Source organism: Micromonospora sp. NPDC050695 (genome assembly GCF_040654415.1).
Taxonomy (GTDB): domain Bacteria; phylum Actinomycetota; class Actinomycetes; order Mycobacteriales; family Micromonosporaceae; genus Micromonospora.
On the sequence record NZ_JBFAHZ010000028.1, the window covers coordinates 1 to 56,888 of the forward strand.

Sequence of the window (56,888 nt, forward strand, 5' to 3'; positions counted from 1 at the left end):
TGATCCGGATCGAACCGCCGAAACGTCTTCGCACTACCCACGACTGGTCAACGACCGACCACCCCGAACGAAGCGTTACTGACCCACGCTCCTAGTGGTGGGCAACACCGGTTTCGAGGTGGATCAGCCGACGTGCCGGGGCTGGTCGAGCCGTTCCGGCGTGGCGGACGGGAACGAACCGGGACGCGCCGGCGGTGACCGGTCCGGTGCCCACGGCCGGCTGAAGGGGGTTGCGCGCGGCGCACGGCCGGTGACAAGATCGCTGGCGTCAGCTCGAGATGAAAGGGGGTGCGTCGATGTCCAGCAACCATAACTCCGCACCCCGGGTCCTCGTCGGCTGAAGTCCCGGAGGCGGAGCGTCCCCATCCAAACCTGGAGGGAACACCCGTGTATCCACGGATCCGCAACATTAGCTTTGACTGTCATGACACGTACGCCCTGGCGGGCTTCTGGGCCGAGGTGCTCGGGTACGCCCGGCACTCCGAGGACTTCCCGGGCGACCCGGAGGCTGCCCTGCTGCCGCCGGACGACGCCACCGCGAACCTGTTCTTCCAAGAGGTGCCGGAAGACAAGGTGACCAAGAATCGGCTGCACATCTGCCTGGAGCCGGTCGACCGGACCAGGGACGAGGAGGTCGAGCGGGTGCTCGGTCTCGGTGCCAGCATGGTCGTCGACCGACGCCGCTCCGACGGGACCGGTTGGGCGGTGCTCGCCGACCCGGAGGGCAACGAGTTCTGTGTGGTCCGCAGCGCCGGGGAGCGTGTCCCCACCACTGTGGAGGAACATCTGTGAGTTCAATCGTCCACAACATCAGCATCGACTGTGCCGACACGTACGCGCTCGCCGGCTTCTGGTCGCAGGTCTTCGACTGCCCGATGCAGCCCGACGACCTTCCCGGTGACCCGGAGGCGATGCTCCTGCCGCCGGGCGGCCCGGAGGTGCTGTTTCTCGCCGTGCCCGAGGGCAAGACGGTGAAGAACCGGCTGCACCTGGACCTGCAACCCGCCGATCGGAGCCGGGCCGAGGAGGTCGAGCGGCTGCTCGGCATCGGCGCGACGCTCGTCGCCGATCACGTCAGCCCGACCGGCGGAGGTTTGGGTGGTGCTCGCCGACCCGGAGGGCAACGAGTTCTGCGTGCTCGGTAACGCGGCCGAACGGGCGGCGGCGGCAGCGGCTCGGGCCGTAGCGGTGGTCGCCGAACCGGCCTGACCGTCGACGTACGGCACGGGGCCCCGGCCACCCGAAGGTGGCCGGGGCCCCGGTTACCCGCCGATCAGGAGCGCTGTTCGATCTCGCCCCGGATCGTGGTGAACTCGGCCTTCGCCTGCTCGGCGGACTTGAAGTACAGGATCACGAGGCCCTGGCTGCCCCGGTCGGTCCACACGCAGACGCCGAGCGGCACGCCCTCGGCCTTGCCGTCGCCGCAGCGCGCCTCACCGCCGAGCGGGCCGGCCTCGATCGTCGCCATGTTGGTCAGGCTCAGCTCACCGGTCAGCTCGGTGACCGAGGTATCCATCTCCTTCTTCGGGTCCTGGACCAGCCCCGACGCGGCAGCGATCATGATGAGGTCCTGCTTGGCGGGGTCGCCGTAGAAGGCGCCCACGGCGCTGGTCTCGCCCTGCACCGTCGACTTCATCTCGGTGACCATGCCGTCGGCGGCGCGCTGCAACTGCGGGTCGGTGTTCTTCGCCCGGCCGGCGAGGGTGGCCGGCGCGACCACCCGGGTCTTGGTGGCGTCGACGACGTCGCCCACCTCGTCCTTGACCGCGAACCAGGTGATCGCCGCACCGCCGAGGCAGAGCACCAGCACCACGGCCAGCACGATCAGGATGATCTTGCCGACCTTGGACTTCTTCGCCGGCGGCGGGCCGACGGGAGCGCTCGGGTCGCCGTACGGCTGACCCGGCTGCGGGGCCGGGAAGCCCTGCTGCTGCGGGAAGCCCGACTGCTGCGGCGGGTGAGGGGAATCGTGCGGCGGGCCGTAGGGGGTGGCCGGCGGCTGGGACATCAGTCAGCTCCAAATTCGGGTGGACAAGCGGGTGATCTTAACCCGGTGGTAGGACATCCCGTCGCCCCGATCGCAGGTCCCGACCGTCGCAGGTGCCGAAACGTGATCGCGGTGGCCGGTCCGTCCAGGAGGGACGGTCCGGCCACCGCGACGGTGAAGCAGTGAGCGGTCAGGCGGGCAGGCTCGCCGCCCCGCGCGGCAGGATCCGCCGGCCGGTGACCCGCTCGCTGGTGCCGGTCCGGTCCAGGTACGGCGTGACGCCGCCCAGGTGGAACGGCCAACCAGCACCGAGGATCATGCACAGGTCGATGTCCTGCGCCTCGGCGACCACACCCTCGTCCAACATCAGCCGGATCTCCTGCGCCAGCGCGTCCAGCGCGTTCTGTCGTACCTGCTCGGCGGTCAACGGCTGGTCACCCACCACGAGCAGCTTCGCGACCTCGTCGTTGACCTGGTCGTCGACCACGATCGGCTGACCCGAGTCGGCGATCCGCTTGAGATTTTCGCTGACCCCGAACCGGTCCGGGTAGGCGGCGTGCAGCGTGCCGCCCACGTGGTAGGCGACGGCCGGCCCGACCAGCTGGAGCAGGGCGAGCGGGCGCATCGGCAGGCCCAGCGGGTCCAGTGCGCTGTTCGCCACGTCCAGCGGGGTGCCGGCGTCGACGGCCGCGAAGACGGTGCCCAGGAAGCGGGTGAGCAGCCGGTTCACCACGAACGCCGGAGCGTCCTTGACCAACACGCTCGACTTCTTGAGCTGCTTGCCCACCGCGAACGCGGTCGCGAGGGTGGCGTCGTCGGTGCGCTCACCCCGGACGATCTCCAGCAGCGGCAGCACGGCCACCGGGTTGAAGAAGTGGAAGCCGACCACCCGCTCCGGGTGCTCCAGCTCGGCGGCCATCTCGGTGATGGACAGGCTGGAGGTGTTGGTGGCGAGTACCGCCTCCGGGGAGACGATCTTCTCCAGCTCGGCCCAGACCTGCTTCTTGACGCCCAGGTCCTCGAAGACCGCCTCGATGACGAAGTCGGCGTCCGCGAAGGCGCTCTTGTCGACCGTGCCGCTGACCAGGCCGTACAGCTTGGCGGCGGTGCCCTTGTCCATCCGGCCCTTGGTGACGGCCTTCTCGATCTGGGTGTGCACGTAGCCGACGCCCTTGTCCACCCGGGACTGGTCCAGGTCGGTCATCACCACCGGCACCTGGAGGCGGCGGGCGAACAGCAGCGCCAACTGGCTGGCCATCAGGCCCGCGCCGACGATGCCGACCTTGGTGATCGTGCGGGCCAGGCCCTTGTCCGGTGCGCCGGCCGGCCGCTTGGCGCGCCGCTGCACCAGGTCGAACGCGTACAGGCCGCTACGCAGCTCCTCGGAGAAGACCAGGTCCGCGAGGGCCTCGTCCTCGGCGGCGGTGCCGGTCGCGAAATCCGCGTCCTTCGCCGTCTCCAGCAGGTCGAGCGCCTTGTACGCGGCCGGCACCGCGCCGTGCAGCCGCTGGTTCAGCGTCTCCCGCGCGAAGTAGAGCACGCCGGCCCACATGTCCTTGTCGACCTCGGGCCGGGTGACGGTGACCTGGCCGCGCACCACCCCGGCGGCCCACTCCAGGGACCGCTCCAGGAAGTCCGCCGGCTCCAGCAGCACGTCCGCGATGCCCAGCTCGGCGGCCTGCTTCGGCTTGAGCATCTTGTTCTGCGTCAGCGGGTTCTGGATGATCACCTGGGTGGCGGCGGGGATGCCGATCAGGTTCGGCAGCAGCTGGGTGCCGCCCCAGCCGGGCACCAGACCCAGCGACACCTCGGGCAGGGCGAGCGCCGCCGCGCCACCGGACAGCGTCCGGTAGTGGCAGTGCAGCGCCAGCTCCAGGCCGCCGCCCATCGCCGCGCCGTTGACGAACGCGAACGTGGGCACGGTGCTGTCCTTGAGCCGGGCGAAGACCCGGTGGCCGAGCCGGCCGATCTCCAGCGCCTGCGCGCGGTCGGCGAGCTGCGGCAGGCCGACGATGTCCGCGCCCACGCAGAAGATGTACGGCTTGCCGGTGACCGCGATGAACGCCGGGTCGGCGGCGAACGCGGCGGTGATCGCCTCGTCCAGGCTGGCCAGCCCACCCGGGCCGAAGGTGTTCGGCTTGGTGTGGTCGAAGCCGTTGTCCAGCGTGATCAGGGCGGCCGGGCGGTCCAGCCCGGGTACGTTCACCTGACGCAGCAGCGCCTTGGTGACGACCTCGTTCGGTGCGGCCAGTGCGCTCACTTGTCGCCCTCCGTCCAGTGCGGGTTCTCCCAGATGACCGTGCCGCCCATGCCGATACCGATGCACATCGCGGTGACGCCGTAGCGGACCTCGGGGTGCTCGGCGAACTGGCGTGCCAGCTGGGTCATCAGCCGCACGCCGGACGACGCGAGGGGGTGACCGATGGCGATCGCACCGCCCCACGGGTTGACCCGCGGGTCGTCGTCGGCGATGCCGAAGTGGTCGAGGAAGGCGAGCACCTGCACGGCGAACGCCTCGTTCAGCTCGAACAGGCCGATGTCGTCGATGCTGAGCCCGGCGAGGCGCAGCGCCTTCTCCGTCGACGGGATCGGGCCGACACCCATCACCTCCGGTTCCACCCCGACGAAACCGAACGACACCAGCCGCATGGCGACCGGCAGGCCCAGCTCGCGGGCGGTGGCCTCGTCGGCGAGCAGGCTGGCCGTGGCGCCGTCGTTCAGCCCGGCCGCGTTGCCCGCGGTGACCTTGCCGTGCGGGCGGAACGGGGTCTTCAGGGTGGCGAGCTTCTCCAGCGAGGTGTCCCGGGGGGCCTCGTCCACCGTGGCCAGACCCCAGCCGCCCTCCGCGTCGCGGATGGACATCGGCACCAGGTCGTCCTGGAGCTTGCCGTTGGCGTACGCCTTCGCGGTCTTCTGCTGCGAGGCGAGCGCGAACGCGTCGGTGCGCTCCTTGGTGATGTGCGGGACCAGGTCGTGCAGGTTCTCCGCGGTGGCGCCCATGACCAGTGCGGACGGGTCGACCAGCTTCTCCGCGATGATGCGCGGGTTGGGGTCGACGCCCTCACCCATCGGGTGGCGGCCCATGTGCTCGACACCGCCGGCGATGGCGACGTCGTACGCGCCCATGGCGATGCCGCTGGCGACGGTGGTCACGGCGGTCATCGCGCCGGCGCACATCCGGTCGATGGCGAAACCGGGAACGGTCTTGGGCAGACCGGACAGCAGCGCGGCGGTGCGGCCGATGGTGAGGCCCTGGTCGCCGATCTGGGTGGTGGCCGCGATGGCGACCTCCTCGACCCGCTCCGGCGGCAGCTGCGGGTTGCGGCGCAGCAGTTCACGGATGCAGCGGATCACCAGGTCGTCGGCGCGGGTGTTGGCGTACATGCCACCCGCCTTGCCGAACGGGGTGCGGACGCCGTCGACGAAGACGACATCCCGGACTTCACGGGGCACTGGAGCCTCCTAATCGACCACGGCAGGTTCTCCCCGGATGCTACTCGCCAGTAACCAGCCCCGTCCCGACCCTCCGCTGTGGCCCACCCCACACCGGCCGGGGGCCTACCCCTGGGCTGGCTGGGTCGGCGAGAGGGCCTCGGCCAGGTCGGGGGCGAGGAGGGCGATCTGCCATTCGCGGGCGTTGAACCCGCGCAGGGTCTCCGCCACCGTGTCCTCGGTGACGTCCTCCGGCGGAGTCCACGCCAGCCGCCGGACCGAATCCGGGGTGATCAGGTTCTCCGGAGGCAGATTGTGCTCGCCGGCGATGCGGACCACCACCTCCCGGGAACGGGCGAGCCGACCGGCCGCCACCGGATCCCGTTCGGCCCACCGGTGCGGCGGAGGTGGACCCTCCACCGTCGGCGTCACCGGCAGCTGGTCGTCCGGCAACTGCCGGGCGTCGTCGAGTGCGGCCAGCCAGGTGCGAGCCAACCGGCGTACCGATCGACCGCCGAAACCGGGCAGCGTCAGCAGCGTCTTCTCGTCCTTCGGATCCAGCTCGGCGGCGGCGATGATCGCCGAGTCGGGCAGCACCCGACCGGGCGCCGAGTCCCGCCGGGCCGCGATCTGGTCCCGGGCGTACCACATCGAGCGCACCCGGGCCTGAGCCCGCGCCCCGCGTACCCGGTGGATGCCCGAGGTGCGTCGCCAGGGCTCCGCGCGGACCCGGGGCGGGCGTGCGCCGGTACGGACCAGCGCGGCGAACTCCTCCGCGGCCCACGCCGACTTGCCCTGGCGGGCCAACTCGGCGGCGAGCGCGTCGCGCAGGTCGGTCAGCAGTTCCACGTCGAGCGCCGCGTAGGTCAGCCACGACTCGGGCAGTGGCCGGCTCGACCAGTCGGCCGCCGAATGGTGCTTCTCCAGGGTGAATCCGAGCAACTGCTCGGTCAGCGCGGCCAGGCCGACCCGCTCGAATCCGGCCAGCCGAGCGGCCAGTTCCGTGTCGAACAGACGGCGCGGACGCAACCCCACCTCGGCGAGGCAGGGCAGATCCTGACTGGCCGCGTGGAGCACCCACTCGGCCTCGCCGATCACTGCGTCCAGTGCGCTCAGGTCAGGCAGCGGCAGTGGGTCGATCAACGCCGTGCCGGAGCCGGCCCGACGGAGCTGGACCAGGTACGCCCGTTGGCTGTAGCGGTAGCCCGAGGCCCGCTCGGCGTCCAGGGCGACCGGGCCGCTGCCGGCCGCGAAACGGGCCACGACCTCGGCAAGCTCGGCCGGCGCGGCCACCGGATCGGGGGTGCCGTCACGCGGGGCGATCAGCGGAACGGGCCCACCGTCGGTCGGGTCGGCTCCCTCGCCCGCCGGCTGCGGCTGGGCCGACGGCGGGTGGTGGGGGGCGGTGCCCGGAAGGTCTTCGGCGGGCCGACGGCGCAGGGGTGGTTCGTCGGTCACCTGTCAACCCTAGTGCGCGCGGTGATCCGGTGGGTGCAGCCGGTCCGGTGCGTGTCGGTCAGGTGTCCAGAAGGTGTCCTTTCGGATGCCGGACATCGGGGGAGACAAAGCCCTTTCGCGCAGGTACGGTCCATCGAGCCGCCGGCCCGGGTACGCGTGACACGCGGGTCGCTGGCGGCACGGGGAGACCACGGGAAGGCAAGACGATCATGACGGCTGGCTTCGGTTCGGGGGACGGACGACCGGCGGGCGCCGAGCCTGACGGCGTGGGCGGGCCGACCGGCGAGCGGCCGGGGCCACTGCCACCGCGCATCGAGCCGCACCCCGGTGCCGCGCCGACCTGGTCCGCTGCCCCGACCGGCGACGCCGATCCGTCCCGGGTCGTTCCGACCCCGCGTACCGGCTGGTCCGGCCCACCCAACACCGGCCAGTGGGGTGGCCCGCAGCCGTCCCCCGTCGCCGCCCCGGCGCCGTACGCAGCCCCCGGCAACCCCGCAGCGCACGGTGCCGGCGCTCCGACGGTGCCGCCGAGCGCTGGCGGCCACCCGTCACCCGCGCCGAGCTTCCCGGGCGGTTACCCGCAGCAGCCCGGCGGCCCGGCCAGTGCCCCGCCGCTCGCGACCGCAGGCCACCCGGGCGGTCCCGCGCAGCCCGGCTGGCCGGGTGCCGCACCGCCGCCGCTCGCCGGGGCGCCGCGTCGCCGCTGGCCGGTCGTGCTCGCCACGCTGCTCGTGGTGGTTCTGGCGGCGGTGGCCGGCGTGCAGGCGTACCAGCTCGACCGCCTCGGCGACCGGCTCGCCGACACCGACCGGCGGCTGGCGCAGGCCCAGGACGGCGACGGCACCCGCTTCGACGCTCTGGAGAAGCGGGCGGAGGCGCTGGAGAAGCAGGCCGGCGCCGCGTTCAACCCGGAGGCGGTGGCCAGCGCGGTGCTGCCCAGCGTGTTCCGGGTCCGGGCCGGCCAGTTCACCGGGACCGCGTTCGCGGTCGGCAAGCCGGCGGCCGGCGGCGGGACGAACCTGTTCACCAACTTCCACGTGGTCGAGGCGGTGTGGGACGGCGGTGGCCGCGAGGTGTTCCTGGAGCGCACCGACCAGCGCTTCCCGGCGACCATCGTGAAGGTCGACAAGACCAACGACGTGGCTCAGCTGCGGACCAGCGGAAAGTTCACCGGCCTGGTGACCGCCCCCGCCGCCGTGAAGTCCGGCCAGCAGATCGTCGTCGTCGGCGCTCCGCTCGGTCTGGAGGACAGCGTCACCACCGGTGTGGTCAGTGCGCTGCGCTCCGCGTCGGGCGGCTCCGGGCCGTCCATCCAGTTCGACGCTCCGATCAACCCGGGCAACTCCGGCGGGCCGGTGATCAACGGCAGCAAGCAGGTGGTCGGCATCGCCACCGCCAAGGCGCGCGACGCCGAGGGCATCGGGCTGGCCGTACCGATCAAGGTCGCCTGCGACGGCTTCAAGATCTGCTGACCCCGATCTGCTGACCCACGGTCCGGCGTCGGTGCCGGTTCCGCTCCACCACCCACGGCCGGCACCGGCCGTTCCCGTTCCCGCCCGGGTCCACGGACCCGGACGATCTCGCCGCTGTACCCGGACCGTCGCGCCCACCGGCGGGTGGTCCGCTCACCTGGAGGAATAGAGATGTCCCAGCCATCGAACGGACCGGACGGGCTTCCGTCGGCCACCCCGACGCCGCCGACCGGCGACCCGACCGTCCAGTACTCGGCGGGCGCCGAGCCGACCGTCCAGTACCCGGCGGGCCAGCCGGTGCCGCCGCAGTACGCGCCCGGTCAGTCCGCACCGCCGTACGGCGCGGCCCAGCCCGCGCCGTACGGCGCCCCGCAGGCCGCGCCCAACTACCCGGCCAGCGCCCCGCCGTACGCCGGGCAGGTCTCCGGACCACCGGTTTCCGCCCCCGGCTACGCCCCGCCGATGTCCGCGCCGCCGGTCTCCGGCCCGGCCTACGGGCAGCCGATGTCGGCCCCGCCGGGGATGCCGCCGTACGGGGCGCCGCCGGCCGGCCGGAGTCGCACGGTGCTGGTGTTGGCGGTGGTGGCGGCGCTGCTCTTCGTCGTCAGTGGCGTGATGACCGGGCTGTTCGTGACCAAGAACAGCGAGCTGAACCGGACGGAGAAGCGCCTCACCGGTCAGGTCAGCCAGCGTGACGGCACGATCAGGGCCAACACCACCGAGATCGCCAAGCTGAGGACCGACCTGCAGGCGATGCAGGACAAGCTCGACAACACCGAGCAGGACCTGACCGGCACCCGCAACGACCGTGACGAGCAGGCCCGGCAGAAGAAGGTCATCGCGAGCTGCCTGGACAAGCTGACCACGGCGCTCGGCGCGGCGGCGGCCGGCAACAAGGGCGCGTACGACAGCGCGATGAAGGGCCTCGACAAGGTCTGCGACGAGGCCGAGAACTACCTGTAAGAGGGCATCCCGCCCCGCCCGCCCGCCACCCGGTCGATCATGAAGTTGTGGTGCCCCACGAATGCCCCGCCGAGGGACATTCCGCCCACCACAACTCCATGATCGACTCGTGAGGGGCGGGGGCGGGGGCGGGGCGGGGCGGGGCGGGGCGGGATAACGGGGTGGGGGTTAGGCGGTGGTGGCGGGGCGGCGGTCGGCGAGGGCGGTCACCCCGGGTGGGGGGAGGCCGGCCGTCGAGGCGAGCAGGGCGCACCAGCCGAGCAGGTGGGGGGCCAGGTCGTCGTCGACCGGCGTCCACGAGGCGCGGATCTCGATGTCACCGGCGGTCGGTGGGCCGGCCAGGTCGCCGAACCGGGTCGACATGGTCTGGGTGACCGTCCCGCCGATCGCCCGGTGACCGGCGTCGTGGGCGTCCAGCGCGTCGGTGAGCCACGTCCAGCCGACACCGGGCAGCAGCGGGTCGGCGGCCAGGTCGACCTCCAACTCGGCGGTCACGTAGGTGACCAGCCGCAGGGTGCCCTGCCACGCCTCGTGCCCGACCGGATCGTGCAGCAGGATCAACCGCCCGGTGGCCACCTCGTCGCCGTCGCGCAGCACGGCCGCGGAGAGCGCGAACGCGTACGGAGCCAGCCGTTGGGGTGCGCCGACCTCCTCGAGGGTGATCTCCGGCCGGGGCGCCGCGGACCGCAGCCCGGCGACCGCGCGGGCAAAGGTCTCCGGGAGCGCGATCGGGGGGGCCATGTTGGCAGCCTATGCCGCCGTCGGCCCACCCGCTTCGACGGCGCGCCGACGCTCCCGTTGGGCGCCGGAGTGTGTAACGGTGCCCTTCCTCTCACCCCCACCCGGTCGGAGGTGGGGGGCGTGGCACGATTGCGGCGATGACCACGGAAGCCACGGGCACTGCCGCCCGAGACGGAGACCCACGCCCCGGCGGACCGGCCGACTCGCCCTTCATCCGGGCCTGCCGGCGCCGTCCCGGCCCGCACACCCCGGTCTGGTTCATGCGCCAGGCCGGCCGCTCACTGCCGGAGTACCGGGAGATCCGGGCGAGCGTGCCGATGCTGGAGTCCTGCCGTCGTCCGGAGTTGGTCACCGAGATCACCCTCCAGCCGGTGCGCCGGCACGGCGTGGACGCGGCCATCCTGTTCAGCGACATCGTGGTGCCGGTCGCGGCGGCCGGCATCGACCTGGACATCGTGCCGGGCACCGGCCCGGTGGTCGCCGAGCCGATCCGCACCGCCGCCGACGTCGCGCGGATCCGCCCGATCACCCGCGACGACGTCCCGTACGTGGACGAGGCCGTCCGGCAGTTGGTGGTCGAGCTGGGCGACACCCCGCTGATCGGGTTCGCGGGCGCGCCGTTCACCCTCGCGAGCTACCTGGTCGAGGGCGGGCCGTCGCGGACCCACGCGAAGACCAAGGCCCTGATGTACGGCGATCCCGAGCTGTGGCACGCGCTCTGCGCCCGGCTGGCCGAGGTGACGCTTGCCTTCCTGCGGGTGCAGATCGAGGCCGGCGTGTCCGCGGTGCAGTTGTTCGACTCGTGGGCCGGCGCGCTCTCCGAGGCGGACTACCGCCAGTACGTGCTGCCGCACTCGACGGCCGTGCTGGGCGGCCTGGCTGACGCCGGGGTGCCGCGCATCCACTTCGGGGTGGGCACCGCCGAGCTGCTCGGTGCGATGGGTGAGGCCGGCGCGGACGTCGTCGGCGTCGACTGGCGTACCCCGCTGGACGTGGCCACCGGCCGGATCGGCCCGGACCGGGCGGTGCAGGGCAACCTGGACCCGACCGTGCTGCTCGCGCCGTGGCCGGTGGTGGAGGCCGAGGTACGACGCATCCTGGAGCAGGGCCGGGCGGCCCCCGGGCACGTGTTCAACCTCGGCCACGGCGTGCTGCCGGAGACCGACCCGGACGTGTTGACCCGGGTGGTCGCGCTGGTGCACGAGGTTTCCAACCGCCGGGCCGACCAGGGCTGAGCAGCGATGCGGCAGCCCTGGCGGGTGGCGGTGGTCGGCGGCGGGATCGCCGGGCTGGCCGCCGCGGTCCGCCTGCGCGACCGCGCGCCGGCGGGCACCGAGATCACGGTGTACGAGCAGTCCGGCGCGCTGGGCGGCAAGCTGCGCACCGGTGAGGTGGCCGGTGAGCCGGTGGAGTTCGGCGCCGAGTCGTTCCTGATGCGCGACCCGACCGGTGCCGAGAGCGCGGCGGTGGTGTTGGCCCGCCGGCTCGGGTTGGCCGAGCGGATCGTGCACCCCACGGTGGGGCAGGCCGCGCTGGTCGTCGACGGGGGGCTGCGCCCCATCCCGGGCGGCACGCTGGTGGGCGTACCCGGGGATCTGGACCGGGTGGCCACGGTCGCCCGCCCGGCCGCGGACGCCGACACCGACGGTGGCCGGCCGCTGGTCGGGCCGGACGCGGACGTCTCGGTGGGCGCGCTGGTGCGGGCCCGCTTCGGCGACGAGGTGGTCGACCGGCTGGTCGACCCGATGCTGGGCGGTGTGTACGCGGGCCGCGCCGACGATCTGTCGCTGGTCACGACGATGCCGGCGCTGGCCCGTGCGGCCCGGGTGGAGCACACCCTCGTCGGCGCGGTCCGGGCGGCGCAGGCCGCCGCTCCGCGCGCTCCCGGCACCCCGGTCTTCGGCACCCTGGCCGGTGGGTTGAGCACGCTGGTCGAGGCGGCGGTGACGGCCAGCGGGGCGACGGTGCGATCCGATGCCGCCGTCCGCGAACTCACGCCGACCGGCACGGGGTGGCGGCTGACCGTCGGCCCGACCCGTGACCCGGAGTTCGTCGACGTGGACGCCGTGGTGCTGGCGGTGCCGGCCCGACCGGCGGCCCGGCTGCTCGCCGGCCCAGCGCCGGCGGTGGCGGCGGGCGTCGGTGAGCTGGACTACGCGAGCGTCGCGCTGGTCACCCTGGCGTTGCCGCAGCCGCGACTGCCCGAGCTGTCCGGCTTCCTGGTGCCGAGCACCGAGGGCCTGCTGATCAAGGCGGCGACGTTCTTCACCACCAAGTGGGGGCACCTGCGCCGGGCCGACGGGCTGGCGCTGGTGCGCGCCTCGGTGGGCCGTTACCGCGAGGAGGCGCAGCTCCAGCGCCCGGACGCGGACCTCGCGGCGACCGTGCACCGGGAGCTGTCGGCGGTGCTCGGCACCCCGCTGCCCGCTCCGGTCGACGGGCACGTGCAACGGTGGGGTGGTGCGCTGCCGCAGTACGCGCCGGGGCACGCCGACCGGGTCGCCGCCGCGCGGACGGCGTTGCGGGCGGCGCACCCCACCCTGGTCCTCGCCGGCGCCGGCTACGACGGCGTCGGCATCCCGGTCTGCGTCCGCTCCGGCGAGACGGCGGCCGACGAGATCATCACAGCACTGGGAGGATCGGCGAGATGACCGAGCAGACCAACGCGGCCCGCCTGCGGGAGCTGAACGACAGCATCCGCTACACGATGTGGTCGGTGTTCCGGGCCAGCGCTCCGCTGCCCTCGCTGCGGGACAACGTCACCGGTGAGGTGGTGGCCCTCTTCGACGAGTTGGCCGGCAAGGATGTGGTGGTCCGCGGCGTGTACGACGTCTCCGGGCTGCGCGCCGACGCGGACGTGATGATCTGGTGGCACTCCGCCTCCAGCGACGCGCTGCAGGACGCGTACCTGCGGTTCCGGCGTACGACGCTGGGCCGGGCCCTGACCCCGGTGTGGTCGCAGATGGCGCTGCACCGGCCGGCGGAGTTCAACAAGAGCCACATCCCGGCGTTCCTCGCTGGTGAGGAGGCTCGCCCCTACCTGTGCGTGTACCCGTTCGTCCGCTCCTACGAGTGGTACCTGCTGCCCGACGCCGAGCGGCGCGAGATGCTGGCCGAGCACGGGAAGATGGCCCGCGGCTACCCGGACGTGCGGGCGAACACGGTCGCCTCGTTCGCGTTGGGCGACTACGAGTGGATGCTCGCCTTCGAGGCCGACGAGCTGCACCGGATCGTCGACCTGATGCGGGACCTGCGCGCCTCGGGCGCCCGCCGGCACGTCCGCGAGGAGGTCCCGTTCTACACGGGCCGCCGCCGCTCGGTGGCCGAGATCGTCAACTGCCTGGTCTGAGCCCCGCCGGCCGGCGCCGCACCCCCGCCCGGGTGCGGCGCCGGACGGGGATCAACTGGTCGTGGTGCAGGAGACCAGCGGAGCGGGGTTGCTGCCGTTCCACGAGCCGAGCAGACCGAAGGTGGTGCTGGCTCCGGCGGCGAGCGCGCCGTTGTAGTTGACGTTGCGCGCGGTGACCAGTGTGCCGTTGCTGGTGACGGTGGCGTTCCACGCCGAGCCGACCTGCTGGCCGTTGGCGTAGTTCCAGCTCACCGACCAGCCCCGGGTGGGCGAGCCGCCCGCGGTGACCTTCACCTCCGCCTGGAAGCCACCGGCCCACTGGCCGGTGATCTGGTACGTCGCCGTGCAGGCCCCGGCCGGCGGGGGAGTCGTGGGCGGCGGCGTGGTGGGCGGGGGCGTGGTGGGCGGCGGGGTCGTCGGCGGCGGCGTGGTGGGCGGCGGGGTGCTCGTCCCGCCGAACTCGACGTCACTGCACAGGTAGTACGACTGGTCCAGGTGGCTGGCCTGCCAGACGGTGTAGACGATGTGCCGTCCGGTGCGTCCGGGCGCGCTGACCGGGATCTGGATGGAGACGCCACCGGTGTCCGGGTTCCACTGCGAGGCCGGGGTGTTGCCGATCTGGCCGGCCAGCTCCAGGTCGTCCCAGCCGAGCGGCTCGGTGAGGGCGTTGAAGCCCTGCTTGGTCACGTACACCCGGATGTAGTCGGCGCCGTGACTGGCCTGGTCGAAGAAGCGGAGCCGGAAGTTGTTCGACACCGAGGTGGTCTTCCACGCGCCGATGGTGTCCAGCGCGTTGTAGCGGGGGCTCTGGGTGCGCCCGCCGCTGCACAGCTGGCCGTTGGGGACGGCGCCCTGGTGGTTGCCGGCCACTCCCTCGCGGAACAGGCCGTTCCAGTTCCACATGGCGGCCGGGTCGGCCTGCCAGGCCTGCCAGCACATCGGGTCCTCGGTGGCCATCCGCGGATTCTGGAAGTCGCTGCCCCAGCGTTGCCAGCAGCTGTAGTTGCGCGAGGCCGGGTCGACGACCGAGCCGTGCGCCGAGGCGGGCTGGACCAGCGCGACGGTCAGCGCGGTGGTCAGCAGGAGCGTGGCGGCCGCCGCGACGGCGAGCGGCCGGAGCACGCGTGGTGATCGGGCGAGAGTGGACATGGAGCCCCCGGGGGGATGAGGTCGGACGACGACGCCCGGACTGCCGGGAGATGCCCGCTCCCGTGCCTACTCGCTGGCTCCCGCGATGGCTCTACCCGGCACGATGCCAGGCAGATCGTCAGACGTCAATGGCTGACGTCGTCGGCGCGGGGCGACTCATCGGGGTGTGCGGGATGCCGTCCTCGACGTAGTCCGGGCCGCTGACGGCGAAGCCGTGCCGGCGGTAGAACGGGACCAGGTGCGACTGGGCCTCCAGCACGCAGGGCCGGTTGCCCACCACCTCCAGCGCGGCCGTCATGAGCCGGCCGGCGTGCCCGCCGCCGCGCGCGGTCGGGGCCACCACCACCCGACCGATCCGGGCGCCGTCCGGGTCGGCGAGAATCCGCAGGTACGCCAGCGGCGCGCCGCCGTCGGTCAGCCAGAGGTGCCGGGTGCCCGGCTCGACGTCACGCCCGTCGAGTTCCGGGTACGGGCAGTTCTGCTCCACCACGAACACGTCGATGCGCAGCTTGAGCAGGTCGTGGAAGGTGCGGGCGTTCAGGTCGGCGAAGGAGGCCGTACGGATCTCGGTGGTCTGTTGGGGCATGCACCGATGGTAGGCCGGGCGGGTTCACCCGGCGTCCGTGCTCTGCCGGACCGGGTGGTCGGTCGCGCGAGCAGGTGCGAGGTAGGTGGCGGCCACGGCGGTGAGCAGCAGCGCGCCGCCGACGACGACCGGCGGGGGCAGCGGCTCGTGCAGCAGCGCCACCGCCAGCGCCGCGGCGGTGAGCGGTTCGAGCAGGGTCAGGACGGCGGCGACGCTGCCCGGCGTGGTGCGCAGGCCGGCGTAGAACAGCGCATACGCCACCGCGGTGGTGACCACGCCGAGGTGCAGCAGCAGCGCCACGGTGTCGGGGCGGACCGGGACGGCGACGCCGGCGGTCAGGGCCAACGGCGCCAGGGTCAGCGCGCCGACCACGGTGGAGATGGTGGTCAGTGTCATCGGCGCGGTGCGCTGCGACACCTGGCGGCTGATCAGGGTCGTCACCGCGTACCCCAGACCCGACCCGGCGGCCGCGAGCAGGCCGAGCAGCGGCGCGGGCGCCGTGGCGGTGGGGTCCGCCGTCGCCCCGGTGATCAGGGCGAGGCCGGTCACGGCGGTGACCAGGGTGCCGAGGCGCAGCGGACCGGGGATCCGGCGGGCGCGCAGCGACTCCCAGGTCGCGGCGAGCACCGGCGCCAGGCCCAGGCTGACGACGGTCGCCACGCTGACTCCGGCGAGCGCCACGGCGGCGAAGTAGAGCGCCTGGTAGAGGCCGAGCCCGACGCCGGTGAGCAGCAGCGGTACGGGTGCCGCGCGCAGGGCGGCCACGATGGTGCCGAGCCGGCCCGCGGTGCACGCCAGCAGGACGAGCGCGGCGATCGCCAGGCGGTGGAAGCCGATGCTCACCGGGCTGAGCCCGGTGCTCTCGCGCAGCAGTTGCACCGCGACGCCGGTGGTGCCCCACAGCACTCCGGTGACGGTGATCTGGATCAGGCCGGTGCGGGCCTGGCTGACGGCCGGGGCCGGGGCGGCCGGCGGCGCGGTTCGGGAGGTGGACACGGATGCGCTCCGAAGGGTGAGCCGTTGACGGGGACGACGTCGACGGAGCGCGTACGGCGAACTGGCCGGGCCGGGTCGGTCACCCGGTCGGCGGGAGGCGCGGCGCTCCGCTCAGGAGCGCGGCGGGGGCAGGACGCCCAGGTACGGCCGCATGGCCACGACCGTACCGTAGGGCTGCGCTCAGGCGGGACGCGCGCCGACGGCGTCGCGGATTTCGGCGCCCTCGGCGCCCTCGACCGAGCGGGCGCAGTGCCCGCAGCAGAAGAAGCGGCCGTTGACCTCGACGCCGTGCCCGACGATCTTGATCTGGCAGTGCTCGCAGATCGGTGCCATCCGGTGGATCGCGCACTCGAACGAGTCGAAGGTGTGCACGTCGCCGCTGACGGTGTGCACCTCGAACGCCATCCAGTAGTCGTTGCCGCAGACCTCGCAGGTTGCCACGGTAAATCCCCCGTATCAGGACATGTAGGTACAGAATCCCGCAGTTTGGTCTTGCTCGTGGCGGAATGTCGCCGCACGGGCGTTCGGCGGCGTGTCGGCGTTGGCGTGTCGTCCGTTATGCCGGATGAACCGCCGCAACCCCCGGAGGATCACCGTGATCAAGCGCAACAGACTCTTCGGCAGTCAGACCCGGGTCACCTTCTGCCTGCCCGGGGACACCCCACCCGGGCCGGTGAGCGTGGTGGGCTGCTTCAACGAGTGGGAGCCCGGCCGGCACGAGCTGGTGGCCCGCCGCGACGGCACCCGGACGGTGACGGTGAAGCTCCCGCCGGGGGGGTACCGCTTCCGGTACCTCGCCAGCGGCGGCGTCTGGCTGGACGACGAGTCGGCCGACGAGGTCGACGATCGCGGCAGCCTGCTGCGACTCTGACGAAAAACTCGTCACCATCGATGTATTTATCGACCAGGCTCTTTACTGTTAACAAAGTTTAAATTACGTTGAGGGCACCTCACCGCACCTGCAAAGGAGCTGCCCGATGCGTCGAACAATCACCGTCCCGCTGGTGGCGGCGGGCGCCGTCGCCGCCACTCTCACCGTCTCCGCCCCCGCGCAGGCGCACGGCTACGTCTCCGCCCCGCCGAGCCGGCAGGCGCTCTGCGCGCAGGGCCGGGTGCCCGACTGCGGACAGATCAAGTACGAGCCGCAGAGCGTCGAAGGCCCCAAGGGTCTGCGCAGCTGCAACGCCGGCATCGCCCAGTTCGCCGTCCTCGACGACGACAGCCGCGGCTGGCCGGCCACCTCCGTCGGCTCCTCGCTGACCTTCACCTGGGTCAACACCGCCCGGCACGCCACCAGCAACTGGGAGTACTGGATCGGCAACACCCGCGTCGGCGTGGTCAACGGCAACGGCCAACAGCCGGGCGCGACCGTCTCGCACACGGTCAACCTGGGCGGCTTCTCCGGGCGGCAGAAGATCCTCGCGGTGTGGAACATCTCCGACACCGCGAACGCCTTCTACTCCTGCATCGACGTGCAGATCGGCGGCGGAGGCGGGCCGACCCCCACCCCCACCCCGACCACCTCGCCCACCCCACGACCCACCCCGACCGCCACGCCGACGACCCCGCCCGCGCCGGGTGGCAGTTGGACGACGGGCCGGGCGTACCAGGTCGGCGACCAGGTCACCTACGGCGGACTGACGTACCGCTGCCGGCAGGCGCACACCGCCATCCCCGGCTGGGAGCCGCCGAACGTACCGGCGCTCTGGCTTCAGGTCTGACCGCGCGGGGGCGGTCGACGGCCGCACCCGTGCCGCCACCTCGCGAGATCGGAGCACCCGGCATGCGGTGTACCCCTCTGGTGTCCCTGCTCGCCGCCCTGCTGCTCACCGGCGCCTGCGCCGGGCCACCCACCCCGGCCGGGCCGCGGCCCGCGCCAGCGCCCCCGGCCGGGTCGGCGCTGGCCGGACCGGCCGCCGGTGAGGTGATGAGCGGCATCGACGTGGTGTTCCTGGGCACCATGGTCGGGCACAGCGAACGCACCCTGCAGATCGTCCGACTGGCCCGCGACCGGCTGCGCGACGACGCGCTCCGCACCCTCGCCGCCGCCATCGAGGCGACCGAGGCCGACGAGCTGACCGCCATGCGGGGCTGGCTGCCCACCGAAGGGCCGGGCGCCAGCGTGACCGCCCACCACCACGACGGGCACGGCGACGACGCCGCGCTCGACCGGCTGCGGGCCGCACCGGACGCGGACGTCGACCGGGTGCTGCGCGAGGTGCTCGCCGACCACCAGCGGGCCGCCGCCGACCTGGCCCGCGCCCAGGTCGACGTCGGCCGCAGCGACCAGGTCCGCGACCTTGCCCGGCGCATCGAGCGGTCCCGGACCGCCGAGGTCGAGATGCTCAGGGGTACGCCCTGAGCGCGTCGACCGCTCCCGGGCCGCTGTCGGACCGCTCCCGGACCGCTCAGGTCAGCGGGGTTCCAGCCGGACCGAGATCGAGTTGACGCAGTGCCGGGTGTCCTTCGGAGTGAAGCCCTCGCCGTGGAACACGTGCCCGAGGTGGCTGTCGCAGCGGGCGCAGCGGATCTCCGTACGCGCCATGCCGAGGCTGCGGTCCTCGATTTCCTTGACCCGCCCCGGGATGGCGTCGTCGAAGCTCGGCCACCCGCAGTGCGAGTCGAACTTCGTGTCGCTGGAGAAGAGTTCCAACCCGCAGGCGCGGCAGTGGTAGACCCCTTGGGTCTTGGTGTCCACGTACTCGCCGGTCCACGGACGTTCGGTGCCGGCCTCCCGCAGGACGTGGAACTCCTCGGGGGTCAACCGGACCCGCCACTCGTCCTCGGTGCGGGGCAGCTCGTTGTCGTCAAGACTCACCCGTCAACGGTACGTCGAACGTCGGGGCTGTGGCATATGGTCGCGAGATGGCTGGGACCAAGGCGGCGGTCACCGAGGTCGAGGTGGCCGGGCACAGCGTGCGGCTGAGCAGTCCGGACCGGGTGATCTTCCCGCAGCGGGGCTTCACCAAGGCGGACGTCTTCCACTACTACCTCGCGGTCGGCGACGGGATCATGCGCGCCCTGCGGGACCGGCCCACCACGCTGCAACGTTTCCCCGAGGGCGTCGAGGGTGAGGCGTTCTTCCAGAAACGGGTGCCCACCCGGGGCGTGCCGCCCTGGGTGACGACCGCCCAGATCACCTTCCCGAGTGGTCGCGGCGCGGCGGAACTCTGCCCGGTCGACCTCGCGCACGTGGCCTGGGCGGCGCAGATGGGCACCATCGTGTTCCACCCGTGGCCGGTGCGCGCCGCCGACGTGGACCGCCCCGACGAGCTGCGCATCGACCTCGACCCGCAGCCCGGCACCGACTTCGCCGACGCGGCGCGCGCCGCCGGTCAGGTCCGAGCGGTCCTCGACGAGCTGGGCGTGCCCGGCTGGCCGAAGACCTCCGGCGGTCGCGGCGTGCACGTCTACCTGCGCATCCAGCCCCGCTGGACGTTCACCGAGGTGCGCCGGGCCACCATCGCGCTCGCCCGGGAGGTGGAACGCCGCGACCCCGACCTGGTGACCACCGCCTGGTGGAAGGAGGAGCGCGGCAGCCGGGTCTTCGTCGACTACAACCAGATGGCCCGGGACCGGACGATCGCCTGCGCGTACTCGCTGCGCGCCAACGCGCGGGCCACCGTCTCCACCCCGGTCACCTGGGTCGAACTGCCCGACGTCGACCCCGACGACTTCGACCTGCGCACCGTCCCGACCCGACTGGCCGAGCGGGGCGATCCGCACGCCGGCATCGACGACGCCCCGTGGGACATCACCCCTCTGCTGGAGTGGGCCGACCGCGACGCCGCCGCCGGCCAGGGCGACCTGCCGTACCCGCCCGACCACCCGAAGATGCCGGGCGAGCCCAAGCGCGTGCAGCCCAGCCGCGCCAAGCGCACCCCCTAGCTCCGTTCTCCCGAGGGCGGCCGGGCCGTCCACGCCACGAACCTGTCGAACAGCTCCCGAGGGTCGGGTACCCCGTCCGGGTTCAGCTTCAGCAGGTCTGCCGTCGCCTCGAACAACTGGCTCGCCAGGTCGACCGACAACCCCACCCGATCCCGCCGGTACTGCCTGGTCAGCAGCAGTCGGGCCGGCGGGCACGGCCAGGCGGCCGCACAGACGAGATACAGCCACCGCGGGCGCATCGGAGGGGCGGATCGCCCAGGCGCGTGCAGGCCATCCACTCCTCCGTCGGCCCTTAACGAGCGAAAATCAATGCATGTTTGTTGAACGTCGAGCGGTGTCCGCTCTCCGAGCATTTCTCGTGGTGCTGTTCGGGATCCTTGTCCTTTTCAGACCCTCTCGCTGCCGGGGCAGTTCGCGCACATGGCGCAGGAGTCGCCACAGGACGCGTACCTCCGGTGGCCGGCGACGATCGTGACGGTCTTCTGGGTGCTCTGCGTTCAGGTGGTGATCGTCGCGACGTGGCAGCTGCTCAGCCTGGTCAAGAACGACCGCATCTTCACCGAGGCGTCGCTGAAGTGGGTGGACGCCATCGTCTGGGCCATCGCCGCCGCGTGGCTGGTGCTGGTGGGCGTCTTCCTCTACGTGGGGTTCAATGCGGATGATCCCGGGCTGCCGCTCCTGCTGTTCCTGCTGACGGTGGGCGTCACCGTGCTGGGGCTCCTCATGGTGGTCATGCGCGCCCTGCTGCGGCAGGCCACCACGCTGCGGACCGACCTGGAAGCGGTGATCTGATGCCCATCGTCGTCCGGATCGATGTCGAGCTGGCCAAACGCAAGATGAGCGTCGGCGAGTTCGCGGAGCGCGTCGGGCTCACCCCGGCAAACGTGGCGGTGCTGAAGAACGGCCGTGCCAAGGCCGTCCGTTTCAGCACCCTCGAAGCGATGTGCCGGGTGCTCGAATGCCAGCCCGGGGACCTGCTCGAATGGATCGAGGAGGAGACCCCATGAGGCACGTCGTCGCCATCGCGGCCGTCGTCCTCGGCGTCGCCGCCGTCGTGTACGGAGGAGTCGACGACTCGCCGGGCCTCCAGCTCATCGGCGCACTGCTCGTCGTGAGCGCGATCGCCTTCGCCGTACGGGCCGCCCGACGCGGTACGTGACCCCCTCGACTGTCCTGGCAATAACGATCATGTAACGGGCACGAACCTTTTCCCGTAGGTGACCTGTCTTGAAGGTCGTCGGCCCGCCAGGGCCAGGGGAGGCGTCGGATGAAGCTGGTGTGGAGGCGGGCCCGCGAGGCGCGGGGTCTGCTGGTTGCCGCGGTGCTCGCCGCCCTGGTCGCCGTAGCGTTGGTCACCGGTCTGTCGGACTACAACCGCCGTGCGGTGGACGCCGGGCAGCGCGCGTTGGTCGCGGCGTCACCGGTCGAGGAACGCGGCCTGTTGATCACCGGGTCCGGTGGTCGCGACGCCGCCGAGTTCGCCACGCGCGACGGCGCGGCGCGAGCACAGCTCGCCGACGGGCTCGCCGGCGTCCCGGTCGCCGTCTACGCCGCGCGGTACGGCACCGGCCGGGAACTGACCGGCGATCTCGGCTCGGTGCCGCGCAAGGGCGGCGAGCCGATCTTCGCCAACCTGGCCACCCTCGACGACCTGACCGCACACGCCGAGCTGACCGGCGGCGCGTGGCCCCGCCCCGGCGCGACGCCGGCCCAGGTGAGCCTGCCGGAGCGGGTCGCCACGACACTCGGCCTGACCGTCGGCGACCGGATTCCGCTGCGGGACCGCTCCGCCGAGAAGGCCAGCGAGGTGGTGCTCGCCGGCACCTGGCGACCCCGCGACCCGGCCGAGGCGTACTGGCTGCTGGCCCCCGGGGTGGGGACGGGCAGCGCGGGATCGGCCACCTCCTACGGGCCGTTCGCGCTCGACCCGACCGACTTCGCGACCCTCTTCCCGGGCTCGGTGACGGCGTCCTGGCTGGCCGAACCGGACCTCGGCGGCGTCGACACCGCTGACCTGCCCGCCGTACGGGCCGCCGTGAGCGCGGCCGCGGTCGCGGTGCCCGAGGCCGCCGAACTGGGCAGCTCGGGGCAGGTCGCGACGAAGATCGACCGGCTGCTGGACCGGATCGCCCGGGCCGATTTGGTGGGTCGCTCCGCGCTGGCCACTCCGCTGCTGCTCATCCTTGTGCTTGGCGGCTACGCGCTGGTGCTGGTCGCCGCCCTCCTGCACGAGGACCGTCGCCCGCAGACCGCGCTGCTGCGCGCCCGCGGCGCAGCCCGCCGCCAACTGGCCGGCCTCGCCGCCCGGGAGGCGACCCTGGTGGTGGCCCCGGCCGCGCTGCTCGGACCGGTGATCGCCGGCGAGGCGCTGCGATTCGTCCGGCCCGGGGGCGCTGCGGAACTCTCCACCGCCGGCGGTAACACCACCCTGATCTGGGCGGCGGCCGCGGCGACGGCGGCGGGCTGCCTGGTGGCCATGGTCGCGCCGACGCTGCGGGGTTCCGGCACGTACGTCGCCGACATGGCCGCCCGATCCCGGCCGAACCGGTCGGCGAGCATCCAGCGCGCGAGCGTCGATCTGGTGCTCGTCGCCCTCGCCATGCTCGCCTGGGTGCAGCTGCGCCGGTACGCCTCACCGCTCGCCGGCTCGAACGGCCGGCTCGGCCTAGACCCCCTGCTGGTCGCCGCACCCACCCTCGGCGTGCTCGCCGGGGCCGTGCTGGCACTGCGGGTGCTCCCACCGCTCACCCGGTTCGCCGAACGGTTCGTCGACCGGCGGCCGTGGACGGCCACCATGCTGGGCATGTGGCAGGCCGGTCGGCGTCCCCACGCCGGACCCGTGCTGCTGCTCGCCCTCGCCGTCGGCGGCAGCACGCTCGCCTGGTCCCTGGTCAGCACCGGGCAACGGTCCCAGGTCGAGCAGGCCGGCCACACGGTCGGCGCCGACCTGCGGGTGACCGAGCGCGGCGGCGCCGCCCCGGTGAACCGGGCCGGTGAACTCGCCGCGCTGCCGGGCGTACGCCGGGCGCTGCCGGTGTGGCGCGACGAGGTGCGGGTCGGTCGCGGAGATCTGCCCGTCACCGTGATCGGCTTCGACTCGGCTGGTGCGGAGGGCGTCGTCCGGCTCGCCGACCGGCTGAGCGACGATCCGCCGGCGACGCAGTACCAGCGCATGACCGCAGCGCGGGGTGCTCCTACCGGCGTCGAACTGCCCGCCGGCACCCGGGCGATCACCGGTACGGCGCGCACCCCCGTGGACTGGGCCCCTCGCCTGCTGAACGTCGGCGTGACACTGCTGGTCACCAGCAGCGACGGGACGGCCTTCCGGCTGCCGGCGGTCAACGCCACCAGCGACGGACGACCCGCGCCGTTCACCGTGCAGCTACCGGACGTGGGGGGTGCGCGACTGCGGCTCGCCGGCTTCGAGGCCGCCGGCGGAGCGGACGCCGGGACCTCGTACCGGCTTCAGGTGGACGGGCTGACGCTGGTCGGCGCGGACGGCGTCAAACAGCCCGCCGCGCTGACCGGGGCCTGGGGCGCCATGGCCGGCGGTAGCCCGCCCGCCCGGGCGCGGTCCAGCGCGCAGGGCGTCGTCGCCGACTACCCCGTGGACATGATTCCCGGTGGGCGGACCGCCTTCCATCCGCCCACCCGGTTCGCCATCGTGCCCGCCGGAGCGATCACGCCCGTTCCGGTCCTGATGACGCCCGGTGTGCCCGACGCGATGAGCCTGCACACCGGCGACACCTTCACCCTGGTCCTCGCCGGCGCGTCCGTGCCGGCCCGGCTGATCGGTGAGCTGGACTCCGTGCCGACGACTTCGGGCCAGGGTGTACTCCTCGACCTGCCCACGGCCGTCGATGCGCTGATTCGCAGTGGTGGAATCGTCCGGAACACACCCGAGTGGTGGGTCGGTGCCGACGACCCGTCGGCCGCCACCCGCGCCGTCGAGCAACTGGCCGGCGTCACCGTCCTCGACCGGCGGGCCGAGATCGAGGCCGCCGCCGTCGACCCGTACTGGCGGGGTTCCCGCACCGGGATGCTCGCCGCCGCGCTCGGCACGGTGCTGCTCGCCCTGGTCGGCCTCATGGTCGACGTGTGGGCCACCGCCCGGCGTCGGCTGAGTGAGTTCGCCGTGTTGACTACCCTCGGCGCGACCCCCCGGCTGCTGGCCCGGGCGCTGCTGGCCGAGCAGACCTTCCTGGCCGGCATCGGTGTTGGCGTCGGACTGCTGCTCGGCGCCGTGGTCGGGGCCACCATGGCCCCACTGGTCATCCTCACCCCGGCCGCCGACCGACCGATCCCACCGCCGGCATTCTCGCTGCCCTGGGCGCCCATCGGCCTGACCGCGGTCGGCCTGCTGCTGGCGGCGCTCGCCTTCAGCGCGTTCATCGCCACCGGCATCCGTCAGCGGGTGGCGGCGGTGCAACTCCGAATCGGTGGAGATCGGTGATCGTCGGTGCCGCTGTCCGGCGGGTCCGGGCGTACGGGGGGCAGTTTCTGCTGTTGGCGGCGCTGACTCTGGTGATGGTGTTGTTGATCAGTGGGGTGCCCCGGCTGGTCAACCGGCTCACCGACCAGGGCCTGCGGACACAGCTCAGCAGCGAACTGCCCGCCCGCCGGGACGTGAGCTACACGAGCAGCCTGATGAACCTGCCAGCGGGTACGATCGCGTCGTCGAGTCAGGCTCGGCTGCCCGTGCTGGAGGCCCAGTTGCCCGCGCAGGTGCGGGAGCTGGTCGACGAGCGGTGGTACAGCGCGGAAATCCAGCCCGGCCGGGTGACCGGCCCCGATCTGGCGGCTCACTACCTTAAGGTCGATCTTGGTTTTCGCGCCGTGCCCGGCGTGCGGGATGCCGCCACCATCGTCGAAGGTGAATGGCCCAACGAGACCTACGTCCCCGGCCGACCGACCGAGGTGGCGCTCGACGTCGATGTGGCCCGCAAGCTGAAGCTGCGCCGGGGCAGCGCGGTGCGGCTGCAACGAAGCGACGACCCTGTGATGCGCCCTCTGCAACCTGCTGGTAAGGCGTCCGATCTGGTGGTGGTCGGCCTCTTTCGTGCCAACGACCGTACGGACGGGATGTGGGACGGTCTACCGCAACTGCTTGAGGTCACCGATCCGGAAGGCGAGGGGTACCCGTTCATCGCCCTCGGCGTGACCGGCCCGGCGGCTCTGGACAACCTGGTCCGCAAGGGTTGGCCGGTCCGGTTCGGTTGGCGGTACCGGTTGACTGCTGATCAGATCGATGTGCGTTATCTCGGTCATCTGGTTGAGGGCCTGGATGATGCGCAGCGTGCTGTTCCGTCGGGGTTGACGTTGACGGTGGGTGTGGACGGCGCGTTGCGGGCGTTCGCCGCTCAGGTTGATGCGGCGCGCACATTGCTGGCCGTGATCGCGTCGGGCGTGTTGGCGACGTTGGCCGGGTTGATCGTGTTGGCGGCGATGCTGGCGGTGCGGCGACGTCGCTCGGAGTTCGCGCTGATCCGGGCTCGTGGTGGGACGTTCGCCGCCGGCGCACGCCGCAGTCTGGCTGAGTCGTCGCTGGTGGTGCCGGTTGCTGCGGCGTTGGGTTGGTGGCTGGGCACGCTGGTTCCTGGCGCCCCGGATCCGGTTGCCTGGTATGGCGTTGTGGTGACGGTGTTGGTGACGTTGGCGTTGCCGTTGGCGGCGTTGGGTGTGCCGGTGGGCGGCGCGGCCCGTCGTGACCTGGTGCGGGTGCCTCCGTCGGCGCGTCGGCTGACTGTCGAGGTGTCGTTGCTGCTGTTGGCCCTTCTCGGTGTGGTGTTGTTGCGTCGGCGGGGTCTCACCCTCGGCGAGGTCGATCCGCCCGACCGGTTCGTCATCTTGCCGTGGCAGGCGTTGCCGAAGCGGATTACGACGCCGGTGCCGACGGGTCTGCTGGTGGCCGGGGACCGGCTCGATGTGGAGGTGTTGCGCAGGGTCGGGAACGAAGGGCAGAGCCGGTTCCAACGCAGCGGTGCGGTGACGGGGCCGGGTCGGCCGCTCGGGGTGACCGTCGATACCCGGGTGGGTGTCCGGCACCAGTTCGCCGACGGCGGCGCGAACGGTGTCCTGGTGTTCGGTTTCGTGGGTGGTGCTGCGGGTGGGGTGGTGCTCGGTCTGTTGGCCATCGCGTTCAGTGTGTTGGCTGGTGCGCGGGCTCGGGGTCAGGTGCTGTCCCGGTTGCGCACTCTTGGGCTGTCTCGTCGGCAGTGGCGGGGGTTGCTGGTGGTTGAGCTGACCCCGCTGGTCGGGGTGTCGGTGCTGACCGGAGCACTGGTCGGCGCGGTGTTGCCGCTGGTGCTCAATCCGGTGCTCGGTCTGACCGCGTTCACCGGTGGCGTGCCGGTCCGGGTGGAGTTCGAGCCTGGCTTGGTTGTCGCGGTGGTCGCGCTGGGGGCGGTTGCTCTTGGCTTCGCGGTCGCCGTCGAGGCGTTGAACAGCCGCCGGTTGCGCCTCGGTGAGGTGCTCCGGCTCGGAGAGGAGAGCTGAGATGAGCGTCGGCGCGGCCGTCCGGCGGGTCCGGGCGTACGGCGGGCAGTTTCTGCTCCTGGCGGTGTTGACCCTGGTGGTCACGCTGCTGGTCAGTGGGGTGCCCCGACTGGTCAACCGGTTTGCCGAAGAGGGTTTGCGGGTGCAGCTCAACGGCGAGCCGCCCTTCCGCCGGGATCTCAACTACTCCACCGGGGAGGTAGACACCGCTGCTGGGCCGGTCATGCCCGGCGCGCGGGAACAGTTCGACAGCCTGATCGAGGAGATGCCACCGCGGGTCCGCTCCGCCGCCACCGGACGGTGGTTCACCGTGGACACCACGCCCACCCGGCTGGTCGGCCCCGACCTGAAGGTCCGCAGCCTGCTTGTCGACCTCGGTCTGCGCGCCATGCCCGGCATTCAGCAGGAGAGCACCCTCGTCGAGGGCGCCTGGCCGAACGAGACCTTTGTCGTCGGCCGACCCATCGAGCTGGCTCTCGACGCGGACGTGGCGCGCAGGCTGAACCTGCACGTCGGGAGCCAGCTGAGCATCGGTGAGCCCGCTGCCGGCGGCGTCCTCGTCGATCCGGCACCCATGGTGGTGGTCGGGTTGTTCCGGCCCCTTGACCGCGCGAGCGGCGCCTGGGGCGGGCTGCCGCAGATCCTCCAGATCATCGAACCGGAGGGCGACGGCGAGCCCTACACCGCCGTTGGCGTGGTCGCCCCGGTGATCGTCGACAAGCGGGCCGCCGAAGGTTGGCCGGTACGTATGCAGTGGCGCTACCGGCTCGGCGTGGACCGGATCGACGCGCGCCAGCTCGACCAGACGATCGAGAGCCTGCAGCAGTTGCAGCGCCACGTTCCGCCCGGTCTCACGCTGACCCAGGCCGTCGACATCCCACTGCGCGCGTTCGCCGCCCAGGTGAACTCCGCACGAACCCTGCTCGCGGTGGTCGGGGCAGGCGTCCTGGCCACCCTGGCCGGGCTGATCGTCCTCGCGGCGACCCTGTTCACTCGCCGACGCCGCTCGGAGTTCGCGCTGATCCGGGCCCGTGGCGGCGCGGCCACCGCCGGCGCGCGCCGCAGCCTCGCCGAATCACTGCTGGTGGTGCCGGTCGCGGCGGCGCTGGGCTGGTGGCTGGGCACCCTGTTCCCCGGTGCGCCCGACCCCACCGCGCCGTACGCCGCCGCGGCGACCGTGCTGGTCACCCTCGCGCTGCCGCTGGCGACGCTGGCGGTACAGAGCGTCGGCGCGGCCCGTCGCGACCTGATCCGGGTACGTCCGTCGACACGCCGGCTGACCGTCGAGGTCTTCCTGCTGCTGCTGGCCGGGCTCGGCGCCGTGCTGCTGCGCCAGCGCGGACTCGCCCTCGGCGAGGTCGACCCGCTGCTCGTCTCGGTGCCGGTGCTGCTCGCGGTGGCCGCGGCGGTACTCGCGCTGCGCGCGTACCCCTGGCCGTTGTTGCTCGTCAGTCGGCTCGCCGTGCGGACCCGCGGCAGTGTTGCCTTTCTCGGTATGGCGCGGGCTGGTCGTTCGGCGGTCGCGGCGCCGTTGGTGGTGGTGGTGTTGGCGATCGGGACGGCGGCGTTCAGCGCGGTCGTCGCCGCCGGCGTCGACGCGAGCCGAGGTCGGGCCGCCGAACAGGTCGTCCCCGCCGACGCGCTGATCCGAGGGGAACGCTTCGCCCCGGACACGGTCGACGCGCTGAACGGTCTACCCGGCGTCCAGGCCGCCACGCCGGTGCTGATCGAGCCGGATCAGCGGCTGGCGGCCGACGAGGTCGGCACCGACGCGCAGATCGGCCAGACCACCGTGCTGCTGGTCGATGGTCCCGGTCTGGTCCGGGTGACCGGCGCGTCCGGCGTGGATGTGACGGTGCCGGACGCCGTGCGCACCGCCCGCGCCCAACCCGGCGCGCTGCCCGCGATCGTGTCATCGGCCGTCGCCGCCGACCTGGCGAGGGCGGGCCTGCGGGACTCGGCGTTCGTCGCGGTGCAGGGGCAGCGGTACGAGTTCCGGGTGGCCGGCGCGCAGGACGGTTTCCCGCTGCTGCCGGCGGATACCGACCGGTTCGTCATCCTGCCCTGGCAGGCGCTGCCGCCGCGGGCCACCCAACCGGCGCCGACCAGCCTGCTCGTCGCCGGCGACCAGCTCGACGCGGAGGCGCTGCGGCAGGCCGGTGACCAGGGTCAGCTGCGCTTCCAGCAGCAGGGGGCGGTCACCGGTCAGGCACGGCCACTCGGGGTCACCGTCGACACCCGAGCGGGCGTACGGCACCAGCTCGCCGACGGCGGCGCGAACGGTGTCCTCGTGTTCGGGTTCGTGGGCGGTGCGGCCGGCGGCACGGTCCTTGGTCTGCTGGCCATCGCGTTCACTGTGTTGGCTGGTGCGCGGGCTCGGGGTCAGGTGCTGTCCCGGTTGCGCACTCTTGGGTTGTCCCGTCGGCAGTGGCGGGGGTTGCTGGTGGTTGAGCTGACTCCGCTGGTCGGGGTGTCGGTGCTGACCGGGGCGCTGGTCGGCGCGGTGTTGCCGCTGGTGCTCAATCCGGTGCTCGGTCTGACCGCGTTCACGGGCGGAGTGCCGGTCCGGGTGGAGTTCGAACCCGGCCTGGTTGTCGCGGTGGTCGCGCTCGGGGCGATCGCCCTTGGCTTCGCGATTGCCGTCGAGGCTGTGAACAACCGCCGGTTGCGCCTCGGTGAGGTGCTCCGGCTCGGAGAGGAGAGCTGAGATGACCGCGACCGCCGTCCGGCGGGTTCGGGCATATGGCGGGCAGTTTCTGCTCCTGGCGGTGCTGACCCTGGTGGTGATGCTGCTGATCAGCGGGGTGCCCCGGCTGGTCAATCGGTTCACCGAGCAGGGCCTGCGGGGGCAACTCGCCAGCGAGTTGGCCGCCCGGCGGGACATGAGCTACACGACCGGGTTCATGAATCTGCCTGCGACCTCCGTGGCATCGACGAATCAGGCTCGGTTGCCCGTGCTCGAGTCGCAGCTGCCCGCCCAGCTGCGAGGGCTGGTCGACGAGCGGTGGTACAGCGCGGAAACCTCGCCGGGCCGGGTGACCGGTCCCGATCTGGCGGCTCGCTACCTGAAGGTCGACCTTGGTTTCCGTGTGGTGCCCGGCGTGCGGGACGCCGCCGCCCTCATCGAGGGCGGATGGCCTAACGAGACGTACATCCCCGGCCGGCCGACCGAGGTGGCCCTCGACGTCGATGTGGCCCGGAAACTGAATCTGCGCCGGGGCAGTGTGCTGCGGCTGCGATGGTCCGATGCCCCTCGCCGGCCCCGGTACCCTGCTGGTACGTCGTTCGACCTGGTCGTGGTCGGCTTGTTCCGTCCCCACGACCCTACGGACGGAATGTGGGACGGCCTACCGCAGCTGTTACAGGTCACCGATCCGGACACCAGGAGTCCATTCGTCGCCATCGGCGTGACCGGCCCGGCAGCCCTGGACAAGCTGGTCGCGGCGGGCTGGCCGGTCCAGTTTGGCTGGCGGTATCGGCTGGGCGTTGACCAGATCGATGTGCGCTATCTCGATCAGGTGATCGGGGGCCTCGACGAAGCGCAGCGTGGTGTCCCGGCGGGCCTGACGCTGACGACGGGCGTGGATGGTGCGTTGCGGGCGTTCGCCGCTCAGGTCAATGCGGCGCGGACGTTGTTGGCCGTGATCGGGTCGGGCGTGTTGGCGACCTTGGCCGGGTTGATCGGGATGGCGGCGATGCTCGCGGTGCGGCGGCGTCGTTCGGAGTTCGCGTTGTTGCGCGCTCGGGGTGGTGCGGCCACCGCTGGCGCCACCCGCACCTTGGCCGAGTCACTGCTGGTGGTGCCGGCTGCTGCGGTGTTCGGTTGGTGGCTTGGCACCCTGTTTCCCGGTGCCCCGGATCCGGTTGCTTCGTACGGCGTCGTGGTGACGGTGGTGGTGACGTTGGCGTTGCCGGTGGCGACGTTGGCTGTGCCGGTCGACGGTGCGGCGCGCCGCGACCTGGCGCGGATGCGGCCGTCGGCGCGTCGGCTCACGGTCGAGGTGTCGCTGGTGCTGTTGGCTGTTCTCGGTGTGGTGTTGTTGCGTCGGCGGGGTCTCATCCTCGGGAAAGTGGATCCGTTGTTGGTGTCGGTGCCGGTGTTGTTCGCGGTCGCCGCGGCGGTGTTGGCGTTGCGGGTGTATCCATGGCCGTTGCTGGTGGTGAGTCGGTTGGCGGCGCGGATGCGGGGCAGTGTCGCTTTCCTCGGGACTGCGCGGGCTGGCCGGTCGGCGGTCGCCGCACCGCTGGTCGTGGTGGTCCTGGCGATCGGGACGGCGGTGTTCTGTGCGGTCGTCGCTGGTGGGGTTGGTGCGAGTCGGGACCGGGCTGCCGAGGTCGCGGTTCCGGCGGATGCGGTGATCCGGGGTGGGCCGTTCGCGCCGGAGAAGGAGCGCTTCGCGCCGGACACGGTGGATGCGGTGGGTGGTCTGCCTGGCGTTCGGGCGGTCACTGCGGTGTTGGCCGAGTCGGAACAGCAGTTGGCCGCTGACGAGTTCGGCACTGATCTGCGGGCTGGGCAGGCGGCGGTGCTGCTGGTTGACGGTCCGGGGTTGGCTGCGGTGACCGAGGAGTCGCAGGCGAACCTACCGGTGCCGGCTGTGTTGGGTTCGGCTCAGGCCGGTCCGGGGCCGTTGCCGGCGATTGTTTCCCCGGCGGTCGCTGCCGACCTGGCCCGGGTGGGGGTGGGCCGTTCGGCTTTCGTCTTGGTGCAGGGCGAACGGTACGAGTTTCGGGTGGCCGGCACGGTGGACAATTTCCCGATGTTGCCGGCGAACGACGGTCGGTTCGTGATCCTGCCCTGGCAGGCGCTGCCGCAGCGGAACACCACGCCGGTGCCGACGGGTCTGCTGGTGGCCGGGGACGGGCTGGATCCAAAGGCGTTGCGCAAGGTCGGTGATGAGGGGCAGCGCCGGTTCCAACACAGCGGTGCGGTGAAGGGGCCGGATCGGCCGATCGGGACGTTGGTGGAAACCCGGGCGGGTGTTCGGCGTGGGCTGGGCGAGGGCGGCGCGAACGGCATCCTCGGGTTCGGTTTCCTGGGCGGTGCGGCTGGCGGCATCGCGTTCGGACTGCTGGCCATCGCGTTCACCGTTCTGGCCGGCGCGCGAGCCCGGGGTCAGGTGCTGTCCCGGCTGCGCACCCTCGGCCTGTCCCGCCGCCAGTGGCGGGGGCTGCTGCTGGTCGAGTTGACCCCGCTGGTCGCGGTGTCGGTGCTGACCGGCGCGGTGGTCGGTGCGGTTCTTCCGTTGCTGCTCAACCCGGTGCTCGGCCTGTCCGCGTTCACCGGCGGCACACCGGTTCGGGTGGCGTTCGAGCCCGGCCTGGTCGCCGCGGTGGTCGCGCTCGGGGCGATCGCCCTCGGCTTCGCGATTGTCGTTGAGGCCCTGAACAACCGCCGGTTGCGCCTCGGTGAGGTGCTCCGGCTCGGAGAGGAGAACTGAGATGACCGCGACCGCCCAGAGTGAACTGGTGCCCGATCTGGCCGCGCTGCAACAGCGGGCCGCGCAACGCGCCGCCGAGCGGGCCGGCGGGCAGGACCGGTTGCGCGGACACATCGTCTGCGACGGCCTAGTGCGCATCTTCAAGACCGAGGGGGTGGAGGTCGTCGCCCTGCAGGGGCTCGACCTGGTCATCGACCGGGGGGAACTGGTGGCGATCGTCGGCGCCTCCGGCTCGGGCAAGTCGACCCTGCTCAACATCCTGTCCGGCCTGGACACGCCGACCGCCGGCATCGCCCGGGTAGCCGACTACGACCTGCTCTCGCTGTCCGGGAAGCGGCGGTTGAGCTACCGGCGGCAGCTGGTCGGGTTCGTCTGGCAGCAGACCGGCCGCAACCTGCTGCCGTACCTCACCGCGCTGGAGAACGTCGAGCTGCCGATGCAGCTCGCGGGCAGGCTTGGCCGCAAGGCCCGTCGCGAGCGGGCCCGGGAACTGCTCGACATGGTCGGCGTGGGCTACTGCGCGGACCGGCGGCCGGGGCAGCTCAGCGGCGGCGAGCAGCAGCGGTGCGCGGTGGCCGTGGCGGTTGCCAACGATCCGGAGGTGCTCTTCGCCGATGAGCCGACCGGCGAACTGGACGAGGCGACCGGCGCGGCCGTCTTCGCGGCGCTGCGCACCATCAACGCCGAGCTGGGCGTGACGATCGTCGTCGTCACCCACGACCACGCCGTGGCCACGCAGGTCCGCCGGACCGTCGCGATCCGCGACGGGCGGACCGCCTCCGAGGTACGACGGACCGCGCGGGTCGGTGCGGACGGCAACACCGAACTGGTCAGCGAGGAGTACGCCGTGCTGGACCGCAACGGGCGGATGCAGCTGCCGGCCGCGTTCGTTGACGCGCTGTCGCTGAAGGAGCGGGTCCGGCTCGATCTGGAGCCCGACCATGTGCAGGTACGGCCCGGTTACCGGGCCGCGGACGAGCAGGAGGCAAGAGCGTGAGCCGTCGGGACATGGTGGTGACCGGAGCGACCGGAATCAACGGTGGGTCGGTGCCGACCACGGACGAGGTGGTGCGGGTCAGCGCCGTCAGCCGGAGCTTCGGCCGGGGCGCGCACGCGGTGCACGCGGTGCGGGATGTCTCGTTCAGCGCCAACCGTGGTGAACTTGTCGCCGTGCGGGGCCGTTCCGGTGCCGGCAAGACCACCCTGCTGAACATGGTCGGCGGGCTCGACCGGCCGGACAGCGGTCAGGTGGTGGTGGCCGGGCACGAGGTGACCTCGGCCGGTGAGGCGGAGCTGCTGCGGCTGCGCCGGGGCACCGTCGGATTCGTGTTCCAGACCTTCGGGCTGGTGCCGATTCTCTCCGCCGCCGAGAACGTGGGTGTGCCGTTGCGGCTGGCGCAGGTGCCGGCCGCGGAGCGGGAGCAGCGCGTGGCCGTGCTGCTGGAGTTGGTCGGCCTGGGCGGGCACGCGGCCCAGCGCCCGTACGAGCTGTCCGGCGGGCAGCAGCAGCGGGTGGCGGTGGCCCGCGCGCTCGCCAACGAACCGGACCTGCTCATCGCCGACGAGCCCACCGGTCAGCTCGACTCGGAGACCGGTCGGTCGATCATGGATCTGCTGCGCGCGGTGGTGCACGCCCGCGGCATGACGGCTCTGGTGGCCACGCACGACCCGGCCCTGATCGACCTCGCCGACCGGGTGCTCGTCCTGCGCGACGGGCGCCTGGTCGACGGCTGACGGGGGGCCGCGCCGCGCGTGTCGCCTCCGTGCGTGTCGCCTCCGTGCGTGTCCGGTGGCGGGCGAGGTGGTGGTCCGCGCTCCCTTTGGAGTTGATGCCGTAGCCGAATCACCGCCCCCGATTCGTTTACGGCATCAACTCCAAAGCGTCCGCGCCGCGGTGGGTGGAGCCCTGACGTCAGTGCCGGGCCCGGGTCAGAGCGCGAGCTTCATGCCCTCGTGGCTGGCCACGAAGCCGAGACCCAGATAGAAGCGGTGCGCGTCCGCGCGGCGCTTGTCCGTGGTGAGCTGCACCAGGGCACAGCCACTCTCGCGGGCCCGGTCGATGGCCCAGGTCATCAACTCCCGGCCCAGACCCGCGCCACGCCGGTCCGCGCGGACCCGCACCGACTCGATCAGGGACCGCTCGGCGCCGTGCCGGCCGAGCCCCGGAATGTAGGTGATCTGGAGGCATCCGACGACGTCGCCGCCCTGCTCGGCGACGATCAGCTGGTTACGTGGGTCCGCGCTGATGTCGGCGAACGCCCGCTCGTACGCCTCGTCCACCTCGGTGAAATCGCGGGCCTTGCCCAGGACGTCGTCGGCGAGAAGGGCGATGACGGCGGGCAGGTCGGCCCGAACCGCCTCCCGGCAGATCACGTCGGTCATGCCGGTCAGCCTGGCACACCGGTCATCTGGCCGGGCAGCGCAGGCCCTCCCGGGGCACGGTGAGGTCGAGCAGGTACGCGTCGACCGCGTCGGTGACGCAGGAGGTCTGCGGGTAGGCGGTGTGCCCCTCGCCCTCCCAGGTGAGCACCCGGCCAACGCCGAGCATCGAGGCGAGGCGGCCGGTCTGCTCGTACGGCGTCGCCGGGTCGCCGGTGGTGCCGACCACCACGATCGGCGGCGCGCCGCCGGCCCGGCCGGTCGGGTACGGGTCCCGTCCACCCGGCCACTCGACGCAGCTCAACATGCCGACCGCGAGCGCCGGACCGAACAGCGGATACTTCGTGCGCCACTGGGACTGCAACTGGCGGATCTGCTCCCGGCTCGGCTTCTCCGTCTCGTCGGCGCAGTTGATGGCCAGGTTGGCGTCGAACAGGTTCGAGTAGTGCCCGTCGGACTCCCGGCCGGCGTACGAGTCGGCGAGCCGGAACACGTCCTTCGGATCACCCTCGGCCAGCCGGTCGATCGCCTGGGCCAACTCCTGCCAGCCGGACTCGGTGTAGAGCGACGAGATGACCGCGTAGAAGACCCAGCCGGCGGTGGCCTCCCGACCGTCGGCACCGCGTACCGGTGAGACCTTGGCCTTGTCGATGGCGGAGGTGACCGCGGCGCGTGCGTCCGGGGCGATCGGGCAGCGGCCGGCGTTCGCCGTGCACCAGCGGGCGAAGTTGTCGAAGGCCCGCTCGAAGCCCCGGGCCTGGCTCTCCGACCCGGCCACCAGCCGCTGCTGCGGGTCGACCGCGCCGTCGAGCACCAACGCCCGCACCCGCTGCGGGTAGAGCTGGGCGTAGATGGCGCCCAGCAGGGTCCCGTACGAGTAACCCAGGTAGGTCAACTTGTCGTCACCCACCGCCGCCCGCACGGCGTCCATGTCGCGGGCGGCCTGCTCGCTGCCGTACAGCGGCAACTGGTCGCCGTACCGGTCGCCGCAGCCACGCCCGATCCGCTGGCTCAGGCCGACGAAGCCGTCGAACGCCGCCTGGCTGGCCGGATCAGGGTCGTAGCCGAAGCTGGTGTCCAGGTCGGCGTCCGAGATGCACTTGACCGGGCTGGACCGGGACACCCCGCGCGGGTCGAAGCCGACGATGTCGAAACGCTCGGTGACCGAGCTGGGCAGCCCACCGAACTGGGTCCCAAAGGACAGGTAGACGGCGGTGTCGACGCCGGAGCCGCCGGGGCCGCCCGGGTTGACCACCAGCGAGCCGATCCGGTCGCGCTGCTTGGTGGACCGGGCCCGCAGCAGGGCGATCTCGAAGGTCTGCCCGGCACCCGGGCCGGCGGTCGCCCCGCCACCGGTGCCCCAGTCGCGGGGCACCGCGATCCGGGCACACTCGTACCGCATGTCCGGTGCGCCCCGCCCGACCAGATCCTCGGCGACCTCCGGGCAGGCCCGCCACGTCGGCGCGCTGCCGGTCGGCGCAGCCGCACCCTCCACGTCGGTGCGTGGCGCGAACGCCGGCAGGGTGCAGCCGGCGGTGAGCAGCGCCGCGACGGTGAGGGCGGCCAGACGGCGACGGATCACGTGGTCCTCCGGGGTCGAGTCGACGGCCAGGCTACGCCGAGCCGGTGGCGGCCCGGTCCACGGTGGCCGCCGGATCGCCGCGCAGCACCTGATCCACGTCGAAGCGGATCGGGCGGTCAAGCTGGTCGTAGCGGCACGAGCGGGGATCGCGGTCCGGCCGCCACCGGACGAACTGGGCGGTGTGCCGGAACCGTTCGCCCTCCATCGCGTCGTAGCCGACCTCGACCACCAGCTCCGGGCGCACCGGCTCCCATTCCAGGTTCTTCGTGCCGGTCCACCGGCTGACCCCGCCCGGAATGCGCTGGCCGCGCTCGTGGTCGCCGTGCACCCACGGGTGCTCGCCGCCGGTGTCCCGGTAGGGGGACAACTCGTCGAGCAACTCGGCGCGGCGGGCCATGCTGAACGACGCGCTCACCCCCACGTGGTGCAGCACCCCGGCGTCGTCGTACAGGCCGAGCAGCAGCGAGCCGACCACCGGACCGGACTTGTGCCAGCGGAAACCCGCGACCACGACGTCGGCGGTGCGGGCGTGCTTGACCTTGAACATCAGCCGCTTGCCCGGCTCGTACGGCAGATCGGCCGGCTTGACGATCAAGCCGTCCAGGCCGGCGCCCTCGAAGACGTCGAACCAGCGGCGCGCGGTCTCGGCATCGGTGGTGACCTGGGTGACGTGCACCGGCGGGCGCACCCCGGCCAGGGCCTCGACCAGACGCTCCCGGCGGCGGGGGTACGGCTGGTCGAGCAGCGCCTCGTCGCCGATGGCCAGCAGGTCGAACGCGACGAAGTCGGCCGGGGTGGTCTCGGCCAGCATCGTCACCCGGGACGCCGCCGGGTGGATGCGCTGGGCCAGCAGCTCGAAATCGAGCCGGGGCTGGCCGTCCGGGCCATCCCGTCGGATCACGATCAACTCGCCGTCGACCGCGCACCGCTCCGGCAACTGCCGCAGCGCCTGCTCGACCACCTCGGGGAAGTATCGGGTCATCGACTTGCCGCCCCGGCTGGCCAGCTCGACCTCGTCGCCGTCGCGGAACACGATGCACCGGAACCCGTCCCACTTGGGCTCATAGGTCACCCCGGGCGTGGTGGGCAGCTTGGCGACGCTCTTGGCCAGCATCGGCTCGACCGGTGGGTTGATCGGCAGGTCCACGCCGACCAGTCAACCAGACGGCACCGACAGTCGTGAGGCAGATCACCGTGGGTGCGGGGGCGTCGTGTCCGCCCGCGTGCCGCTCGTCCCCGCCGGGCGAATCGAATAACCGCAGGTCAGAGCTACTTTCGCGAGGTGTCCGAGTGGGTTTGTGACTGCTGCGGGCGGTGGCGGGTGAGCGTCGAGCTGATCCGGGGCCGCTACCGCTACCGGCTGACCCGCCGTTACCCCGAGCGGTTCGGCGGTGGCCGCAACGTGCTCGGTGAGGTCGGTTCGGTGCCGGAGCTGGAGGAGCTGCTGCGTCGGCGTACCCCGCTCAGCCTGGCCGACCTGCACGAGGCCGCCTGACCCACGTCCACTCAGGAGCTTCGACGGTGGCGGTGTTGAACGCCGGTGTCACAGAGACCCCCGGCGTGCGGACCACGGCGGAGCACCGGCTGCTGCCGCTGCCCGATGGACGGACCCGCGTCGAGCTGGCGATGACCCAGTCCGGGCCGTTGGCCGGGCCGATCGGTTGGCTGTACGGCGAACTGTTCCGCCGCTACCTGCGGATGGAGGCCGACGGGCTCAGACGTCGGTGCGAGCAGGGCTGACCGCAGGCTTCTCCAGCACGGCCAACCGGATGCCGTTCGGGTCCGGCCGGTACGCCACGATCCGGTAGCCGTGCCGCTCGTACAGCCGCAGGTTCGGCGCGCTGCCCGCCCCCGTGAACAGGGTGAACCGGGCGGCCCGGCCGACGCAGGCCGCCTCGATCGCGGCGAGCAGTCGACCCCCGACGCCCCGCCCCTGCTGGTCCGGTGCGACCGAGAGGCGACCGACGCGCGCGGTGTCCCCGTCCAGTTCGGCCCGTACCGAGCCGACCAGACGGTGACCCAACCGAGCGGCGAGCACGATGGTCGGGCCGGCCAACGCCGCCACCACCTCGGCCAGCGTCTCGGTCAACGGCGGCAGGAACGGATCGGTGTAGTTCTGCGCCTCGGTCAGGTACGCGGCGCGCTGCACGGTGAGGATCTCGCCGGCGTCCGCGACACCGGCCGGGACGATGCTCGCCTCGACGCTCATCGAGGCAGCACACCACAGCCGCCCACCGCATCCGCGGGCGGGCCGTTCGCGCCGGCCGTACCCTGGCCGGTGTCCGCACGACGGCGAGGGGGAGCGGTGGCCGAGCTGACGTACCCGGAAGTGGGGTCGACCCGGCATGGTCCGCTGCCCGCCGGTTACCACCACCTGCGCCACCGGTACCCGCTGCCGGCCGGCTGCTTCGAGACCGCGGCGGAGGCGCTGCTGAGCTGGCGGCTGCACCGCGCCGCCGGCGTCCGGATCCGCACCGATGCCCCGCGCGCCACCGCGGGGGTGCTGGTGGCGTCCGGCCTCGGTGTCGGCCCGGCCCGCGTCTGGGGGCCGTGTCGGGTGGTCTGGAGCGAGGATTCACCCGTGCTCGCCGGCTTCGGCTACGGCACCCTGCCCGGGCACCCGGAGCGGGGCGAGGAGGCGTTCGAGGTTGGCCGCGACGACGCCGGCGCGGTCTGGTTCGAGGTACGCGCGTTCAGCCGTCCGGACCGCTGGTTAACCCGCGCCGGAGGCCCGGCGGTCCGGGCCGTGCAGCACGGGTACGCGTGGTGGCTCGGTCGCACCCTGCGTCGGCTCTGCGCCGGCCGCTGACCGCGCCGCCCGGGTCAGAAGCGGGCGAACGAGCGGATCGGGGCGCGCGGGCCGTACTTCGGCGCCTGGATGCCGGCGGCGGCCAGCAGCAGGCACACCCGGCCCCGGTGACCCCGGAACGGCTCCAGCAGGGCCACCATCCGGGCGTCGTCGCCCCTCGGTTCGCCGGCGAGTGCCCAGGCCACCGTGTTCGGGATGTGATAGTCGCCGACGCTGACCGCGTCCGGATCCCCGTACGCGATCCGGACCACCTCGGCGGCCGTCCACGGGCCGATGCCGGGGATGGCGGTCAGCCGGCGGGTGGCCTCGGTGGCGTCGGCGCAGCGCTCCAGGCGGTCGGCGAGCGCCGCGGCGCGACGGAGCGTGTCGGCTCGCCGCTGCTCCACCCCGAACGGGTGGAACACCCAGTACGGGGTCGCGGCCACCGCTGCGGCCTCGGGCGGCAGCAGCAGCGGCTGAAGCGGGCCGGGCGCCGGCTCGCGGAAGTGCCGCACGGTCGCCGCGTACGCCCGGTAGGCCTCCTTGCCGGTGACCTTCTGCTCGAAGACCGCGCGCAGCAGTCGGGGGAAGACCTGCCCGGTGGCGGGCATCCGTAGCCCCCGGTGCTCCCGGGCCAGCCGGGCGACCAGCGGGTGCGCCGCGGCCAGCTCGGTGAAGCCGGTCAGATCGTCGCGCAGCCCCGCGATCGCGTCGGCGCGGGCGAGGACGTGCTCGGCGCCGGGCCCGTAGCCCTCCGCGAGCAGCTCACCGCCGGCCGGCCGCAGAGCCAGGGTGGCCGGCCCGTCCGGGGTACGGGTCGCCCACCAGAACGTGCCGGCGGCGATGCGCGCGCACGGGTCGTACGGGCTGAAGGTCAGGGCGCGGACCGACGCGACCAGCCGGTACCCGACCGGCGGGTGCAGCACCCGGGTCGCGGCGGGCTCGGTCTCGGTCACCCCGCCACTCTGCCAGGTCGGGGCGTGGCGGCGGTGACCGCCGTACCGGGTCGGTCACCGGTTGGGGCAGATCAGCCAGCTGCACCGGTGTGGTCGTACCACCTGAACGGCCAGGATTCTTACCGAAAATCGGTGCACAACATCTTTATGCGACTTTCCCCTGTAGGCCAGCTGTCGCTCATGTGGTTGTTTGATTGCCCGCAGGTAAACGCACTGCTTCGGGCGCACCTGCGGCGGCCACCACTCCCGCTGTGCGGGAGAGTGCGCCGGCCCGGGGATCTGGCCCACCACCACCGCCGCACAGCGTGTGGTCGGCTCGCCAGATCGTCGCGCGGTGCCCACGGGGGATGGCGAAAGGCATGCAGTGATGGCTCCACCGGTGTGTGTCACGTCCGCGCGCGTGGGGTTCCACGACGCCGTTCACCAGCAGCGCTGAGGTGGCCGCCGACGAGCGGGCCGTCCCGAGCGGACGGCCCGGCGCGTGATCGCCCTGAAGGTCTACCGACTGCTGCCCCCACCCGCACGACGGCGTCTGCTGGGTCTGCTGCCCGCGCACCGCCGCATCGGCCTGGTGCAGACGTTGTCCCGCCCGCGTGGCGGCGACACCGTGCACCCGTTGGGCGCCCGGGTGACCGTGCCCGACGGTGGCGTCCGAACCCAGGCCGAGGTGGTCGCCAGCGCCACGCCGTTGCAGCTGTGGCACCGCAACCTCGCCGCGGTCACCGCCGCCCTGGAGACGGCCGGCATCGACTACCACTGCCTGCGCAACGACGACTACCTGCGCAGCACCGTCGCCGTCCTCGACGACCAGCGGCCGGCGGTGCTGCGCCGCCTGGTCCGGTCCGCGCCGACGCTGTCCGGCGCGCACGTCCGGGTGGTCACCGTCCAGCCCGGCCGGAATCAGCCGGACGCGGCCCCGGCCGAGGTGTTCCAGATCTGGTTTCCGGTGACCGACGCGAAGGCAGGCGTCGTTCTCGGCGCGCAGTTCGCCTGCGAGATCGAATTCTGGACCCGGCACGGCGACGTGGTGCGCGCACCCCGGCACAACGCGGTGATCGACGAGGCGCCTGCCGAGGCGGAGAAGGTCCGGGTCGCCGCGGCCCTCATCAGCCACTTCGTTCCCGAGGCGGACGACCACACCTACCGCACCCGCCGAGATCTGACGGTCCGGGCCCCGGACCGGGTCGGCTTCCCGATCGACGCCGTCTACACCTGGGTGGACGGGTCCGACCCGGAGTGGCTGAAGCGCAAGATGGCCGCGCTCGGCACGCCCGACGGCCCGCTGCACGCGGTGGCGGCGAACACGTCGCGCTACCACAACCGGGACGAGCTGCGGTATTCGATGCGTTCGCTGCACAGCTTCGCGCCGTGGCTACGCCGGATCTTCCTGGTCACCGACAGTCAGCTGCCGAGCTGGCTGGATCCGCACCACCCGATGGTCACCGTCGTCACGCACTCCGAACTCTTCGCCGACCTCGGCGGCCGTTCCTCGTTCAACTCCCACGCCATCGAGTCCCGGTTGCACCGCATCGACGGCCTGGCCGAACACTTCCTCTACCTCAACGACGACGTCTTCCTGGGCCGTCCGCTGCTGCCGACGCACTTCTTCCACGCCAACGGGATCGCCAAGTTCTTCCTCTCCCCGGCGCAGTTCGGGCTGGGCGAGGCGAAGCCTGACGACCCACCGGTGAACGCCGCCGGCAAGAACAACCGCCGGCACATCCAGCGGCAGTTCGGCGTCACCATCACCCAGAAGATGAAGCACACGCCGTTCGCGCTGCGGCGCAGCATCATGCAGCAGATCGAGGGCAAGCTGCCCGCAGACGTGCTGGCCACGGCCCAGCACCGCTTCCGCCACCAGGGCGACCTCTCCATTCCGTCCTCACTGCACCAGTACTGGGCGTACCTGACCGGCCAGGCGGTTCCGGCCGACATCGAGTACGAGTACGCGGACCTCGGCCACCCCTCGACGCCCGCCCGCCTCGCGGAGCTGCTGGCCCGCCGGCACCGCGACGTGTTCTGCCTCAACGACACCGACTCGGACTCCCGGGCGTTCGAGGAGCAGGAGAAGATGCTGGCCGGTTTCCTACCGCGCTACCTGCCCTTCCCGGCGCCCTTCGAGCTGCCCGACGACGTGGTGGCCGAGCGTCGGCGGTTGGGCGCCACCGCCCTGTGGCGCACCTCCTTCCGGCCGGTGCCGGGAGCCCGTCGGGCCGCTCCCGTCGACGCCCCGACCCTGCCGAACAACAGGTTCAACAGGGCCACCGGCCGCACGCCGCCATGATGAGGCCGACGGCTGACCGGCCGCGTCTCTGAGCCCGTCTTCCCGCAACCATCCCCAGTGGAGCCCAGTTGGTACGCCCCGCACCCGAACCGTCCTCGTCGGAACCACCCTCGGCGCTCGCCGAGCCGTCGGGGCTCGTCGACGTCTACCGTCGGGTGCTGAGCGCGCAGACCCGTCGTGCCATCGCGACCAAGGTGAGCCCGCGAGCGCGCCACCAGCTGAAGCAGTGGGTCGCGCGGGCTTCCCGGGACGCCCAGGGGGCGGGGCGTCGGGGTGAGCGGCTGGCCCGGCGGCAACCCGAACTGCTCGCCGGCGGTGACCGGGCCGTGGTGACGGCCGACCGCGGAGCACGAATTGCCCACGTCGACGCGGCCGTAACCCCGCTGCGGGCTCGCGCGGCGAACCTCGCGGCCGTCACGGCGGCACTGGACGAGGCCGGCGTGGAGCACTTCCGCGTCCGCGGGCGCTCACACCGTACGTCCGTGGTGGCCGTCGACGCGGCCGACCGCCCCCGGGTGTACGCCGCCCTCGCGGCGGCCTGCGCCCGGGTGCCCGGCTACGTCTGCGTACCCCGCCGCGACCGCGAGGCGCCACCCGCGGCCGGGTTCGAGCCCAGGACCTGGGACCGGCTCACCGACGCCCGGGTGGTCCGACTCACCTGGTACCGGACGGACCCCCGACACCGTCTGGTGCTGGGGCTGGAGTACGGCTGTGACGTCGAGTTCTGGACGCGCCAGGGCGACACACTCGTCGCCCCGCGCCGTAACCCGGTGGCGGAGCAGGTGCGGACGTCCTCGCCCGTTGTCCTGGTGCCCGAGTCGACGTTCACCGCGCTGGTGCCGCCCACCGGCAGCGCGACGGTGCGCAGCCGGCCGGAGTTCGCCGGGAGGCGCCCCGAGGACGTGGCCTTCCCCATCGACGTCGTCTACACGTGGGTGGACGGCACGGACCCGGACTGGTTGCGCCGACGCGCCGCGGTGACCGGCGTCCCGTACCACGCCGAGGCGGCGAGCCCGGCGCGGTTCCTCAGCCGCGACGAGCTGCGCTACTCACTGCGATCGGTGCACCTGTTCGCGCCCTGGGTCCGCCACATCTACCTGGTGACCGACGACCAGGTGCCACCCTGGTTGGAGCCGTCCGCGCCCGGGATCCGCGTGGTCAGCCATCGGGAGATCTTCACGGACCCGTCGGTCCTGCCGACCTACAACTCGCACGCGATCGAGAGTCAACTGCACCACATCGACGGGCTCTCCGAGCACTTCCTCTACTTCAACGACGACGTCTTCCTCGGCACCGAGGTGCTGCCGCAGGACTTCTTTCTTGCCAACGGCATCTCCCGGTTCTTCCCTTCGCCGGCGCTGGTGCCGCCGGGCGCCCCGAGCGCCGACGACATCCCGTCGTCGGCTGCCGGTAAGAACAACCGGGCCCTCATCGCCGACCGCTTCGGCACCGTGCTCAACCAGAAGATGAAGCACATGCCGCACGCGCTGCGGCGCAGCGTCCTGCACGAGATCGAGCAGGAGTTCCCGCTGCCGCACCACGCGACCGCCGCCAACCGGTTCCGCGGCATGACGGACATCTCGATCGCCTCATCGTTGCACCACTACTACGCCTTCCAGACCGGCCGGGCCGTACTCGGCGAGTTGGAGTACGCGATCGCCGAGCTGTCCCACCCCGACACTCCCGCGCGCCTTGCACACCTGCTGGCCCGCCGGGACCGGCACGTCTTCTGCCTGAACGACGCGTTCTCCTCCGAGGCTGATCTGGCCGCCCAGGTCGCGCTCCTCACGCCCTTCCTGGACACCTACTTCCCGGTGCCCAGCCCATGGGAGAAGAGCTGACATGAGCACCGTTTCCCGTCACACTCCACCCCGCGGAGCCCGTCGTCGTCACTCCGCCCGTCCGGAGGTCACGCGTTGTTCTGGTTGAGAAGCGGGGCCGGCCGGTCCGCCCCGGCCCAGCAGCCGGCGTCCTACCTGCAGGTCGTGGCGCACCCCGACGATGACCTGTTCTTCCTCAACCCCGCCGTGCAGCAGGCGATCAGCAGCGGCTGCCCGGTCACCGCGGTCTACCTCACCGCGAGCGAGGCCGACGGGCGGAACGCCCCCCAGAGCCAACCCGACCGGGCCGCCGTTCCGGTCGACTTCGCCGGTTACGCGGCGGCCCGCCAGAACGGCATTCGCGCGGCGTACGCCCAGATGGCTCTCGGAAACCGCAGGGCCGCCTGGTCGCGGGTCGCGCGGGTGCTGACGGGCGGCGTACCCGTCGAGGTCGCCACCCTCGTCGACGCGCCGACCGTACGACTGGTCTTCTTCAACCTCCGCACGCAGGACGGGGTCGGCGACGAGCCACCCCGGTGGCTCAGCGCGCTCTGGGAGGGGCGGCTGCCGGCCCTGCCGGCCCTCCTCCCGACGGGCAGCCCGCTGGAGAGCGTCGGCGCGTACGACCGGGAGCAACTGCTCGCCGCGTTGACGGCGCTGCTGGGCGAGGTCCAGCCGACCGTCGTACGGCTGCTCGACCCCGATCCGGACCACAAGACCTACGACGCGGCCAGCGGTCGAATCGCGTACTCGGACCATCTCACGCACACGGCCAGCGCGTACTTCGCGCTGGAGGCGGTCCGACGCCACGCGCAGGCCGGGGGGCAGCCCGTTCTGCGGGAGAGCTTCCGGGGCTACTACAACCGGCACTGGCCGCGCAACCTCGGGCCGGAGGCGTTCGCCGCCAAGAAAGCGCTGTTGGACATCTACGGCGGCGTCCCCCGGGACTGCGGGGACCCGGTGGGCTGCGGCGACTACCAGGTCGGCGATCAGGGGCACGTCCCCGGCTACGGGCAGAGCACCCACGCCCGCTATCCCGGCAGCGTCTCCTGGCTGCTCCGACAGGCCGACGGGCGGCTCGCCGCGTTCGCGGTGCTCGGGGACCGGGCGGCGGTGTGGCGGGAGACCCGCCCCGGTGGCGGGACCTGGCGTGGGCCCGACCTCATCGACGAGGGCGGCCTGGTGCCGCACCTGTACGCCCTCGCGGGCACCGACGGGCGGACCCACCTCTTCGGTGTCCGCCAGGTTCTGGACCTGACGCGGCAGGGCCACCGGCGCGTCCTGGTGACAGCTGTGCAGTCCGCGGCGGGCGGACCGTTCGGTCCCTGGACGGAGCTGGGCAACCCGGCCGACGGTGCCGCCGACGCGGAGGTCCGGCGGTTGGAGATGGGCATGCCGGTCGCCGCCGTCGGGGCTGACGGGCGGGTCCGGGTGTTCGTCCGCAACTTCGGGCGCGGCGTGAGCAGTCGGGTGCAGACCGGTCCGGACAGCTGGGGTCCCTGGCACGACCTCGGCGGCAGTGTCGTGCAGGAAGGGCTGACCGTGACGACCGCCGCCGACGGTCGCATCGAGCTGTTCGCGGGGACCGACCGGGCGGTGCTGCACTGGCGGCAGGCCAGCGCGGACGGGCCGTTCGAGCGGCCGGTGACGCTCGCCGTGCCGGCACCGGCGGGTCCTCCGACGGTGCTCGCGGAACCCGGGGGTCGGCTGTTGCTGGTTTTCCGCGAGGCGCAGAGCGGTCGGGTCTTCGCGCTGCGGCAGCGGGCCGGCGGCGGCTGGCCGGTCTCCCCAGCCAGCCTCGACGGGAGCGGGGGTTTCGGCCCGGTGGCCGCGGTGGCGGTTGCGCGGGATCCCGGTGCGACGGTGCTGGTGAAGCGGGACGACACCGGCGCGACCAGCCTGTCGTGGCAGCCGGTGGGGCGGGGGGTGTCGACGACATGGTCCACCGCGGGCGTCCTCTTCGTCGGCTCGCCGAGCGTGGCGGTGGACGCGGGCGGGCGGGTCGTGGCCGCGGTCGTCGGTGTGGACGGGCGGCTCTGGACTGCCCGGCAGCGCCGTGCGGGCAGCGGGACGCAATTCGGTGACTGGACGGCCACCGGCGCGGAGCGGAGACGGGCATGAGCGGGGCGGGCATGAACGAGAACCTTCGCGGTCTGGCATCCGACGCGTTGCGGCGCTGGCCCCGGCTGCGGGTCGCCCTGCGCCGGGCCGACCGGCAACTGACCCGACAGGTGACGCAGTTGAAGGGCACCGTGCGGACGCAGGCGCCCAAGCGCCTCTTCCGTGCCGCGTTGCCGGCCGGGCCGGTGATCGAGGCCCGCTTCGTGGGGGTGCTCGACGGTCACACCCTCAACCTGGACCTCGCGGTGCCGGCCGCGCTCGCCGCCGACGTGGTCGGCGCGGAGCTGCACCTCGTCCGCGGCGCGACCCGGCTCACCGCGCCCGCCGACCTGCGTCGCGCGCCCGCCGGCCTGTCCGTGTCCGCCGCCGTCCTGCTCTGCGGTCGACCGGGTGGTCTGGACCTGGCCGAGGGTCCCCCCTGGCGGGTCGAGTGTCGCCTGATCCGCGCGCCGGGCGGTGGAGATCCCGTCCGGGTGTTCGGAGGGGTGACCGAGCGGCCCGCCGGCCCCACCGTGGCGGCGCCGCCGTGCCCCGACTCGGGACACCGGTACCGACCGCTGACTGACCAGGCCGGCCGACTGACGCTCGCCGTCACGGCTCCCGGCGCGCTGGCCGAGCTGACCGACGTCCGGCTGGACTGGACCGGGGCGAGCCTTGAGGTGCGCACGGTCGGTTGGCGGGCCGACGGGCCGGTGGAGGTCGGGTTGGAGCCGCGTGGCGGCGGCGAGTTCCTTCGCGTTCGTGGTGAGCCGGTCGGCCCGGACCTGCTGCGGTTCGCCCTGCCGCTGGCGCCGATGACGGAGGCCGGTTACGACCGGGAGAGGATCTTCGACGTCCGCCTGCACTCCGGGTCGCGTCGGCTGCGGGTGGGCACGGTGCTGCACGACCTCGCCAACCCGAAGAAGTCGCTGCGGCCACCGGCGGCGATGGTCTGGGCCGCGCCCGGCCGGTCGGTCCGCGTACGGCCCTACTTCACGCCGGCCGGCAGCCTCGCCCTGGCCTGTCTCCCCATTCGATCCCGCCCGACGGACGGCAACTCATGAAGATCACCTATCTGCTCACCTGGGCCGACGCCATCGGCGGTACGGAACGCACCGTCCTGCGCCAGGCGAACTGGTTGGCACACCGCCACGAGGTGGAGGTCATCGGTGTCCTGCGCACCCGTGACGAGATGCCGTTCGAGGTGGATCCCGCGGTCCGTCTGGTGCACCTGCTGGACGCCCGGGGTGGCGTGCCCCGGCCGGTGCGGGGCGGGATGCCCGACGCCGTCGCCGACGCGCTCGCCGCCGAGCCCAGCGCGCTGGTGCAGCGGCACTGGGAGGGCGCGTTCTCCGCGCTCTCCGACCTCGAACTCGAACGCGTGCTCGGCGAGACCGACGCCGACGTGGTGGTCACCACCACCCCGGCGTTGCTGGCCGTCGCCGCGAAGCTGCTGCCCCGCCGTGTCGTGATCGTGGCGCAGGAGCACCGCGTCGCCGAGCTGCGCGGCTCCTCCGGTGAGCCGTTCGGGCTCTTCGCCCCCCGGGCCGACGCGATCGCGTTGCTCTCCCGGCCCACCCGGGACTGGTTCGCCGACCTGCTGGCCGACGCCGCGCCCCGGTTGGTCGTGCTGCCCAACCCGATCGAGGATGGCTACCGTCCACAGTCGACGCGGGAGACCCGTACCGTCGTGATGGCTGGTCGGCTCAGCCCGGAGAAGCAGTTCGAGCACGCGATCGCCGCCTTCGGCCAGCTCGCACCGGACCATCCCGACTGGCGGTTGCGGATCTTCGGTGACGGATCCCGTACCCGGCTGGAGGAGCGGATCGCCGGCCTCAAACTCGGCAACCAGGTCCACCTGCTCGGCCCGACGGAGAACATCGAGGACGAGTGGGCCAAGGCGTCGGTGGCGATGGTGACGTCCCGCGTCGAGTCCTTCGGCCTCACCCTGATCGAGGCCATGAGTGCGGCCGTGCCGGTGGTGGCGTACGACTGCCCCAACGGCCCGCGTGAGGTGATCGAGGACGGCGAGACCGGGTTCCTGGTCGCCGCCGACAACGTCGACGAGCTGGCCGCCGCGCTGCGCAAGCTCGTCGAGGACGACGGTCTGCGGCACACGATGGGCCGCGCCGCGCTGCGCGACGTGGAGCGCTTCTCGGTCGATCGGGTGATGCCGCAGTGGGAGCAGCTCTTCACCGAGCTGCTCGCCGACCGGGGTCGCCCCGGGTGGGCCGACCGACGCCTCGCTGCGGTCGCGGCGCACCAGGCCCGCCGGGCGGCGCCGAACGTGGTGCCGAGCAGGGCCGCCGCCCGTAGCGTCGGTGCCGTCGACGTGGAGGCCTGGGCGGCCGGAGTCGAGGCGGGACGCGATGATCTGCTGTGGACGCGGGGGCAGCTGACCCGCCTGCGCGACTCCACGCCGTACGAGGTGGCGCGGGACAATCTCGACCTGACCGTGGACAGCCTCGACGCCGCGGGCATCGACTACTTCCTCGTCCGGCAGATGTCGCCGACCTTCCGGGTGGCGGTGCGGGACGAGTCACGGCAGTCCGTGCTGGCCACCCTCGCTCGCCGACACGCCGCTCGGCCGGTCTATGTGGAGGCTTTCGACAAGCGCAACCGCACGATGGGCGTCTGGCCGGCGGCGGCCGTCGCCGGCGTCGCCGCCATGACCACGGCCGCGTGGCTCCGGGTCTTCGAACCCGCGATGACCCAGTCGCAGACGCTGCGGCTGGGCACCATCTACGGATGCGCCGTGGAGTTCTGGCAGACCGCCGAGGACAGCGGTGACCTCTGCGGCCCGTCCCGGACGTTGGTGGGGGAGCGTCTGTCCGCCGAATCCCTCACCCCCGCCGTAGTGCCGGTCGGAGGGCGCGACTACCGGTCCGTCGAACCGTTCACCCGACAGCTCGCCGACGAGATCACCTTCCCCATCGACCTGGTCTACACCTGGGTCGACGGTGCGGACCCGAACTGGGCACGCCGCCGGGCACAGGCACTGGGAACGGGGTACGCCGAGCAGGGCGCGCTACAGGGCTCCGAGCGGTTCCGCAGCCGGGACGAACTGCGGTACTCGCTGCGGTCGGTCGACCTCTTCGCGCCGTGGGTGAACCGGATCTGGATCGTCACCGACAGCCAGGTGCCGGACTGGCTCGACACCGGGCACCCGAAGATCCGGATGGTCGACCACCGGGAGATCTTCACCGACCCGGGCATGCTGCCGACGTTCAACTCCCACTCGATCGAGACCCAACTGCACCACATCGAGGGGCTGTCCGAGCACTTCGTCTACCTCAACGACGACGTCTTCTTCGGTCGCCTCTTCGGGCCCGACATGTTCTTCAACCCGGGTGGGCTGCCCAAGTCGTTCCGCAGTCCTACGCAGATCCCGCTCACGCCCCCCGGTCCGGCCGACGAGGCCTTCGCGGTGGCCGCGAAGAACAACCGGCGGTTGCTGGAGGAGACGTTCGGCAAGACCTTGATCCACGCGTTCCTGCACGCGCCGCACGCGCACCGGCGCAGCACCCTCTATGAGGTCGAAGCGACGTTCCCGGAGGCGGTGCGGCGTACGGCGGCAAACCGCATCCGCTCGGCCGACGACGTGTCCATGCTGTCGTCCCTGGCCCACCACTTCGGGCTGATGAGCGGACGCACGACGGCGGGGTCGGTCCGCTGCACCTTCGCCAACGTCGGGCTGGCCGCGCACCTGCCACGGCTGGACAGCCTGCTGGCGAGCCGCGGCTTCGACGTGTTCTGCCTCAACGACTACCACGAGGGCGACGTGCCGGCCGAGGACCAGGCGCGGATCATCGAGGTGTTCCTCGGCGCCTACTTCCCCATTGCCAGCCAGTTCGAACGGGGCAGCGAGCGCAACCGCCGGCTGTCCACCGCCGCGTGGCGGTGACAGCGTGACCATCCGTCCCGCGGGCACGACGGTGGCCGGCCGCGCCCTCCCGGCGCGACCGGCCACCGTGCCTCGTGGCTTACGGGATCAGTACGAGTAGCCCGAGCCGCCGGCGTCGCTCGACCCGCTGTCCGCCGGCGGGGCGACGGCCTTCGGGGTGCTGGTGGGCAGGCAGCTCAGGTTCTTCTTGCCGTCCGGCTGGACGACGAACCAGGTGCCGCCGACGGCCTGGCCCTTCCACTGGCCGGGCTTCTTGTCGCCGATGTAGCGGTACACCGGCCAGCCGCCGACGGTGAGCTGGCGGGTGCCGTCCTGCCGGGTCACGCTGCCGACCTTGTCGTCGGAGACGCCGGTGAGTTGCGGGTTGCCGTCGGTCAGCGCGGGGGGCCACACCTCGGCGCACTTGTCGACGCAGTTCGACGCCGGCGGGTCGGCGGTGTCCTTGTCGAAGCGGTACAGGATCCAGCCGTCCTGGTCGGTGACCACCTTGCCCATCCGGGCGACATTTTTGCCGATCAACTGCTCGGTCAGGTCGACGTTCGCGGGCGGCGCGTCGGCGGCCGGCGCCTCCGCGGATGCCGACGCCTCGGGTTCAGCCGTCGCGGTGGGTTCGGCCGCGGCGACGGCGACCGGCTCAGCCGCGCTCGAGTTCGCCCCGTCGTAACCCGCGGGAGCGCAGGCCGTTAGTGCGACCATCGCGCTCGCGACGATGACGGTCCGCTTCATCTGTGCCACGTGCCCTCCTCATACTTGGCAGTTCACCCATAGGTACGGAGAGCGGGCTGTCAAGGTTGAAGTAGTAACAGTGGTCAATTTCACCCATATTGATTGAACCGATCGGGGTCGCCCTGCGTATGGCCCGACGCGCCCTCTTTGCCGCACCACAACAAATCGGCACCAGTCATTGTGACAATGACCGGTGCCGACGCGGCAGGCAACCCCTACAGAGGCACCGTGACCAGCGGACTCGCCACCCCGTTCGCGTCCACCGACTGCACCTGGATCTGCTTGATGTCGGTCGCCACCGCCGACGTCGAAGCGCTCAACTCAAGACCCTGCGGCCGGGTGTTCGTGCCGTAACCGTCCGCCGGCACCGACCACGTCGAAATCACCTCGGTCTCGGCGTTCTTCCGTACCACCACGAGGCGGCAGATGCGCGGGCCGGGCAACTTTCGCAGACTGAAATTGATCCGGGTGCCGTACTCCCGCTTCACCAGGAACATGGTCGTCTGCACGCCCGTGGTCGGGTCGGTCGCGTCGACCTGGTCACCCTCCTCCTCGGTGCCGCCCACACCCGGGCCGCTCGGCGGCGCCGTCGGCACGCTCGTCGGCGGGTCGTTGACCGCTGCGGTCGACGTCGGCTCGGCGATCACCCCCGGCGTGTCGTCGCCGGCCACGTTGACGAAGCCGTACCCGGTCAACCCGCCGAACACCACCACCGCCGCGGCGGTGGCGAGCAGCTGACGAAACCGGGTACGCCGGCGGTCGGCGCGGACCGCGCCCAGCGTCCGATCCAGCAGCGCCGGATCCGTCGCGGTCTGCTCCAGCGCCATCATCGTCTCGCCGTCGATGTCGGAGAGCAGCCCCACCACCGGCACCATCGTCTCCAACTCGGCCGCGCACGCCCAGCACGCGGCGAGATGCTCCTCGAACCGCTCGGTGTCCTGCTCGTCGAGCACGCCGAGCGCGTACGCGGCGACGTCCATGTGCTCTGGCCGGCTCATTCTGTCACCCCCCGCTCCTGCAGAGCCGTGCGCAGCGCGCGCAGCGCGTAGTAGACCCGCGACTTCGCAGTGCCGAGAGGAAGCCCCAACTCCTCGGCGGCCTCGGGGACCGTCCGCCCCCGGAAGTACGTCGCCACCAGGATTTCCCGATGCGACTGACTCAGCGTACGCAGCGCGTCCGCCACCGTCATGGTGCGCAGCACCCGGTCGGTGCTGTCCGCCTCGGCGAACGCGGTCAGGTCCCGGTCGTACGTCTCCGGCGGCCGGGCCTCCTGACTGCGGTGCTCGTCGATGGCGATGCGGCGGGCCACCGTGACCAGCCACGGCCGCAACGACCCCTGCCCCTGCGCACCGAGGCGATGCGCGTTGCGCCAGGCCCGCAGCAGCGTCTCCTGCACGATGTCCTCCGCGCGCTGCCGGTCCCCCCCGGTGAGGCGCATGACGAACATCAGCAACGGCCCGGCGTGCTCCGCGTAGAGCAGGCGGATCAACTGGTCGGAGTGGCTCGCCTCGGTTGACGTCGCCTGATGGCGCCCGGGCGCCGGTCGCGGCGTCACCGGACCATTCTGGCGAGCCGTCGCGCGGGCGTCGACCCCTCGGGCAGACGACGTCGGCCGCGACGACGACCGCGCGGACATCCAGTCAGCGCGTACCGCGTCGCCATGCCAACCGGCCGCCACCGCATGCATGCAGACCTCCGGGATGTCCGTGACCAACGCCGGCCCACGAGGTGGGCCGCCCGGTGGTACGCAGCGCCGCCCCGAGCGGATCAACGAACCGCGAAAAAAGTTCTGGCCGGCGGTCAGCGGCGCACGGAGAACAGGCCCGGCGGCGGCGGATCCGAGCCGGTGGCGTCCGCGTCACGCACCACCGCCGCGCCACCGGCGAACCGGTCCAGCTCGTCGCCGGCGACCACCCGCCCGGGAAACCAGTCACCGGCGGCCCGCCGGGTCAACGCCGGCACCGGAGGCGTCGTACGCCCCGCGACCAGCACCAGGTTGCCGTACCGGCGGCCCCGCAGCACCGCCGCGTCCCCGACGAGACACGCCTGCGGCAGCACCGAACGGACCGTGGCGACCTGCCCGCGGGCGTGCCGCAGCGGCGGACCGTCGGCCAGGTTCGCCAGATACCAGCCCGCCGGGCGGAGCACCCGGGCCACCTCCGCCGCGTACTCCACCGACGTGAGGTGGGCCGGGGTGCGGGCACCGGCGAAGACGTCGGCGACCACCACGTCGTAGCTGGCGTCGCGGGTGGCGGCCAGCACGGCACGGGCGTCCTCGACCCGCACCCGCAGCCGCGGGTCCGCCGGCCAGGGCAGCGCCCGACGGACCAGCTCCACCAGCGCACCGTCCACCTCGGACACCCGCTGGGTGGAGCCGGGCCGGGTCGCCGACACGTACCTCGGCAGCGTCAACGCCCCGCCGCCGAGGTGCAGCACCCGCAACGGCTCACCGGCCGGTGCCACCAGGTCCACCGCCGCGGCCAGCCGCCGCACGTACTCGAATTCCAGATGGGTGGGATCGGTCAGGTCGACGTGCGACTGCGGCGCGCCGTCCAGCAGCAACGTCCACGAGCCGGCCCGGTCCGGTGACGGCACCAGCTCCGCCAAACCGGTGTCGACCTGCTCGACCACCCGGTCGCCCGCCCGCTTACGGCCCACGACGACCGGTGCCCGTGCTCAACGGGCCGCGGCGCGGGCGGCGGTGGTCAGCGCGCGGTGCAGCAGCCGGGAGTCACCGAGCAGGGCACGCAGTCGGCGCTCCAGACCGGCGATCGGGACCAGATTCTGTGGCGCCCGCGGATCCTTGTACGGCGTCGACGCGAAGCGGGGCAGGGTGACCAGCGACAGGTCGGCCAACTCGATCGCCGACTCGACGGGCAGCTCCGCGGAACACTCCACCCGCACGATGCCCGCCCACGGCGCACCGACGGCCACCGGCAACCGCAGATACCACGACCAGCCACCCCAGGCCGTGCCCAGCCGGAACACCGGCGAACGCTCACCCGACGCCAGACCCGTGACGACGGCCGTCAACCGGGCGTCGAGATACTGGCTGTGCTGGGTCTTGATGTAGCCGAGCGTGCGGGGCAACTGCCGGCGACTGCGCAGCGGCCCGTCCACCACCAGCAGGTCACCGTCGACCCGCGCGGCGTCCGACACCGCCACCTCGAGGGCGGTCAGCGGGCCCTGCACGGCCGCCGGCAACTTCGCCAACTCGCCCGTCCCGCCCACCCGGTGCACCGGATAACGGACCGCACCCGCCACCACGTCCTGTGCCGACGGGCTCGCCGTGAACAACCCCCGAGCGACCCGGGTACCCGCCAACTGCGCGGCACCCCGCCCCAGGTCACAGCGCACCACCCCGGCCGCGTACGAGGCGGCCAGCCCGGGGAACGACCCACCGTCGGCCTCGGCCGTCCAGATGCTCGCGTCGATCCGGCGGACACCGTCGACCAGCAACACCACGTCGGGCGCCCGCACCCCGGGGCGTACCCCGATCGCCCGCCAGTCCACCGCGGGCAGCTCCACGTCCGCGTCGACCTGCGCACTGCTCGGCGCGGCCGGGCCGGCGGCGGACGCCTCGAACGACGCCCCGTACGCCGGATCCCACGAGTCGACGAAGAACGCGGCGTCACTCACCGGGCTGGCCCCTCGTTCGCGACTGCGGGGCTCCGCTGCGCTGCACTCCTCGCGCTCACCGGCCGGTCCGTTCGATCCGCGCCGACCGGGCGTCCTTGCGCACCTCGAAGCGGACCGGGATCCGTTCGGCCAGCGCGGACACGTGGGTGACCACACCGACCATCCGGTCACCGCGGGCGGCCAGGTTTTCCAGGGTGGCCGCCACCGTGTCCAGCGTGGCGGCGTCCAACGTGCCGAAACCCTCGTCCAGGACGATCGACTCCAGGCTCGCGGCCGTCGTCGACATGCCGGCCAGCTGTTCGGAAAGCGCCAGCGCCAACGCCAACGACGCCTGGAACGTCTCGCCACCAGAGAGGGTGCGCACCCCCCGCCGCAGCCCCGCGTCATGGTGGTCGACGACGAAGAACTCGCCCTTGTCGTGCACCAGCTCGTACTGCCCGGCAGAGAGCTCCCGCAGGATCCCCGACGCCCCGTCGACAAGCAGGTCCAGCGCCTCGGCCAGCAGCCACCGCTCGAAGTTGTTGGCCCGCAGGTGCCCGGCGAGCGCGCGGGCGACCTGCGCCTCGCGCTCATGACCGGCGCGCTGTTCGCGCAGCGTCCCGGCCTGCTCGCGGCGCTCCCGCAGCAGGCGCCGGTCCGCCTCGGCCCGCTCCACGGCCACCGTCGCGGCGTGCACGGGATCGTCGCCGACCGGCACGTCCGCCGCCGCGAAGATGCCCGCGATGTGCCGCTGCACCGTGTCGGCAGCCACCTCGGCCTCGGCGACGGCCGCCGCCCGAACCGCCCGGTCGGCACGGCGGCGCTCCGCCTCGGCCGCCGCCCAGCCGGTCAACGCCGACCACGCGGCGGCCACGTCGTCCCGGTCCGTCGCGGGTGGACCGAACCGGGCCAACCCGTCACGCGTGGTGTCGAAGCCCCGCCACGCCGCCCGCAGACGCTCCTCGGCGGCGTCCACACCGCCCCGGGCCCGACGGGCGGTGTCCCGGCCGGCGCGTACCGCCGCGGCCGCCTCCTCCAGGGCACGCCGCAGCCGGGCGTGCTCGGCCAACTCCCGACGCAGCACCGCCGGCTCGGCCGCACCCGAGAGCTGCCCAGCCAGCTCGGCCAGCCGGGCGTCCACCTGCTCCTGCCGGGCGCGGGCCTGCACCAGCAGCCGCTCCAGGTCCCGTGCCGCCGCGTCCCGCTGCTGCACCGCCGCCTGCGCGGCCTTGGTGGCGGCCCGCGCCGCCTTGCCGGCCGCCGTCGCCGCCGCCACCGCCGAATCCGCCGGCACCGCCGGCACCTCGGCCACCGGCTGCTCGCACACCGGGCAGGGCGCGCCCGGATGCAGGTGCACCCGCAGGCTCACCGCCAGGTCGGTGGCCTTCGCCTCCTCGTGTGCCCGGAAGGCCGCCTCCAACTCGGCGTCGGCCCGCTCGGCGTCCGCGCGGGCGGCGGCCAGCGCGGCCACCGCCGTAACGTGCTCCTCGTCCGCCGCGCGCACCGCCGCGCGGACCGTCTCGGCCTCACCGGTCAGCCGGTCCCGATCGTCGTACGCCCGCAGCAGCAGCCGCAGCGCGCTCTCGTCCCCGGCGCCGGCCAGCTCGCCGCGCAGCTTCTCCTCCCGCTCCTCGGCCAGCGACACGCCGGTGGCCGCCGCCTCGGACTCGGCCCGTGCCGCCGTCACCGCGAGCGCCACCTCGGCCACCCCGCCCGGCGCCCGCACCCCGGCCAGCACCCCCAGCTCGTCGTCCAGGGCGGTCAGCGCCCCCGCGGCCTCCCGCGCCGCGGCCCGGGCCGCCGCCAGCTTTGGCACCGCCGCGGTCACCGCCGCGGCCAGCTCGGCCATCCGGTCGACCCGGGCGTCGGCCTCGGCCAACGCCTCGTCGTCCACGCCGGTCAGGCCGGCCAACACCTGGTCCACCGCCTCCAGGCGGGCCTCCGCCTGGGCCGCGCGTGCCGTCGCCCGTTTCTGCACGTCCTCGTAGACGCCCAGGCCGAGCAGGTTGACCAGGATCTGCTGCCGGGTCGCCGGCTTGGCGTGCAGGAAATCCGCGAACTGCCCCTGCGGCAGCACCACACAGCTGGTGAACTGCTCGTACGGCAGCCCCACCGCCTCCAGCACCGCCTGCTCCATCTCGGCGGGGGTGCCGGCCACCACCTCGCCGAGATCGTCCGGGCTCAGGCCGGTGTCCAGTTTGGTCACGTCGAAGCCGGCCGGCATCAGCTGCAGCCCGGCGTTCGCGGTCTTCACGTTGCCCCGGCCGTCGCGACGGACCACCCGGGTCGCCACGTACCGGGCGCCACCGGACTCGAAGACCAGCCGCACCCGGGCCTCGGTCGCCGACGGCGCGAGCGCGTTCGCCAGCCCCCGCGTGCCACCCCAGCGGGGCACGGTGCCGTAGAGGGCGAAACAGATGGCGTCCAACACGGTGGACTTACCCGAACCGGTCGGGCCGATCAGGGCGAAGAAGTCGGCGTCGGTGAAGTCCACGGTGGTCTCGTCCCGGAAGACCGTGAACCCGGCCATGTCCAACCGCATCGGACGCATCAGTGATCGACCTCCTCGAAGAGCTCGTCGAAGAGTTCCCGGACACCCTCGTCGGCGTGACCCCGGCTGTCCAGGTAGTCGGCGAACAACTCCCGCGGCGACCGCCCCGACCGCTGCGCGATGCGCGCGCCGCTGCCCGACGCGGCCAACAACTCCGGGTCGATCCGGATCTCCAGCGCCCGGGGGAGCAGCTCCTGGACCTCCTCGCGCAGGCCGGCACGGG

General features: G+C 72.7%; 50 protein-coding genes and 1 pseudogene (1 of these 51 running past the window's edge). 28 read left to right on the forward strand and 23 right to left on the reverse strand.

Going from position 1 to position 56,888, the window contains the following annotated elements; genetic code table 11:
• The first annotated feature begins 387 nt into the window (after positions 1 to 387).
• Positions 388 to 792 carry a VOC family protein gene (locus AB0H52_RS20605; RefSeq protein ID WP_192580487.1) on the forward strand — a complete coding sequence of 135 codons (405 nt, stop codon included), beginning with the start codon at positions 388 to 390 and terminating at the stop codon, positions 790 to 792.
• Positions 789 to 1,209: pseudogene (locus AB0H52_RS20610) on the forward strand (VOC family protein). Before AB0H52_RS20605 ends, AB0H52_RS20610 begins: the two are co-directional and overlap by 4 nt.
• Before the next feature lie 64 nt (positions 1,210 to 1,273).
• On the opposite strand, the gene AB0H52_RS20615 reads toward AB0H52_RS20610, so the two are convergent.
• The 4 genes from AB0H52_RS20615 to AB0H52_RS20630 all read right to left on the reverse strand — a co-directional run bounded on the left by AB0H52_RS20615 (position 1,274) and on the right by AB0H52_RS20630 (position 6,877).
• On the reverse strand, positions 1,274 to 2,008 hold the full coding sequence (locus AB0H52_RS20615; RefSeq protein WP_151492762.1) for a DUF3824 domain-containing protein: 735 nt from the start codon (positions 2,006 to 2,008) through the stop codon (positions 1,274 to 1,276).
• 169 nt (positions 2,009 to 2,177) lie between these two features.
• Complete coding sequence (locus tag AB0H52_RS20620; protein WP_357949301.1) at positions 2,178 to 4,247, reverse strand: 3-hydroxyacyl-CoA dehydrogenase NAD-binding domain-containing protein; 2,070 nt, start codon at positions 4,245 to 4,247, stop codon at positions 2,178 to 2,180.
• Entirely contained in the window at positions 4,244 to 5,440 is a 1,197-nt protein-coding gene (locus tag AB0H52_RS20625) for a thiolase family protein (protein WP_357949304.1), read from the reverse strand. The genes AB0H52_RS20620 and AB0H52_RS20625 overlap by 4 nt, the downstream gene beginning before the upstream one ends.
• Before the next feature lie 105 nt (positions 5,441 to 5,545).
• Complete coding sequence (locus AB0H52_RS20630; protein WP_151492759.1) at positions 5,546 to 6,877, reverse strand: ribonuclease D; 1,332 nt, start codon at positions 6,875 to 6,877, stop codon at positions 5,546 to 5,548.
• Between the two features lie 209 nt (positions 6,878 to 7,086).
• Here AB0H52_RS20630 and AB0H52_RS20635 point away from each other — a divergent pair, with 209 nt between their 5' ends.
• Both AB0H52_RS20635 and AB0H52_RS20640 read left to right on the forward strand, forming a co-directional pair.
• Positions 7,087 to 8,349 (forward strand): trypsin-like peptidase domain-containing protein, encoded by a 1,263-nt coding sequence (locus AB0H52_RS20635; RefSeq protein WP_357949307.1) that lies wholly within the window; start codon positions 7,087 to 7,089, stop codon positions 8,347 to 8,349.
• A gap of 171 nt (positions 8,350 to 8,520) precedes the next feature.
• Positions 8,521 to 9,312: a hypothetical protein gene (locus tag AB0H52_RS20640; RefSeq protein WP_151492757.1), complete on the forward strand. Its 792-nt coding sequence runs from the start codon at positions 8,521 to 8,523 to the stop codon at positions 9,310 to 9,312.
• A 168-nt stretch (positions 9,313 to 9,480) separates the two neighbouring features.
• Here the strand turns inward: AB0H52_RS20640 and AB0H52_RS20645 are convergent, their stop codons facing one another.
• Complete coding sequence (locus AB0H52_RS20645) at positions 9,481 to 10,053, reverse strand: DUF3000 domain-containing protein (protein WP_278123608.1); 573 nt, start codon at positions 10,051 to 10,053, stop codon at positions 9,481 to 9,483.
• Between the two features lie 137 nt (positions 10,054 to 10,190).
• Between AB0H52_RS20645 and hemE the strand changes: the two genes are divergently transcribed.
• Genes hemE through hemQ form a run of 3 tightly spaced genes read left to right on the forward strand, consistent with a single transcriptional unit; the run spans position 10,191 to position 13,402 of the window.
• Complete coding sequence (gene hemE / locus AB0H52_RS20650; RefSeq protein WP_151493178.1) at positions 10,191 to 11,288, forward strand: uroporphyrinogen decarboxylase; 1,098 nt, start codon at positions 10,191 to 10,193, stop codon at positions 11,286 to 11,288.
• Positions 11,289 to 11,294: 6 nt separating this feature from the next.
• Positions 11,295 to 12,704 (forward strand): protoporphyrinogen oxidase, encoded by a 1,410-nt coding sequence (gene hemG / locus AB0H52_RS20655; protein ID WP_151493179.1) that lies wholly within the window; start codon positions 11,295 to 11,297, stop codon positions 12,702 to 12,704.
• Positions 12,701 to 13,402 (forward strand): hydrogen peroxide-dependent heme synthase, encoded by a 702-nt coding sequence (hemQ, locus tag AB0H52_RS20660; protein WP_151493180.1) that lies wholly within the window; start codon positions 12,701 to 12,703, stop codon positions 13,400 to 13,402. Before hemG ends, hemQ begins: the two co-directional genes overlap by 4 nt.
• Before the next feature lie 51 nt (positions 13,403 to 13,453).
• Here the strand turns inward: hemQ and AB0H52_RS20665 are convergent, their stop codons facing one another.
• From AB0H52_RS20665 to AB0H52_RS20680, 4 genes are all read right to left on the reverse strand, one after another.
• The gene (locus AB0H52_RS20665; RefSeq protein ID WP_357949311.1) at positions 13,454 to 14,551 is read right to left on the reverse strand and encodes a lytic polysaccharide monooxygenase; all 1,098 of its coding nucleotides are present in this window, start codon (positions 14,549 to 14,551) and stop codon (positions 13,454 to 13,456) included.
• Between the two features lie 118 nt (positions 14,552 to 14,669).
• Complete coding sequence (locus tag AB0H52_RS20670; RefSeq protein WP_151492306.1) at positions 14,670 to 15,137, reverse strand: GNAT family N-acetyltransferase; 468 nt, start codon at positions 15,135 to 15,137, stop codon at positions 14,670 to 14,672.
• Positions 15,138 to 15,161: 24 nt separating this feature from the next.
• Complete coding sequence (locus AB0H52_RS20675; RefSeq protein ID WP_151492305.1) at positions 15,162 to 16,133, reverse strand: DMT family transporter; 972 nt, start codon at positions 16,131 to 16,133, stop codon at positions 15,162 to 15,164.
• 180 nt (positions 16,134 to 16,313) lie between these two features.
• The gene (locus tag AB0H52_RS20680) at positions 16,314 to 16,574 is read right to left on the reverse strand and encodes a Prokaryotic metallothionein (RefSeq protein WP_151492304.1); all 261 of its coding nucleotides are present in this window, start codon (positions 16,572 to 16,574) and stop codon (positions 16,314 to 16,316) included.
• A gap of 154 nt (positions 16,575 to 16,728) precedes the next feature.
• On the opposite strand from AB0H52_RS20680, the gene AB0H52_RS20685 reads away from it, so the two are divergent.
• The 3 genes from AB0H52_RS20685 to AB0H52_RS20695 all read left to right on the forward strand — a co-directional run bounded on the left by AB0H52_RS20685 (position 16,729) and on the right by AB0H52_RS20695 (position 18,495).
• The gene (locus tag AB0H52_RS20685) at positions 16,729 to 17,004 is read left to right on the forward strand and encodes an isoamylase early set domain-containing protein (protein WP_357949316.1); all 276 of its coding nucleotides are present in this window, start codon (positions 16,729 to 16,731) and stop codon (positions 17,002 to 17,004) included.
• Between the two features lie 106 nt (positions 17,005 to 17,110).
• Complete coding sequence (locus tag AB0H52_RS20690) at positions 17,111 to 17,854, forward strand: lytic polysaccharide monooxygenase (RefSeq protein WP_357949318.1); 744 nt, start codon at positions 17,111 to 17,113, stop codon at positions 17,852 to 17,854.
• Positions 17,855 to 17,916: 62 nt separating this feature from the next.
• Positions 17,917 to 18,495, forward strand: coding sequence for a DUF305 domain-containing protein (locus AB0H52_RS20695; protein WP_151490314.1), 579 nt, complete (start codon positions 17,917 to 17,919; stop codon positions 18,493 to 18,495).
• Between the two features lie 51 nt (positions 18,496 to 18,546).
• Here the strand turns inward: AB0H52_RS20695 and msrB are convergent, their stop codons facing one another.
• The gene (msrB, locus tag AB0H52_RS20700; protein WP_088990835.1) at positions 18,547 to 18,951 is read right to left on the reverse strand and encodes a peptide-methionine (R)-S-oxide reductase MsrB; all 405 of its coding nucleotides are present in this window, start codon (positions 18,949 to 18,951) and stop codon (positions 18,547 to 18,549) included.
• Positions 18,952 to 18,998: 47 nt separating this feature from the next.
• On the opposite strand from msrB, the gene ligD reads away from it, so the two are divergent.
• The gene (gene ligD / locus AB0H52_RS20705) at positions 18,999 to 20,021 is read left to right on the forward strand and encodes a non-homologous end-joining DNA ligase (RefSeq protein ID WP_151490315.1); all 1,023 of its coding nucleotides are present in this window, start codon (positions 18,999 to 19,001) and stop codon (positions 20,019 to 20,021) included.
• On the opposite strand, the gene AB0H52_RS20710 is transcribed toward ligD, so the two are convergent.
• Positions 20,018 to 20,260 carry a hypothetical protein gene (locus AB0H52_RS20710; RefSeq protein WP_151490316.1) on the reverse strand — a complete coding sequence of 81 codons (243 nt, stop codon included), beginning with the start codon at positions 20,258 to 20,260 and terminating at the stop codon, positions 20,018 to 20,020. The genes ligD and AB0H52_RS20710 overlap by 4 nt on opposite strands.
• A 181-nt stretch (positions 20,261 to 20,441) precedes the next feature.
• Here AB0H52_RS20710 and AB0H52_RS20715 point away from each other — a divergent pair, with 181 nt between their 5' ends.
• From AB0H52_RS20715 to AB0H52_RS20755, 9 genes are all read left to right on the forward strand, one after another.
• Complete coding sequence (locus AB0H52_RS20715) at positions 20,442 to 20,813, forward strand: DUF2975 domain-containing protein (protein ID WP_357949322.1); 372 nt, start codon at positions 20,442 to 20,444, stop codon at positions 20,811 to 20,813.
• Entirely contained in the window at positions 20,813 to 21,028 is a 216-nt protein-coding gene (locus AB0H52_RS20720; protein WP_151490317.1) for a helix-turn-helix transcriptional regulator, read from the forward strand. The genes AB0H52_RS20715 and AB0H52_RS20720 overlap by 1 nt, the downstream gene beginning before the upstream one ends.
• Complete coding sequence (locus AB0H52_RS20725; RefSeq protein ID WP_192580289.1) at positions 21,025 to 21,180, forward strand: hypothetical protein; 156 nt, start codon at positions 21,025 to 21,027, stop codon at positions 21,178 to 21,180. The genes AB0H52_RS20720 and AB0H52_RS20725 overlap by 4 nt, the downstream gene beginning before the upstream one ends.
• A 108-nt stretch (positions 21,181 to 21,288) precedes the next feature.
• The gene (locus AB0H52_RS20730; RefSeq protein WP_357949325.1) at positions 21,289 to 24,474 is read left to right on the forward strand and encodes an FtsX-like permease family protein; all 3,186 of its coding nucleotides are present in this window, start codon (positions 21,289 to 21,291) and stop codon (positions 24,472 to 24,474) included.
• Positions 24,471 to 26,516 carry an FtsX-like permease family protein gene (locus AB0H52_RS20735; RefSeq protein WP_357949328.1) on the forward strand — a complete coding sequence of 682 codons (2,046 nt, stop codon included), beginning with the start codon at positions 24,471 to 24,473 and terminating at the stop codon, positions 26,514 to 26,516. Before AB0H52_RS20730 ends, AB0H52_RS20735 begins: the two co-directional genes overlap by 4 nt.
• 1 nt (position 26,517) lies before the next feature.
• Positions 26,518 to 29,223: an FtsX-like permease family protein gene (locus AB0H52_RS20740; protein WP_151490320.1), complete on the forward strand. Its 2,706-nt coding sequence runs from the start codon at positions 26,518 to 26,520 to the stop codon at positions 29,221 to 29,223.
• Position 29,224: 1 nt separating this feature from the next.
• Positions 29,225 to 31,957, forward strand: a complete 2,733-nt coding sequence (locus tag AB0H52_RS20745) for an FtsX-like permease family protein (protein WP_357949331.1) — start codon at positions 29,225 to 29,227, stop codon at positions 31,955 to 31,957.
• A 1-nt stretch (position 31,958) separates the two neighbouring features.
• The gene (locus AB0H52_RS20750) at positions 31,959 to 32,954 is read left to right on the forward strand and encodes an ABC transporter ATP-binding protein (protein ID WP_151490322.1); all 996 of its coding nucleotides are present in this window, start codon (positions 31,959 to 31,961) and stop codon (positions 32,952 to 32,954) included.
• A gap of 11 nt (positions 32,955 to 32,965) precedes the next feature.
• Positions 32,966 to 33,691 carry an ABC transporter ATP-binding protein gene (locus tag AB0H52_RS20755; RefSeq protein WP_151490333.1) on the forward strand — a complete coding sequence of 242 codons (726 nt, stop codon included), beginning with the start codon at positions 32,966 to 32,968 and terminating at the stop codon, positions 33,689 to 33,691.
• A gap of 195 nt (positions 33,692 to 33,886) precedes the next feature.
• Here the strand turns inward: AB0H52_RS20755 and AB0H52_RS20760 are convergent, their stop codons facing one another.
• From AB0H52_RS20760 to AB0H52_RS20770, 3 genes are read right to left on the reverse strand one after another with little or no spacing between them, the layout of a single operon-like run.
• Entirely contained in the window at positions 33,887 to 34,339 is a 453-nt protein-coding gene (locus AB0H52_RS20760; RefSeq protein WP_151490323.1) for a GNAT family N-acetyltransferase, read from the reverse strand.
• A gap of 22 nt (positions 34,340 to 34,361) precedes the next feature.
• A complete protein-coding gene (locus AB0H52_RS20765; RefSeq protein WP_151490324.1) occupies positions 34,362 to 35,918 on the reverse strand; it encodes an alpha/beta hydrolase in 1,557 nt (518 codons plus the stop codon).
• Positions 35,919 to 35,949: 31 nt separating this feature from the next.
• A complete protein-coding gene (locus AB0H52_RS20770) occupies positions 35,950 to 37,065 on the reverse strand; it encodes an ATP-dependent DNA ligase (RefSeq protein WP_357949335.1) in 1,116 nt (371 codons plus the stop codon).
• Between the two features lie 135 nt (positions 37,066 to 37,200).
• On the opposite strand from AB0H52_RS20770, the gene AB0H52_RS20775 reads away from it, so the two are divergent.
• Entirely contained in the window at positions 37,201 to 37,413 is a 213-nt protein-coding gene (locus AB0H52_RS20775; protein ID WP_151490326.1) for a hypothetical protein, read from the forward strand.
• 26 nt (positions 37,414 to 37,439) lie between these two features.
• Positions 37,440 to 37,658 (forward strand): hypothetical protein, encoded by a 219-nt coding sequence (locus AB0H52_RS20780; protein WP_357949338.1) that lies wholly within the window; start codon positions 37,440 to 37,442, stop codon positions 37,656 to 37,658.
• On the opposite strand, the gene AB0H52_RS20785 is transcribed toward AB0H52_RS20780, so the two are convergent.
• Positions 37,633 to 38,127: a GNAT family N-acetyltransferase gene (locus tag AB0H52_RS20785; protein WP_151490328.1), complete on the reverse strand. Its 495-nt coding sequence runs from the start codon at positions 38,125 to 38,127 to the stop codon at positions 37,633 to 37,635. The two genes, AB0H52_RS20780 and AB0H52_RS20785, sit on opposite strands and share 26 nt — an antisense overlap.
• 96 nt (positions 38,128 to 38,223) lie before the next feature.
• On the opposite strand from AB0H52_RS20785, the gene AB0H52_RS20790 reads away from it, so the two are divergent.
• Positions 38,224 to 38,727 carry a DUF1990 domain-containing protein gene (locus tag AB0H52_RS20790; protein WP_357949341.1) on the forward strand — a complete coding sequence of 168 codons (504 nt, stop codon included), beginning with the start codon at positions 38,224 to 38,226 and terminating at the stop codon, positions 38,725 to 38,727.
• Positions 38,728 to 38,741: 14 nt separating this feature from the next.
• On the opposite strand, the gene AB0H52_RS20795 is transcribed toward AB0H52_RS20790, so the two are convergent.
• The gene (locus tag AB0H52_RS20795; RefSeq protein WP_151490330.1) at positions 38,742 to 39,662 is read right to left on the reverse strand and encodes a DNA-3-methyladenine glycosylase; all 921 of its coding nucleotides are present in this window, start codon (positions 39,660 to 39,662) and stop codon (positions 38,742 to 38,744) included.
• Positions 39,663 to 40,143: 481 nt separating this feature from the next.
• Between AB0H52_RS20795 and AB0H52_RS20800 the strand changes: the two genes are divergently transcribed.
• The 5 genes from AB0H52_RS20800 (at position 40,144) to AB0H52_RS20820 (ending at position 49,770) form a co-directional block, all read left to right on the forward strand.
• Entirely contained in the window at positions 40,144 to 41,946 is a 1,803-nt protein-coding gene (locus AB0H52_RS20800; protein ID WP_225854544.1) for a stealth family protein, read from the forward strand.
• A gap of 68 nt (positions 41,947 to 42,014) precedes the next feature.
• Entirely contained in the window at positions 42,015 to 43,787 is a 1,773-nt protein-coding gene (locus AB0H52_RS20805; RefSeq protein ID WP_151490331.1) for a stealth family protein, read from the forward strand.
• 75 nt (positions 43,788 to 43,862) lie between these two features.
• Complete coding sequence (locus AB0H52_RS20810) at positions 43,863 to 45,887, forward strand: PIG-L family deacetylase (RefSeq protein WP_357949346.1); 2,025 nt, start codon at positions 43,863 to 43,865, stop codon at positions 45,885 to 45,887.
• On the forward strand, positions 45,884 to 46,930 hold the full coding sequence (locus AB0H52_RS20815; protein ID WP_151492913.1) for a hypothetical protein: 1,047 nt from the start codon (positions 45,884 to 45,886) through the stop codon (positions 46,928 to 46,930). Before AB0H52_RS20810 ends, AB0H52_RS20815 begins: the two co-directional genes overlap by 4 nt.
• Positions 46,927 to 49,770 (forward strand): stealth conserved region 3 domain-containing protein, encoded by a 2,844-nt coding sequence (locus AB0H52_RS20820; RefSeq protein WP_151492912.1) that lies wholly within the window; start codon positions 46,927 to 46,929, stop codon positions 49,768 to 49,770. The genes AB0H52_RS20815 and AB0H52_RS20820 overlap by 4 nt, the downstream gene beginning before the upstream one ends.
• 87 nt (positions 49,771 to 49,857) lie before the next feature.
• Here the strand turns inward: AB0H52_RS20820 and AB0H52_RS20825 are convergent, their stop codons facing one another.
• The 7 genes from AB0H52_RS20825 to AB0H52_RS20855 all read right to left on the reverse strand — a co-directional run.
• Positions 49,858 to 50,505, reverse strand: a complete 648-nt coding sequence (locus AB0H52_RS20825) for a hypothetical protein (protein WP_151492911.1) — start codon at positions 50,503 to 50,505, stop codon at positions 49,858 to 49,860.
• Between the two features lie 206 nt (positions 50,506 to 50,711).
• Positions 50,712 to 51,494, reverse strand: a complete 783-nt coding sequence (locus AB0H52_RS20830; RefSeq protein WP_151492910.1) for a zf-HC2 domain-containing protein — start codon at positions 51,492 to 51,494, stop codon at positions 50,712 to 50,714.
• A complete protein-coding gene (locus AB0H52_RS20835; RefSeq protein ID WP_139582135.1) occupies positions 51,491 to 52,183 on the reverse strand; it encodes a sigma-70 family RNA polymerase sigma factor in 693 nt (230 codons plus the stop codon). The genes AB0H52_RS20830 and AB0H52_RS20835 overlap by 4 nt, the downstream gene beginning before the upstream one ends.
• A 113-nt stretch (positions 52,184 to 52,296) precedes the next feature.
• A complete protein-coding gene (locus AB0H52_RS20840; protein ID WP_151492909.1) occupies positions 52,297 to 53,154 on the reverse strand; it encodes a fused MFS/spermidine synthase in 858 nt (285 codons plus the stop codon).
• Positions 53,155 to 53,172: 18 nt separating this feature from the next.
• Positions 53,173 to 54,135 carry a hypothetical protein gene (locus AB0H52_RS20845; RefSeq protein WP_357949351.1) on the reverse strand — a complete coding sequence of 321 codons (963 nt, stop codon included), beginning with the start codon at positions 54,133 to 54,135 and terminating at the stop codon, positions 53,173 to 53,175.
• Positions 54,136 to 54,190: 55 nt separating this feature from the next.
• Positions 54,191 to 56,665 (reverse strand): SMC family ATPase, encoded by a 2,475-nt coding sequence (locus AB0H52_RS20850; RefSeq protein WP_357949354.1) that lies wholly within the window; start codon positions 56,663 to 56,665, stop codon positions 54,191 to 54,193.
• Positions 56,665 to 56,888, reverse strand: the end of a protein-coding gene (locus AB0H52_RS20855; protein ID WP_151492217.1) for an exonuclease SbcCD subunit D. 925 nt of this gene lie beyond the right edge of the window; 224 of the gene's 1,149 nt are visible here — the last part of the coding sequence; its start codon lies off the right edge, out of view; it ends in the stop codon at positions 56,665 to 56,667. The genes AB0H52_RS20850 and AB0H52_RS20855 overlap by 1 nt, the downstream gene beginning before the upstream one ends.

Excerpts from the sequence above, each read along its gene's own strand:
- AB0H52_RS20760 (WP_151490323.1), bottom strand. The coding sequence starts at position 34,339 with ATGACCGACGTGATCTGCCGGGAGGCGGTTCGGGCCGACCTGCCCGCC.
- AB0H52_RS20750 (WP_151490322.1), top strand. The coding sequence starts at position 31,959 with ATGACCGCGACCGCCCAGAGTGAACTGGTGCCCGATCTGGCCGCGCTG.
- AB0H52_RS20815 (WP_151492913.1), top strand. The coding sequence starts at position 45,884 with ATGAGCGGGGCGGGCATGAACGAGAACCTTCGCGGTCTGGCATCCGAC.
- AB0H52_RS20615 (WP_151492762.1), bottom strand. The coding sequence starts at position 2,008 with ATGTCCCAGCCGCCGGCCACCCCCTACGGCCCGCCGCACGATTCCCCT.
- AB0H52_RS20745 (WP_357949331.1), top strand. The coding sequence starts at position 29,225 with ATGACCGCGACCGCCGTCCGGCGGGTTCGGGCATATGGCGGGCAGTTT.
- AB0H52_RS20715 (WP_357949322.1), top strand. The coding sequence starts at position 20,442 with ATGGCGCAGGAGTCGCCACAGGACGCGTACCTCCGGTGGCCGGCGACG.
- AB0H52_RS20695 (WP_151490314.1), top strand. The coding sequence starts at position 17,917 with ATGCGGTGTACCCCTCTGGTGTCCCTGCTCGCCGCCCTGCTGCTCACC.
- AB0H52_RS20835 (WP_139582135.1), bottom strand. The coding sequence starts at position 52,183 with ATGCATGCGGTGGCGGCCGGTTGGCATGGCGACGCGGTACGCGCTGAC.
- AB0H52_RS20725 (WP_192580289.1), top strand. The coding sequence starts at position 21,025 with ATGAGGCACGTCGTCGCCATCGCGGCCGTCGTCCTCGGCGTCGCCGCC.
- AB0H52_RS20640 (WP_151492757.1), top strand. The coding sequence starts at position 8,521 with ATGTCCCAGCCATCGAACGGACCGGACGGGCTTCCGTCGGCCACCCCG.
- AB0H52_RS20785 (WP_151490328.1), bottom strand. The coding sequence starts at position 38,127 with ATGAGCGTCGAGGCGAGCATCGTCCCGGCCGGTGTCGCGGACGCCGGC.
- AB0H52_RS20710 (WP_151490316.1), bottom strand. The coding sequence starts at position 20,260 with ATGCGCCCGCGGTGGCTGTATCTCGTCTGTGCGGCCGCCTGGCCGTGC.
- hemG (WP_151493179.1), top strand. The coding sequence starts at position 11,295 with ATGCGGCAGCCCTGGCGGGTGGCGGTGGTCGGCGGCGGGATCGCCGGG.
- ligD (WP_151490315.1), top strand. The coding sequence starts at position 18,999 with ATGGCTGGGACCAAGGCGGCGGTCACCGAGGTCGAGGTGGCCGGGCAC.
- AB0H52_RS20670 (WP_151492306.1), bottom strand. The coding sequence starts at position 15,137 with ATGCCCCAACAGACCACCGAGATCCGTACGGCCTCCTTCGCCGACCTG.
- AB0H52_RS20755 (WP_151490333.1), top strand. The coding sequence starts at position 32,966 with ATGGTGGTGACCGGAGCGACCGGAATCAACGGTGGGTCGGTGCCGACC.
- AB0H52_RS20820 (WP_151492912.1), top strand. The coding sequence starts at position 46,927 with ATGAAGATCACCTATCTGCTCACCTGGGCCGACGCCATCGGCGGTACG.
- hemQ (WP_151493180.1), top strand. The coding sequence starts at position 12,701 with ATGACCGAGCAGACCAACGCGGCCCGCCTGCGGGAGCTGAACGACAGC.
- AB0H52_RS20690 (WP_357949318.1), top strand. The coding sequence starts at position 17,111 with ATGCGTCGAACAATCACCGTCCCGCTGGTGGCGGCGGGCGCCGTCGCC.
- AB0H52_RS20645 (WP_278123608.1), bottom strand. The coding sequence starts at position 10,053 with ATGGCCCCCCCGATCGCGCTCCCGGAGACCTTTGCCCGCGCGGTCGCC.
- AB0H52_RS20830 (WP_151492910.1), bottom strand. The coding sequence starts at position 51,494 with ATGAGCCGGCCAGAGCACATGGACGTCGCCGCGTACGCGCTCGGCGTG.
- AB0H52_RS20720 (WP_151490317.1), top strand. The coding sequence starts at position 20,813 with ATGCCCATCGTCGTCCGGATCGATGTCGAGCTGGCCAAACGCAAGATG.
- hemE (WP_151493178.1), top strand. The coding sequence starts at position 10,191 with ATGACCACGGAAGCCACGGGCACTGCCGCCCGAGACGGAGACCCACGC.
- AB0H52_RS20665 (WP_357949311.1), bottom strand. The coding sequence starts at position 14,551 with ATGTCCACTCTCGCCCGATCACCACGCGTGCTCCGGCCGCTCGCCGTC.
- AB0H52_RS20635 (WP_357949307.1), top strand. The coding sequence starts at position 7,087 with ATGACGGCTGGCTTCGGTTCGGGGGACGGACGACCGGCGGGCGCCGAG.
- AB0H52_RS20740 (WP_151490320.1), top strand. The coding sequence starts at position 26,518 with ATGAGCGTCGGCGCGGCCGTCCGGCGGGTCCGGGCGTACGGCGGGCAG.
- AB0H52_RS20850 (WP_357949354.1), bottom strand. The coding sequence starts at position 56,665 with ATGCGTCCGATGCGGTTGGACATGGCCGGGTTCACGGTCTTCCGGGAC.
- AB0H52_RS20730 (WP_357949325.1), top strand. The coding sequence starts at position 21,289 with ATGAAGCTGGTGTGGAGGCGGGCCCGCGAGGCGCGGGGTCTGCTGGTT.